The sequence below is a fragment of the Rhodococcus sp. NPDC060176 genome, assembly GCF_042728675.1.
Classification (GTDB): Bacteria; Actinomycetota; Actinomycetes; order Mycobacteriales; family Mycobacteriaceae; genus Rhodococcus_F.
In genome coordinates this window covers 115,343-173,013 of record NZ_JBHWYS010000002.1, presented here as the reverse complement: position 1 = coordinate 173,013, position 57,671 = coordinate 115,343, and the positions used below count along the sequence as shown (strand labels likewise).

The 57,671-nt window shown below is 64.1% G+C and carries 42 protein-coding genes and 1 riboswitch (2 of these 43 running past the window's edge); of the genes, 21 read left to right on the top strand and 21 right to left on the bottom strand.

What is annotated here, in order from left to right; genetic code table 11:
- Both ACFWEM_RS09205 and ACFWEM_RS09200 read right to left on the bottom strand, forming a co-directional pair.
- Positions 1–19,154, bottom strand: partial view of a non-ribosomal peptide synthase/polyketide synthase gene (locus ACFWEM_RS09205; RefSeq protein WP_378533006.1) — the 5' portion only. It extends 7,435 nt beyond the left edge of the window; the window shows 19,154 of its 26,589 coding nt (coding positions 1–19,154); the start codon lies at positions 19,152–19,154; its stop codon lies beyond the left edge, outside the window.
- Positions 19,155–19,463: 309 nt separating this feature from the next.
- Entirely contained in the window at positions 19,464–19,820 is a 357-nt protein-coding gene (locus ACFWEM_RS09200; protein ID WP_378533004.1) for a hypothetical protein, read from the bottom strand.
- A gap of 189 nt (positions 19,821–20,009) precedes the next feature.
- Between ACFWEM_RS09200 and ACFWEM_RS09195 the strand changes: the two genes are divergently transcribed.
- Together ACFWEM_RS09195 and ACFWEM_RS09190 are read left to right on the top strand one after the other, a co-directional pair.
- The gene (locus tag ACFWEM_RS09195; RefSeq protein ID WP_230815631.1) at positions 20,010–20,348 is read left to right on the top strand and encodes an RNA polymerase-binding protein RbpA; all 339 of its coding nucleotides are present in this window, start codon (positions 20,010–20,012) and stop codon (positions 20,346–20,348) included.
- A gap of 352 nt (positions 20,349–20,700) precedes the next feature.
- Entirely contained in the window at positions 20,701–21,261 is a 561-nt protein-coding gene (locus ACFWEM_RS09190; protein ID WP_378533002.1) for a hypothetical protein, read from the top strand.
- Positions 21,262–21,271: 10 nt separating this feature from the next.
- Here ACFWEM_RS09190 and ACFWEM_RS09185 read toward each other — a convergent pair whose 3' ends face one another.
- The 4 genes from ACFWEM_RS09185 to ACFWEM_RS09170 form a co-directional block, all read right to left on the bottom strand.
- Positions 21,272–22,057 (bottom strand): hypothetical protein, encoded by a 786-nt coding sequence (locus tag ACFWEM_RS09185; protein ID WP_378534505.1) that lies wholly within the window; start codon positions 22,055–22,057, stop codon positions 21,272–21,274.
- Between the two features lie 182 nt (positions 22,058–22,239).
- Entirely contained in the window at positions 22,240–23,808 is a 1,569-nt protein-coding gene (lnt, locus tag ACFWEM_RS09180) for an apolipoprotein N-acyltransferase (RefSeq protein WP_378534503.1), read from the bottom strand.
- 37 nt (positions 23,809–23,845) lie between these two features.
- Positions 23,846–25,480, bottom strand: coding sequence for an amidohydrolase (locus ACFWEM_RS09175; protein ID WP_378533000.1), 1,635 nt, complete (start codon positions 25,478–25,480; stop codon positions 23,846–23,848).
- A gap of 12 nt (positions 25,481–25,492) precedes the next feature.
- Positions 25,493–26,053, bottom strand: coding sequence for an FxsA family protein (locus ACFWEM_RS09170; RefSeq protein WP_378532998.1), 561 nt, complete (start codon positions 26,051–26,053; stop codon positions 25,493–25,495).
- 250 nt (positions 26,054–26,303) lie between these two features.
- Between ACFWEM_RS09170 and ACFWEM_RS09165 the strand changes: the two genes are divergently transcribed.
- Positions 26,304–26,963, top strand: a complete 660-nt coding sequence (locus ACFWEM_RS09165) for a hypothetical protein (RefSeq protein WP_378532996.1) — start codon at positions 26,304–26,306, stop codon at positions 26,961–26,963.
- A 37-nt stretch (positions 26,964–27,000) separates the two neighbouring features.
- On the opposite strand, the gene ACFWEM_RS09160 is transcribed toward ACFWEM_RS09165, so the two are convergent.
- Positions 27,001–27,660, bottom strand: a complete 660-nt coding sequence (locus tag ACFWEM_RS09160) for a response regulator transcription factor (RefSeq protein WP_003945024.1) — start codon at positions 27,658–27,660, stop codon at positions 27,001–27,003.
- A 77-nt stretch (positions 27,661–27,737) separates the two neighbouring features.
- Positions 27,738–28,901, bottom strand: coding sequence for a sensor histidine kinase (locus ACFWEM_RS09155; protein ID WP_378446023.1), 1,164 nt, complete (start codon positions 28,899–28,901; stop codon positions 27,738–27,740).
- 38 nt (positions 28,902–28,939) lie between these two features.
- On the opposite strand from ACFWEM_RS09155, the gene ACFWEM_RS09150 reads away from it, so the two are divergent.
- The 4 genes from ACFWEM_RS09150 to ACFWEM_RS09135 are packed head-to-tail and all read left to right on the top strand — an operon-like array spanning position 28,940 to position 33,521.
- On the top strand, positions 28,940–29,707 hold the full coding sequence (locus ACFWEM_RS09150; RefSeq protein ID WP_230815638.1) for a TSUP family transporter: 768 nt from the start codon (positions 28,940–28,942) through the stop codon (positions 29,705–29,707).
- A gap of 30 nt (positions 29,708–29,737) precedes the next feature.
- A complete protein-coding gene (locus ACFWEM_RS09145) occupies positions 29,738–31,258 on the top strand; it encodes a TldD/PmbA family protein (protein ID WP_378532993.1) in 1,521 nt (506 codons plus the stop codon).
- The gene (locus ACFWEM_RS09140) at positions 31,255–32,616 is read left to right on the top strand and encodes a metallopeptidase TldD-related protein (protein ID WP_378532991.1); all 1,362 of its coding nucleotides are present in this window, start codon (positions 31,255–31,257) and stop codon (positions 32,614–32,616) included. Before ACFWEM_RS09145 ends, ACFWEM_RS09140 begins: the two co-directional genes overlap by 4 nt.
- A complete protein-coding gene (locus ACFWEM_RS09135; RefSeq protein WP_378532988.1) occupies positions 32,616–33,521 on the top strand; it encodes a TIGR01777 family oxidoreductase in 906 nt (301 codons plus the stop codon). The genes ACFWEM_RS09140 and ACFWEM_RS09135 overlap by 1 nt, the downstream gene beginning before the upstream one ends.
- A 7-nt stretch (positions 33,522–33,528) precedes the next feature.
- On the opposite strand, the gene ACFWEM_RS09130 is transcribed toward ACFWEM_RS09135, so the two are convergent.
- Positions 33,529–33,909, bottom strand: a complete 381-nt coding sequence (locus ACFWEM_RS09130) for a PPOX class F420-dependent oxidoreductase (RefSeq protein ID WP_378446028.1) — start codon at positions 33,907–33,909, stop codon at positions 33,529–33,531.
- A 203-nt stretch (positions 33,910–34,112) separates the two neighbouring features.
- Between ACFWEM_RS09130 and ACFWEM_RS09125 the strand changes: the two genes are divergently transcribed.
- Complete coding sequence (locus ACFWEM_RS09125) at positions 34,113–35,768, top strand: GMC oxidoreductase (protein WP_378532986.1); 1,656 nt, start codon at positions 34,113–34,115, stop codon at positions 35,766–35,768.
- A 39-nt stretch (positions 35,769–35,807) separates the two neighbouring features.
- Here the strand turns inward: ACFWEM_RS09125 and cobN are convergent, their stop codons facing one another.
- Positions 35,808–39,428, bottom strand: coding sequence for a cobaltochelatase subunit CobN (cobN, locus tag ACFWEM_RS09120; RefSeq protein WP_378532984.1), 3,621 nt, complete (start codon positions 39,426–39,428; stop codon positions 35,808–35,810).
- Positions 39,429–39,491: 63 nt separating this feature from the next.
- Positions 39,492–39,578: riboswitch (cobalamin riboswitch) on the bottom strand.
- Positions 39,579–39,652: 74 nt separating this feature from the next.
- Here cobN and cobG point away from each other — a divergent pair.
- The 10 genes from cobG (at position 39,653) to ACFWEM_RS09070 (ending at position 46,574) form a co-directional block, all read left to right on the top strand.
- A complete protein-coding gene (cobG, locus tag ACFWEM_RS09115; protein WP_378532982.1) occupies positions 39,653–40,795 on the top strand; it encodes a precorrin-3B synthase in 1,143 nt (380 codons plus the stop codon).
- A gap of 19 nt (positions 40,796–40,814) precedes the next feature.
- Entirely contained in the window at positions 40,815–41,441 is a 627-nt protein-coding gene (locus tag ACFWEM_RS09110) for a precorrin-8X methylmutase (RefSeq protein ID WP_378532980.1), read from the top strand.
- Positions 41,438–42,925, top strand: a complete 1,488-nt coding sequence (gene cobJ / locus ACFWEM_RS09105) for a precorrin-3B C(17)-methyltransferase (protein ID WP_378532978.1) — start codon at positions 41,438–41,440, stop codon at positions 42,923–42,925. Before ACFWEM_RS09110 ends, cobJ begins: the two co-directional genes overlap by 4 nt.
- A gap of 26 nt (positions 42,926–42,951) precedes the next feature.
- Positions 42,952–43,311: an HNH endonuclease gene (locus tag ACFWEM_RS09100; protein ID WP_378446033.1), complete on the top strand. Its 360-nt coding sequence runs from the start codon at positions 42,952–42,954 to the stop codon at positions 43,309–43,311.
- Complete coding sequence (locus ACFWEM_RS09095; RefSeq protein WP_378532976.1) at positions 43,308–43,712, top strand: hypothetical protein; 405 nt, start codon at positions 43,308–43,310, stop codon at positions 43,710–43,712. The genes ACFWEM_RS09100 and ACFWEM_RS09095 overlap by 4 nt, the downstream gene beginning before the upstream one ends.
- Positions 43,709–43,948 carry a PLDc N-terminal domain-containing protein gene (locus ACFWEM_RS09090; protein WP_378532974.1) on the top strand — a complete coding sequence of 80 codons (240 nt, stop codon included), beginning with the start codon at positions 43,709–43,711 and terminating at the stop codon, positions 43,946–43,948. Before ACFWEM_RS09095 ends, ACFWEM_RS09090 begins: the two co-directional genes overlap by 4 nt.
- A gap of 77 nt (positions 43,949–44,025) precedes the next feature.
- Complete coding sequence (locus tag ACFWEM_RS09085; protein WP_378532972.1) at positions 44,026–44,607, top strand: dihydrofolate reductase family protein; 582 nt, start codon at positions 44,026–44,028, stop codon at positions 44,605–44,607.
- Positions 44,608–44,793: 186 nt separating this feature from the next.
- Positions 44,794–45,825 (top strand): transcriptional regulator, encoded by a 1,032-nt coding sequence (locus ACFWEM_RS09080; RefSeq protein ID WP_378532970.1) that lies wholly within the window; start codon positions 44,794–44,796, stop codon positions 45,823–45,825.
- Positions 45,815–46,201, top strand: coding sequence for a hypothetical protein (locus ACFWEM_RS09075; protein WP_378532968.1), 387 nt, complete (start codon positions 45,815–45,817; stop codon positions 46,199–46,201). The genes ACFWEM_RS09080 and ACFWEM_RS09075 overlap by 11 nt, the downstream gene beginning before the upstream one ends.
- A gap of 1 nt (position 46,202) precedes the next feature.
- The gene (locus ACFWEM_RS09070) at positions 46,203–46,574 is read left to right on the top strand and encodes a hypothetical protein (protein WP_378532966.1); all 372 of its coding nucleotides are present in this window, start codon (positions 46,203–46,205) and stop codon (positions 46,572–46,574) included.
- Between the two features lie 142 nt (positions 46,575–46,716).
- Here the strand turns inward: ACFWEM_RS09070 and ACFWEM_RS09065 are convergent, their stop codons facing one another.
- On the bottom strand, positions 46,717–47,490 hold the full coding sequence (locus ACFWEM_RS09065) for an alpha/beta hydrolase (RefSeq protein ID WP_378532964.1): 774 nt from the start codon (positions 47,488–47,490) through the stop codon (positions 46,717–46,719).
- Positions 47,491–47,764: 274 nt separating this feature from the next.
- Here ACFWEM_RS09065 and ccsB point away from each other — a divergent pair, with 274 nt between their 5' ends.
- Entirely contained in the window at positions 47,765–48,724 is a 960-nt protein-coding gene (gene ccsB / locus ACFWEM_RS09060; protein WP_378532962.1) for a c-type cytochrome biogenesis protein CcsB, read from the top strand.
- Between the two features lie 13 nt (positions 48,725–48,737).
- Here the strand turns inward: ccsB and ACFWEM_RS09055 are convergent, their stop codons facing one another.
- The 8 genes from ACFWEM_RS09055 to ACFWEM_RS09020 all read right to left on the bottom strand — a co-directional run bounded on the left by ACFWEM_RS09055 (position 48,738) and on the right by ACFWEM_RS09020 (position 55,047).
- Positions 48,738–49,253, bottom strand: coding sequence for a DUF1990 family protein (locus ACFWEM_RS09055; protein WP_378534501.1), 516 nt, complete (start codon positions 49,251–49,253; stop codon positions 48,738–48,740).
- Positions 49,253–49,612 (bottom strand): VOC family protein, encoded by a 360-nt coding sequence (locus ACFWEM_RS09050; RefSeq protein WP_378532960.1) that lies wholly within the window; start codon positions 49,610–49,612, stop codon positions 49,253–49,255. The genes ACFWEM_RS09055 and ACFWEM_RS09050 overlap by 1 nt, the downstream gene beginning before the upstream one ends.
- 10 nt (positions 49,613–49,622) lie before the next feature.
- Positions 49,623–50,264 (bottom strand): ScbR family autoregulator-binding transcription factor, encoded by a 642-nt coding sequence (locus ACFWEM_RS09045; protein ID WP_019748499.1) that lies wholly within the window; start codon positions 50,262–50,264, stop codon positions 49,623–49,625.
- 159 nt (positions 50,265–50,423) lie between these two features.
- A complete protein-coding gene (locus ACFWEM_RS09040; protein ID WP_225320034.1) occupies positions 50,424–51,323 on the bottom strand; it encodes a HAMP domain-containing protein in 900 nt (299 codons plus the stop codon).
- Positions 51,324–51,489: 166 nt separating this feature from the next.
- Complete coding sequence (locus ACFWEM_RS09035) at positions 51,490–52,263, bottom strand: cobalt-precorrin-6A reductase (RefSeq protein WP_378534499.1); 774 nt, start codon at positions 52,261–52,263, stop codon at positions 51,490–51,492.
- Complete coding sequence (cobM, locus tag ACFWEM_RS09030) at positions 52,260–53,009, bottom strand: precorrin-4 C(11)-methyltransferase (protein WP_378446043.1); 750 nt, start codon at positions 53,007–53,009, stop codon at positions 52,260–52,262. The genes ACFWEM_RS09035 and cobM overlap by 4 nt, the downstream gene beginning before the upstream one ends.
- Positions 53,006–54,289, bottom strand: a complete 1,284-nt coding sequence (gene cbiE / locus ACFWEM_RS09025) for a precorrin-6y C5,15-methyltransferase (decarboxylating) subunit CbiE (protein ID WP_378532958.1) — start codon at positions 54,287–54,289, stop codon at positions 53,006–53,008. Before cbiE ends, cobM begins: the two co-directional genes overlap by 4 nt.
- The gene (locus tag ACFWEM_RS09020; protein ID WP_378532956.1) at positions 54,286–55,047 is read right to left on the bottom strand and encodes an SDR family NAD(P)-dependent oxidoreductase; all 762 of its coding nucleotides are present in this window, start codon (positions 55,045–55,047) and stop codon (positions 54,286–54,288) included. The genes cbiE and ACFWEM_RS09020 overlap by 4 nt, the downstream gene beginning before the upstream one ends.
- Positions 55,048–55,077: 30 nt before the next feature.
- Between ACFWEM_RS09020 and ACFWEM_RS09015 the strand changes: the two genes are divergently transcribed.
- The gene (locus tag ACFWEM_RS09015; RefSeq protein ID WP_030536346.1) at positions 55,078–55,503 is read left to right on the top strand and encodes a PPOX class F420-dependent oxidoreductase; all 426 of its coding nucleotides are present in this window, start codon (positions 55,078–55,080) and stop codon (positions 55,501–55,503) included.
- Here ACFWEM_RS09015 and ACFWEM_RS09010 read toward each other — a convergent pair whose 3' ends face one another.
- Positions 55,504–56,640 (bottom strand): M24 family metallopeptidase, encoded by a 1,137-nt coding sequence (locus ACFWEM_RS09010; RefSeq protein WP_378532954.1) that lies wholly within the window; start codon positions 56,638–56,640, stop codon positions 55,504–55,506.
- 37 nt (positions 56,641–56,677) lie between these two features.
- Between ACFWEM_RS09010 and ACFWEM_RS09005 the strand changes: the two genes are divergently transcribed.
- Positions 56,678–57,643, top strand: a complete 966-nt coding sequence (locus tag ACFWEM_RS09005; protein WP_378532952.1) for a 5'-3' exonuclease H3TH domain-containing protein — start codon at positions 56,678–56,680, stop codon at positions 57,641–57,643.
- Between the two features lie 4 nt (positions 57,644–57,647).
- On the opposite strand, the gene ACFWEM_RS09000 is transcribed toward ACFWEM_RS09005, so the two are convergent.
- Positions 57,648–57,671: the 3' end of a DUF4333 domain-containing protein gene (locus tag ACFWEM_RS09000; RefSeq protein ID WP_378532950.1), read on the bottom strand. It continues 792 nt past the right edge of the window; only the last 24 of its 816 coding nucleotides appear in the window; its start codon lies beyond the right edge, outside the window — the gene reads right to left on this strand; it ends in the stop codon at positions 57,648–57,650.

Here is a 57,671-nt window from a genome sequence, read left to right as displayed (position 1 = left end):
GGTGTGGGCAGCTCCCGCAGGTCTTCGTTTCGATCGAGGTACTTGAGCATGCCGAAACCGATTCCGTTGTCCGGAATGTCGAGCAGCGTTTCCTTGACGAGCTTCACGGCCGAGGCCGCGGTTGTTCCACCGGACAGCGCATCGACGACGTTGAGTCCGGTCAGGTCGATCCGCACGGGGAACAAGGTGGTGAACCAGCCGACCGTGCGCGAGAGGTCGGCACCCGGTGCGGCGTTCTCCTCGCGGCCGTGTCCTTCGAGGTTGAGAAGCACTTCGCCGCTGCGCTGTCCGCGCGATCGACGCCAGGCGGTGACGGCAATCGCGAGAGCTGCGAGCAACCCGTCGTTGACCGAGCCCCCGAAATGTTGAGGCACCGTCGAGATGATGTTCTCGGTCACCGAGGTCGGAACGTCGACGCTGACGCGGTCGACAGTGGAACCGATGTCCACGGCGGGGTCGAGTCCGCGCGTTCCGAGCGGTGGCTCGTCGGCCCGCATTCTCGACCACAATTCGATCTCGTCACGTCGATTCGCGGCGGTCTCGGCGAGGGCTGTCGCCCAACGGCGTATCGACGTTCCGCCGGGCGGAAGCATCGGCGTTTCGCCGTCGAACGCCGAGGCGTAAGCGGTGACCAGGCCGGGGACGAGCATTCGCCAGGACACACCGTCGACCGCGAGGTGGTGAAGGACCAGGAGCAACCGGCCGGCCTCGGCCTGGTTGCCGTTCGCGCTGACGGGATCCAACCAGAGTGCGCTGATCATCTTTCCGTGTTCGGGATCGAGACGGCTGGATGCGTCCTGCATCGCGGCTTCCGCGGCGGCCACGAATTCTTCGCCGCTGGTGGACACGATGGGCGTTCGGCGCAGGACGTCGGAGGCGGCGACGGTGCCGGGTTCGCGGATCTCGAGTTGGTGTGTCGCGGTGTCCAGACGCGCCCGCAGTACGTCGTGACGATCGAGGATCGTTTGCAGTGCGCGCTCCAGCGCGGGTCCGGACACATCGGCTGGCAGTGCGATGAGCGCACTCTGGCTGTAACTGCGGATCGTGCTCAGGTCTCCGCGACTGCGTTCGACGAGCCACTCCATGATCGGAGTGAGCGGTAGGGTGCCGACTCCCCCGCCGGGTAGCTCCTCGAGAACTGGTGCAGCTTCCGCTGATTCGACGAGGAGGACCTTGGTGAGGCCGGCAACCGTCTTCGCTTCGAAGACGTCCCTCGGCGTGAAGATGAGGCCTGCGGACTTCGCCCGTGAGACGAGTTGGATCGACATGATCGAATCGCCGCCGAGACCGAAGAAGGAATCGTCCACTCCGATACTGCCCCGCCCCAGCACTTCCGCGAACAGGTCCGCGAGGACCGCCTCGGTAGCGGTGGCCGGTGCCCGCGTCGCCTCCGTTGTTCCCACGTCGGCGAAGTCCGGTGCCGGGAGGCCGCGTCGGTCGAGCTTTCCGTTGACGGTCAGCGGAAGTGATTCGAGGACGACGATCGCGGTGGGCACCATGTACTCCGCGAGTTCGGCGGAGACGAAGTCGGTCACCGTTGCGGAATCGACGGCACTGCCTGTCTCTGCGACCACGTACCCGACGATCCGGGGTGAGGCGCCGTCGGTACGCACGAGCGCCACGGAGGCCGCGACGCCGGGGCAGCGGAGCATCGAGGCTTCGATCTCTCCGAGTTCGATGCGGAAACCGCGCACCTTCACCTGGAAATCACTGCGGCCCACGTACTCCAACTGCCCCGCGTCGTTCCACCTCGCCAGGTCCCCGCTCCGATACATTCGATCCCCCGAACTACCGAATGGATCGGGAAGGAACCGTACCGAAGTCAATGCGGGTTTCCCGAGGTATCCCCGAGTCACCTGATCACCGGCGACGTACATTTCGCCGACAACACCTGGTGGTACCAGGTTCAGTCGCCGATCGAGTACGTAGACGGACAATCCTGGTACCGCTCGCCCGATGATGCTCGCCGACGCGTGCTCGCTGTCGTTGCGGTCGAGCGCGATTCGACTGACGTGCACTGTCGTCTCGGTGATCCCGTACATGTTGACCAGCGTCGGCGCCGTGTCGGCGCGCCGGTCGTACCACTTGCGCAATTGGCCGAGATCGAGAGCTTCGCCACCGAAGACGACGTAACGCAGGGCAAGGTCGGGGTCCGTGCCGCTGGGTGTGTACGCGCGGTCGGCTTCGGCGAGTTGGTAGAAGGCGGTGGGTGTTTGGTTCAGCACCGTCACTCGCTCGCGGCGGAGCAGTTCGTGGAACATGTCGGGCGATCTGGTCGTGTAGTAGTCGACGACGACCAACCGGCCACCGTGCAGCAGCGGACCCCACAGTTCCCAGACGGAGAAGTCGAATGCGTACGAGTGGAACATCGTCCACACGTCCGAGTCGTCGAACCCGAACGTCGGGGACGTGTTGTCCATCAGAGTCAGGACGTTTCGATGGCTGACCTGGACACCTTTGGGGCGCCCTGTGGATCCGGAGGTGTAGATGACGTACGCGACCGCGTCGGGCAGAAGTGGTGTCGTCCGGTCCGCGTTGGTGATGCGATGTGGCGCGGAGTGATCGAGGCGTACGGCGATCTCCGACGATCCGAGTTCGACGATGTCGATGCCGGATTCGATGATCTCCGACGGCAGATCGTTGCGGAAGTCTCCGGTCGTGACCAGGCACACCGGCCGCGCGTCGTCGAAGAGGAATCGCATCCGCTCCGCCGGATAGGTGATGTCGACCGGCAGGTATGCCGCGCCGGTCTTGATGACGGCGACAAGGGCGAGCACGAGGTCGGTCGTTCTGGGCATCGCAACGGCCACCACGGATTCCGGACCGATACCGCGACTGATCAGAAGCCGCGCGAGGCGGTTCGCGCGCCCGTCCAGTTCGGCGTACGTCATTGCGCCGTCGCTGTCGTTGACCGCGGTCGACGACGGATGCGCTGCAACAGCCTCGAAAAATCGGTCCGCGATGTTGTCGGCCGGAGCCGGTTCGGCGTGAGTGTTCCACTCGGTCAGCATCTGTCGACGCTCGTCGGCGCCGACGACGTCGATGTCGCCGGTAGGAGTCGACGGGTCTCGGGAGACCGCCTCGAGGAGGGTGATCAGCCGGCGTGAGAACGATTCGATCAAATCACCGTCGAACAGGTCTGTGGCGTAGACGAATTCGGCGTCGATACCATCCGAATCTCCGTCCGCGTCGTACCGTTCGGTGACCGCGAGTTGGAGATCGAACTTGGCGACAGGAAGGTCGAACTCGACTCCCGAGACCGACAGCCCCGGCAGTTCGAGTTGCGGTAGTGCGTTGTTGCGGAACTCGATGAGTATCTGGAACAACGGAGTGTGTGACGTCGAGCGTTCCGGGTCGAGTGCGTCGACCAACCTTTCGAAGGGCAGGTCAGCGTGTTGGAACGCACCGAGATCACCTTCACGGACCTGGGCGAGTACGTCCTCGAACGATGCGTCGGGCGTGATCTGCGTTCGCAGCACAAGTGTGTTGACGAACATTCCGACCAGGTGATCGAGTTCGGCCTCTCCGCGGCCGGCGACGGGTGTACCGATGGCGATGTCCTCGGTTCCGGCCAGACGCGCTGCGAGCACTGCCAGCGCTGCGTGCATGACCATGAACATGGTGCTGCCGTGCTCGCGTGCCAGGTCGGTCAGCGCTCGATGGATCTGCGGTGAGACAGCGAACCGGTGCACCAAGCCCGCCATGGAGGGCTTCGCCGGACGCGGGAACGACGTCGGCAGCGCGATCGGCTCACCCAGTCCCGCGAGACGGTCTTTCCAATAGTCGAGCTGACGGGTCAGAGCCGAGTCCGGATCTTCCTCGGAGCCGAGCACTTCGTGCTGCCACAACGCGAAGTCGCCGTACTGCACGGCCAGTTCCGACCAGTTCGGCGCACTGCCGGCACTGCGGGCCGCATAGGCCGCTGCCACGTCCGCTGCGAGGGGGTTCATCGAGAACCCGTCGGCGACGATGTGGTGGACGACGATCACGAGGACGTGCCTGCGTGTGTCCCCGTCCACGCGCAGGACTGCGCAGCGGATCGGGACGTCGGCCGAGGCGTCGAACCCTTCCGAGGCCAAATCCAGAATTCGATCGGAAACTTGTGCAGCAGCGACGATCTCCGGTTCCAGGATCGGCATGACCGCCTCGGCGGAGACAACCTGCTGTACCGGTTGTCCGTCGATCGAAGGGAACTTCGTCCGCAAGCTTTCGTGGCGGCCCAGTACGTCCGCTACGGCCTCCTGCAATGCGGCGAAGTCCAGATCACCGTCGAGGCGCACGGCCAGGGGAACGTTGTAGGCCGGTGACGTCACGTCGAACTGGTTGAGGAACCACATCCGCTTCTGCGCCAGCGACACGGGCAGTGGGTCCGGGCGAGGCCGTCGAGTCAACGGTGGTCGGGGGTTTTCGCCGCGGCCGACACTCTCGGCCAGACGCGAGAGCTGCCGAACTGTCGGAGACTCGAACAATCCTCGTACGCCGATGTCGGTGCCGAGGAGCGCGTTGACGCGGGCGATGACGCGCGTCGCGGTCAGGGAGTTGCCGCCGACGTCGAAGAAGTGGGTGTCGATGCCGATGGGGGTCACTCCGAGCACGTCCTCGAAGACGCCCGCCACCAGTCGTTCCAACTCGGTGGTCGCTGCCGTGAACGTTTCGGCATCGGTGTCGAAGCGAGGCTTCGGGAGAGCAGCCCGATCGACCTTGCCGACGCCGGTGAGTGGCAGTTCGTCGAGCACGACGACGCTCGCGGGCACCATGTGTGCCGGCAGCACCTCTCGAGCCGCTGCCCGGATGTCCTCGGCGGTCACGGGGTGTTCGTCGTCGCAGACGACGTACGCCGCCAGAGCCTGCTCGTTCGACGGTCCGCGCACCGCCAGCGTGACCGCGTACTCGACGCCCGGCAGCTGACCCAATGCAGTGTCGACCTCGCCGAGTTCGATGCGGAAACCGCGGATCTTGACCTGGAAGTCGCTGCGTCCGAGGTACTCGATGGTGCGATCACTGCGCCAGCGCACGACGTCGCCGGTGCGGTACATCCGCTCCCCCGGCTCGCCGTACGGGTTGGCGACAAACCGTTCGCTCGTCAGTGGTGAGCGCCCGTGATAGCCACGCGCGAGTCCGACTCCCGCCACATACAGCTCCCCGGGAACACCGACAGACACCGGTTGGAGTCTGCGATCGAGGACAACCTCACTGAATCCTCGGTTCGGCGGCCCGAGATAGACCTTGTCGCCGGCCGGAATGGGGTCACTGAGATTGCAGGAGATGGTGGTTTCGGTGGGACCGTAGACGTTGACGAACGATCTTCCCGGCGCCCAGGTGCGCACCAGGTCTGCCGAGGGGGCCTCGCCGCCGACCGTGATGGTGGTCAGTTCGTCAATTCCCTCGGGGTCCACCGACGTCAGCGCTGCGGGCGTGATGAACGCGTGGGTGACGTGTCCTTCCCGGAGAACGTCGGCAAGTTCGGTTCCTCCGTAGACGGTGGTGGGAGCTACGACCAGTTCGCCGCCGACGGCGAAGGCGAGCAGATACTCGAGAACGGAGGCGTCGAAGCTCGGTGAGGCGAAGTGCAGTGCGCGTGAATTCTCCGTGAGACCGTAGCGATGGCGCTGTTCGTCGGCGAAGTTCTCGAGACCGGTGTGCGTGACGACGACGCCCTTGGGTCGGCCGGTCGAGCCCGAGGTGTAGATGAGGTAGGCGGTGTTCTCCAACCGCGGGGTTCCTCGGCGCTCGTCTTCGCGTAGCGGCGCCGTGGACACTCCGGAGACCCGAGCGATGCTCGTCGGGTCGTCGAGTTCGAGCCACTGCGTCGCACCAACTTCGCCGGGTCGGTGGGCTGCAGTGGTCAATCCGAGCGAGGATGCCGAGTCCTCGAGCATGAACGAGATCCGGTCACTCGGGTAGCGCGGATCGATCGGCACGAAGGCGGCGCCGGTCTTGGTGATCGCCCAGACGGCTGCCACGGATTCGAAGGAACGTTCCACACAGATCGCCACCCGTGAGTCCGGGCCGGCGCCTTCGGAGATCAGCACGCGTGCCCACTGATTCGAGGCTTCGTCCAGTTCTCGGTAGGTCATCTTTCTCTCACCACAGGACAGTGCGATTCGTTCGGGGAACCTGCTCGCCGTGTCCTCGAAGATGCGATCGAGTGTCCTGACCGAGCGCCCTTGCTTTCCTCGCGCGGGAACAAGTTGCTGCACTTCGGAATCCGGCATCAGACGCAATTTTGCCAGCGGAAGATCCGGTTGCGCAGTGATCAGTTCGAGGGTGCGGAGCAACCGGTCCGCGATCGCGTCGATGTCGTGATCGCCGAGGACTCCCGGGAAATACTCGAACTTGAGCCGCAAGCGTCCGTCTGCTGTGGAAGCGACGATCGCGAGCGGATAGTGCGCTGCATCCTCGGCATCGTGGACGTCGAGGACGTGCATTCCGGCGATGTCCGTGCCGGACGAGAGTCCGCCGCGGTCGACGGGATACGACTCGAAGACGGTCAAGGTGTCGAATGATGCAGCACCCCCGACTGCCGATGTGATGTGGGAAAGACCCACGTGGTGGTGATCGGACAGCTGCGCCTGCTCGGTTTGGACACGAACACACAGTGCTGCCAAAGACTCTCGCGGGTCGAGGCGAACTCGCACGGGGACGGTGTTGATGAACAGGCCCACCATCGACTCGACGCCCGGAACCTGGGGTGGGCGTCCGGAGACCGTTCCGCCGAAGACGACGTCGTCGCGGCCGAGGAGTTCGGCGAGCACGATTCCCCAGGCCACCTGGATCAAGGATGCTGTCGTCAGACCGCGGGAGCGGACGAATCCGCGCAGGAGTTCCGTCTCACGTTCTCCGAGCGCGGTGGTGGTCGAGCGTGAGGTTGCACCGTCCTCGTCGACTGCGTGGGTTCCGGTGAGCAGTGTCGGATCGTCGAGTCCGCGAAGCGCTTCGTCCCAGGCCTCGATCGACTTGCTCTCATCGCGAGTGCTGATCCAGCTCAGATAATCCCGGTACGGATGCGCGCGCGGGATGGCGCTGTGATCACTGTCCGTGGCGTAGAGGGTGAGTAGATCGCGGACCAGCAGCGGCATCGACCATCCGTCGAGGAGAATGTGGTGGTTGGTCAGGATCAACCGGTATGCGTCGTCACTGGTTCGCAGAAGCAGGAACCGCAGGAGGGGCGGTGTGTCCATGTCGAAGCCGCGCACCCGATCCGCATGGAGGAGTTCGCGTATCTCGGTTGCCTGTTCTGTGGGAGCCAACGGAGAAATATCGATCTCGGTCCACGGCACATCCACGGCGGCGCTGATCGCCTGCACCGATCGCCCACCGGTGTCGGTCGTGAACGCAGCGCGTAGGTTCTCGTGTCTGTCGAGCAGCGCCTGCGCGGCACGGTGCAACCGGGACGCGTCGACGCCGTCGAGTTCGAGTGTGAGCTGGACGGTGTACGCGTCCACGGTGTGTTCTGCGTATCGGGCATGGAACAGCAGTCCGGATTGCAGCGGTGAGAGGGACCAGATGTCGGTCAGCGTCGGGAACTCGAGCTCGAGGCGATCGATGGACTCCTGGTCCAGGTCGACCAGGTCGATGTCCGACGGCGTGAGTCCACCGCGTTCGCTCTGCTCGGCGTACGTGGCCAGAGCGCGCAACGCCTGTACCCAGAGTTCTGCGATGGCGCGCGCATCACCGTCCGCCAGCACGGCGGTGGGATAGGCGATAGTGGCGCCGATGTGCGGTGCACCCGAGATTTCGGTGGTGACGACATTGACGTCCAGTACCGAACCCACGGGCATGTCGGATCGAGCTGCCGCTTCGAGATCGACGTCACGGGCCAGTGCCCAGTCCCCCAGCGACTCTCCGGCTTCGGTGCCGGAAAAACGCCCCAGATAGTTGAACGAGATCTGCGGTTGGCGGAGGTCTTCGAGTACCGCTCGGCCTACCTCGTCGAGGTAACGCAGAACTCCGTACCCGATACCGCTGTCCGGAACACCCAGTAGCTCTTCCTTGACGCGCTTGAGCACCACCGCGGCGTCGGGGCCGCTGCTCATCACGTTCGCGATGTCGATGTCGGCGAGGTCGATCCGCATCGGGAAGACGCTCGTGAACCAGCCGACGGTGTGCAGCACATCCGCTCCGGGGACCACGTGAGCTTCGCGTCCGTGGCCCTCCATCGAGACGAGCACGTTGTCGGTTCGTATGCCCTGCGCCTGCCTCCACTGCGTCAGTGCCAGCGCGAGAGCAGCAACGAGGCCGTCGTTGACGGATCCACCGAACAGCGCCGGAAGCGTGGTCAGGACTGTTTCGGACAGTTCGACGGGTACGTCGGCGACAACTCGGCCGACCGAGTCGAACGTGTCGAGCCGCGGGTCCAGCGGCCGGGTTCCGATCAGCGGGTCGGCACCTTCGAGTATCGAACGCCACCTGGGCAATTCGACTCTTCGATCGGGCGCGATGTCGCGGAGCGCGTACGACCAACGACGAACCGACGTTCCCGAGTACGAAGGCTCCGGTTCTTCGCCTGCATCGATGCGGTGGAAAGCCGACGCAAGTTCCGGTACGAGGACGCGCCAGGAGACACCGTCGACCGCGAGATGGTGGATCACCAGGAGCAACCGGCCGGTGTTGCGCACGCCGGCCAGCCAGACGACACGGACCATCACACCCCGGCTGGGGTCTAGTTCTCGGCGTGCACCGCCCAGGGCGTCGACGATCGCCGCGTCGAACGCTGCGGTGCCCGGCTCGGCCTCCACTTCGAGTACCTGGCAGATGTCCTCGGCTGCAACAGCTCCCGGCTCGTCGACTACGAGCCTGCGCTCGCCGTCGAGTTCGAGGCGCGCGCGAAGGATGTCGTGACGATCGAGGACGACTTGAAGAGCCGCGGTCAACTGCTCCACACTGCGAAGCCCGTGCGGCGCATTGAGAAGGGAGGCCTGGGAGAACGAATCGAGCCCTCGGTGCTCGGAGCCGAGCCGGTCGAGCCACCACTGCGCTACCGGCAACAAGGGCACGTGGCCCACGCCGCCTCCGGGAAGTTCCTCGAGCACCTCGGGTTCGTCGTCCTTGGTCGACGCCAGCAACACCGCAAGACCGGCGACCGATTTCACCTCGAAGACGTCACGCGGGGTGAACACGAGTCCCGCGTCGCGGGCTCGGGCGACAAGCTGAATCGACATGATCGAATCGCCGCCCATCGAGAAGAACGAGTCGTCGACGCCCACCGATTCGACACCGAGGACGTCGACGAACAGGGCGGCCAGCGTGCGCTCGGTATCGGATTCGGCAGCCCGTGAGCGTGCCTGGGTTACCCGGAAGTCGGGAATCGGCAATGCTCGACGATCGAGCTTTCCGTTGGCTGTCATCGGAAGTTCGTCGAGCACGACCACCACTGCGGGAACCATGTACGGGGCAAGAGCCGAACCCGCGAACGCGATGACAGCCTCGGGATCCACAGTCTGAGCGTCGCTGGCAGGCACTACGTATCCGACGATCCGTGCGGCGCCTCCCTCACGTTCGAGCGTCGTCACCACGGAATGTGCAACGCCGGGATAGCGAACCAGAACTGCCTCGATCTCGCCGAGTTCGATGCGGAATCCGCGAATCTTGACCTGGAAATCGCCACGGCCCTGGTACTCGAGTTCTCCGTTCTTGTTCCACCGGGCGAGGTCGCCGGTGCGGTACATCCGCGTACCGGCACCGCCCGTGGGATTGGGTACGAACCGTTCGGCGGTGGTGCCCGCGCGGTTGCGGTAGCCGCGGGCGAGTCCCTCGCCGCTGACGTACAACTCCCCCGTCACTCCGACCGGGACGCGGTGTAGGCGATTGTCGAGTACCCATGCGGTGATGCCTGTCGACGGCCGTCCGATGGTCACCCGATCGGTCGGTGACATCGGCTCGGTGATGCTGGCTACGACCGTCGATTCGGTCGGTCCGTAGGCATTGATCATGATCCGGTGATCACTGACCCAGGCAGCGACGAGATCGGGCGGGCAGACGTCGCCGCCGGTTCCGATGCAGACCAACTCGTCCAGTCCACTCGGATCGACCGTGGCAAGAGCGGCTGGGGTGATGAAGGCGTGAGTGACGTGTTGATCGGCGATCAGGCTCGTCAGTTCGGTTCCGCCGATGATGCTCGGTGGAGCGATGATCATCGTGGCCCCGGCACCGACCGCCATGAGTAGCTCGAGAATCGAGGCGTCGAAACTCGGTGAGCTGAAATGCAGCGTGCGGGAGGTCGACTCGACTCCGAAGCGACTGCGCTCCTGCTCGGCGAGCGCCGAAAGCCCACGGTGAGTGACCATGACGCCTTTGGGGACGCCGGTAGAACCGGAGGTGTAGATGACATAGGCCGGATTGTCGACAGACGCGGTTCCCAGCAGTTCCGAAGCCTCTATCCGGTGATCACCGGTCTGTTCGAGGGTCGCGAGGATCTCGGCCTGATCGAGCAGAATCGCGTCCGCCTCGTTCGGGACGACACCGGCATGCTCGGCGGTGGTGAGAACGATGCCCGATCCCGAGTCGTTGATCATGTGGTGCACACGATCGACGGGATACGCCGGGTCGACGGGTACGAACGCGGCGCCGGTCCGAGCAACCGCCCAGATCGCCACCACGGATTCCAGGGAGCGCGGCAATGCCAGAGCGACAACGGATTCCGGGCCGGCCCCGCGGCTGATCAACAGTCTCGCGAGCCGGTTGGCGCGGCGGTCGAGTTCGGAGTACGTCAGATGTCGGTCGCCGAAAACCAGCGCGGTTCTCTGCGGTTCGCCAATGTACCTCCGCTCGAGCAACGTCGAGAAGTGAACCTGCTCGGGAAGTTCCGGTGCGAGGGTGCGGATCGTGTCGAGATCGCTGACGAGATCGATGTCTCCGACCGGTGTGTGCGGCGATTCCGTCACGGCATCCAGAATCCGAATCAGATACCGAGCAAAACCGTCGACGGTCGCCTCGTCGAACAGCGCTCTCGCGTAGGTGAACCCGGCCTCGATGCCCGCCGGCTGACCGTCCTCGTCGAAAGTTTCGGCCAGAGTGAGCTGCAGATCGAAATTCGAGACGGCGGATTCGAGTTCGAGGACTTCGACGTCGAGATCTGTCAGACGAACAACTGGTCGAGTGGTGTTCTTGAACTCGAGCATCACCTGGAACAGCGGTGAATGCGACGTCGACCGCTCCGGAGCGAGCGCATCGACGACGCGCTCGAAGGGGACGTCTGCGTGAGCGAAGGCGTCGAGGTCGGTGCTGCGAACCCTGGCCAGGAGATCGGTGAAGGAGGCCGAGGGGTCCACGTCGGCGCGCAGGACCAATGTTCCGACGAACATGCCGACCATCGGATCGAGCAGGGCATTTCCGCGCCCGGCGATCGGTGAGCCGATCGTTATGTCTTCCATGCCGGACAATCTGGCCAAGAGCGCTGCGTAGGCGGCGTGAATCGCCATGAACATACTGCTTCGATGTTCGATCGCGGTTTCGCTCAGACGACGGTGGATGCCGGCATCGATGTCGAACCGGACGACGCCACCCGAGAGATCCTGCACACGCGGACGCGGACGATCTGCAGGGAGCGCAAGAAGCTCAGGCACACTTGCCAGCTGACGTGTCCAGTACTCGAGCTGACTGGCGAGCGTACTGTCCGGTTCGTCGATCCGACCGAGCGCCCGTTCCTGCCAGATCGCGAAGTCCGCGTACTGGACCGGGAGAGGAGCCCAGTCGGGGGTCTCACCTCGATGTCTGGCCGAATACGCGCTCATCACGTCGAACGCCAACGGTGCCATCGAGAATCCGTCGGCGCAGATGTGATGGACGACCACAGCCAGGACGTGATCTTCTTCGTCGACCTCGATCAGTTCGGCCCTGATCGGCGGGGCCTGCGTCACGTCGAAGCCCGTCGAGGTGACGCGCTCGATCTCCGTGAGTACCGCTTCGGCGTCCGCGCTGACAACCGGCATCGTGCCCAACGCTTCACCTGGTTCCACGATCACCTGCGCCGGCACTCCCTCGATCATGGGAAACAGCGTGCGCAGCGATTCGTGTCGAGCAAGTACGTCGATGATCGCGCTCTCCAACGCGGCAACGTCCACCCGGCCTCTGAGCCTGATCGCTATGGCGACGTTGTATGCCGCGGACGTGACATCGAATTGATTGACGAACCACATGCGCTTCTGCGCCAGCGACAGCGGAATCGACTGTGGCCTCGGCAACGCCTCGAGCGGAAGGACGGCCGGTCCCCCTCGCGCCGTGGCGCACTCGACCGCCAACTGAGCAACGGTCGGCGCGTCGAACAACTCTCTGATCGACAAGTTCAGCGACAGCGAATCGTTCACTCGCGCCACGGCACGGGCAGCGACGAGACTGTTCCCGCCGATCTCGAAGAAATTGTCGTGCACACCGACGGCACCGGATTCCAGGAGTTCTTCGAAGATCGACGCCAACTGGGCTTCGATCGGCGTTCGCGGCGCCCGATACGTCTGCGAGCTGTCGAAGCTGGGCGCGGGCAGGGACTTCCGATCGAGCTTGCCGGTCGAGCCGAGTGGGAACACGTCGAGGTCGATGACCACTGCCGGAACCATGTAGGCCGGGAGGAGGCCTCTCAACTCGGTGCGCAGGCTGTCCGTGTCGATCGAATTCCCGGCTTCGGCGATGACGTAGCCGACGAGACTGTCACCGACCACGTTGTCGTGATGGACGAGAGCAGCAGCTTGCGCGACACCTGTGAGCCTCAGCAATGCTGCTTCGACCTCGGCGAGTTCGATGCGCTGGCCGCGGATCTTCACCTGGAAATCGCGTCGGCCGACGTAGTCGAGTAGCCCGTCGGCGCGCCATCGGACGACGTCGCCGGTTCGGTACATCCGTGTGCCCGCCGGGCCGTAAGGATCTGCAACGAATCTGTCGGCGGTGAGGTCACTACGCCCGAGGTATCCGCGCGCCAGTTGCACTCCCGCCAGATACAACTCGCCGTGCACGCCGACCGGGACGGGGTGCAGCCTTCCGTCGAGGACATAGAGCTGGGTGTTCCACACGGGCGCACCGATGGGAACGGTGACGGTCATGTCTGGGGTGAATTCGGCGGCGCTCACGTCGACGGCCGCTTCCGTGGGTCCGTACAGATTGAACAACCCTGCAGGACTCAGACGAGTGAACGCCTCCGCTGTGGTGGGCGCAAGAGCTTCACCACTGCAGAACACCTGGCGCAAGCTCGCGCACTGCTCGGGAGACGCGACGGCGACGAATTCCGCGAGCATCGACGGTACGAAGTGCGCCGTCGTGACTCCCTTTTCGGCGATCAGCGCCGACAGGTATCCAGGATCACGGTGCCCCTCCGGTTCCACGATCACCAACTGCGCGCCGGTCTGCAGGGGCCAGAAGAGTTCCCACACCGAAACGTCGAATGTCACCGGAGTCTTGTGCAGCACCACGTCCGACGCGTGAAGTGGATACGCGTCCTGCATCCACAGAAGGCGATTGACGATCGAACGGTGCGATACGGCAACACCTTTCGGTCGACCGGTCGATCCCGACGTGAAGATCACGTATGCAGCATTGTCCGGACGGAGGGGCGCGACCCGATCAGCGTCCGTGATCGGCGCCGTCGCGGGAACCGGATGATCGACATCGACGTCGACGATCGGCACTTCTGCGGGAAGGGCGCCCCGATCCTGGGGGCGGCTCAGCACGCAGATCGGTTCCGCGATGTCGAAGACGTAGGCGATGCGCTCGGCAGGATGATCGGGGTCCACCGGGACGTACGCCGCACCGGCACGGATCACGGCGTGGACGGCGATCAGCAGTTCGGCCGACCGGCGAATCGACACTGCGACGCGCATGTCCGGGCCGACGCCGCGGCCGATGAGGGTTCTGGCAAGTTCGCTCACCCTCGCGTCGAACTCCGCATACGTCAGCGTCCGCTCACCGAAGATCAGCGCGGCCCGCTCGGGTGTCCGGGCTGCCTGCTCCGCCGCCAGGTCGGCCAGAGTGGTGATCGGTACTACGTGCTCGGTGGAATTCCAACGCTCGAGGACCAGTTCCGCCTCGCCCGGGGCTGTGAGGTCGACGTCGCCGACGACGGATTCCGGGTCTGCAGCTACCGCGTCGAGGAGCATCGTGAAGCGATCGGCGAGGCCCGACATGGTGTCCGAGTCGAACAGTTGGCTGGCGTAGTTCAACTGGCCGTCGAGATGGTCGCCGCGGTCGGTCAGAATGACCTGAAGATCGAACTTTGCTGCACCCGTTGAGAGTTCGTCAACCGTGACGTCGAGTCCGGGCAAGGTGACTTCGGTGGGAGCGGCGCCCTGCATCACCAGCATTACCTGGAACAGCGGCGCCTGGTTGTCGGCGAGGGACTCGACGAGTACGTCGTACGGCACTTCGGTGTGCTGCAAGGCCGCCACGTCGACGTCGCGCACACGGGTGAGAACTTCGCCGAAGGTGAGTCCCCCGTCGAGAACCGTCCTCAGCACCACCGTGTTGACGAACATTCCGACGACGTCGTCGAGGGCTCGCTCGCTACGCCCGGCTACCGGGGTGCCGATCGTGATGTCGTTCGCTCCACATTCTCGGCTGAGCAGGACGGCCAGCGCGGCGTGGATCACCATGAAGACGCTGACATCGCTGCGCGCCGCGATCTCGCCGACCCGGCGGTACGTCGCGGAGTCGATACGGAAATCGAGATCGTGACCGCGCAGCGAGACACCGGCCGGCCGCGGATGATCCATCGGCAGTTCCGCAAGCTCGCCGCGTTCGGTGAGCGTGTGCGACCAGAACCGCAACTGCTCGGCGAGTATCGAATCCGGGTCGGACGCTTCGCCGAGCGCTCCGCGTTGCCATTCGCTGAAATCGCCGTACTGCACTTCCAGTGGCAGCCACGCCGGTACACGTCCGCTCGCCCTCGAGGCGTACGCGACCATCACGTCACGGGCCAGCGGGGCCATCGACAGGCCGTCCGCGGCGATGTGGTGCACGACGAGGACCAAGGTGTGTTCGAGTTCGTTCACTTCGAGCAGAGTCGCGCGGATCGGCACCGATTCGCTGACGTCGAATCCCGTTCGCGCCAGTTCGCTCGCTCGTACGGAAGCCGCTGCGGCAGGCACGGTTTCCACCTCGAGGTGATCGAACATCTCGTCCACACCGAGAACGTGCTGTACCGGACCGCGAGCGCTCTCGGGGAAAATGGTCCGCAAGACCTCATGCCGGACGATCACGTCCCGCAGGGCGGCGAACAGGGCATCGACGTCGAGAGCGCCGGTCATTCTCACCGCGATCGGGATGTTGTACGCCGGTGAGTTCGGATCGAGTTGATTGGTCAGCCACATTCGTTGCTGCGCCAGAGATACCGGTATCCGATCGGGGCGATCGATACGCGTCAGTGCAGGCGCGCGCGTATTCCGCGAGTCCGCCAGGTCGGCGCGTGCGGCCAGAGCGGAGACTGTCGGTGCCTCGAAGAGGTCGAGAACGCTCAGCGTCGTCCCGAGCGCTCCGTTGACCCGGGACACGACGCGAGTCGCGATCAGCGAGTCACCGCCGAGGTCGAAGAAGCTGTCGTCTGCTCCCGCCCGGGTGATGCCGAGCAGATCGCAGAACACCGCCGAAATCCGCTTCTCGGTCGAGGTCTCGGGTGCACGGTATTCGGCCGAGCCGCCCGCCGAATCGATGTCCGGCAACGCCTTCCTGTCGATCTTTCCTGCCGGAGTCAAGGGAATGGAATCGAGTACGACGATCCGCGACGGAACCATGTGAGCTGCCAACGAGGATCCGGCGTGGGCGATCAACTCGGAGTTGTCGATGTGTGTACCCGCAGCCGCCGTGACGTACGCCGCCAACAGTGTTTCCCCGCTCGGGCCCGCAACTCCGGCGGCGACGGCCTGGGCGACGCTCGGATGGCGGCGCAGTACGTCGTCGATCTCACCGAGTTCGACGCGGAAACCGCGGATCTTGATCTGGAAGTCGCTACGGCCGAGGTACTCGAGTTCACCGGCGCCGTTCCACCTCGCGAGGTCGCCGGTGCGGTACATACGTTCTCCCGCAACACCGTTGGGGTCGGCAACAAATCTTTCGGCCGTGATCGTGGCACGCGCGTGGTACCCGCGCGCCAGACCGATACCGCTCACGTAGAGCTCGCCGGCGACACCGATGGGCACCGGCTGAAGCCGTGAGTCCAAGAGGACGGCCGCGGCGCCGCGCATCGGCTTTCCGATAGTGACGGAAACATCGCTGCTCAGCGGTCCGGTCAGGGTGGCGACGACGGTGGTTTCGGTCGGTCCGTACGCGTTGAACATCGAGCGTCCGTGTGACCACTGATCGACCAGTGCGGGCGAGCAGGCGTCGCCGCCGGTCACGACCACCCGAAGATCCGGCAGGCCGGCGGGATCGACGGTTGCGAGCGCGGCCGGGGTGACGAAGGCATGTGTCACTCGGCCGACGCGCATCACCTGGGCCAGTTCGTCGCCGCCGTACACCGTCGGTGGCGCGATCACCATCGTTGCTGCGCCGCCGAAGGCAAGGAGAAGTTCGAGGACCGAAGCGTCGAAGCTCGGCGAAGAGAAATGCAGTGTGCGGTCTCCCGGTTCGACTCCGAACCGGTCTCGCTCCTCGTCGGCGAAGCTGCTCAGCCCGCGGTGACTGACCACCACGCCTTTGGGGACACCGGTCGAGCCGGAGGTGTAGATCAAGTACGCCGGATCGTCGTAGTGCACGCGTGAACGACGTTCGGCATCGTCAACCGGTGCATCTGAGCAGTCGGCGTTCAATTCGTCGAGAAGAACCCAATCCACCGAGTCGGCGAGCCCGCCGTGGTGCTCCCCCACGCTGATTCCGACAACAGCTCCCGAATCGGTGAGCATGTGCCGAATACGGTCCTCGGGGTAGTGCGGATCTATCGGGAGGAAAGCTCCGCCGGCCTTGGCTACCGCCCACGTCGCGGTCACGGATTCGATCGACCTCGACAATGCCAGGGCGACGTAGGTGCCGGGGCCAACCCCGCGGGCGATCAATTCGCGGGCGAGCTTGTTCGACTCGGCGTCGAGTTCCCGGTAGCTCACCTCACGATCGCCGAACACGAGCGCTGGGGCATCGGGGTTCACAGCTGCGGCTCGGCGGAGGATGTCAGGGAGGGTCAGCGGGTCGGACGCGACCTCTCCCCGTGCCGGTACCAGGGACTCACGCTCGAACTCGTCGAGGAGATCGAGGTCTCCGATCGGCGTTTGCGGGGCTGCGGATGCGCCGGAGAGGACCCACACCAGTCTCGAGAGGAAACCTCGGACCGTGGATTCGGCGTAGTGCTGTGCGGAGTACGCCACCTCGAGGGCATTGGCGTCCGCGTGGACCTCGATCGCCACGTCGAGGCCAGCTATCGTCGTCTCCCGCGATCCGTCGTTGAGACGGACATGCAGCTCGGGCAGCTCGGGGACACCTGTCGCCGATCGAACCAGCAACGTATCGCGTTCTTGCGCAAGAGAACCCACGAATTCATCGAACGGCGCTGCCGGATCGACCTCGCAGCGTAGGGGCAAGGTCCCCAGCTCGGTCCTCGTCCCGATCAACACGTCCCGGCGCTCGGTCGATCTCGACAGCAATGCAGCAAATGCCGCATGGACAACGGCAAAGAGCGAGACACCTTCCGAGCGTGCGAGTTCGGCGACCGCGGGATCGAGCGGGACGCTCAGTCGATTCGTACCGGTCGGCTCCGATTCGGCGTCGATTCGCCCGAGATCCAGTGTTTCGAGGCCCAGTGTCTCGAGGCCCAGGGTCGAACCCTCGTCGGCGTCCCCCAGGTATCTCGCCCAGAACCGCTCGTGTTCCCTCCGCTGTGCACTGCGTGCTCCAGCCTCGGCACTTGCCGGATGAATCCGGTTCATCGGCGTACCGGCGGGCGCTGCTGTCAGTTCAGCGACCAACTCGGTGAAGGCTCGGTGGTGATTAGCCAGTTCGTCGTGACCGTAGCGATTGGGGTTGCCACGAAAGTCGATCAACGTCTGGGCCGGATCGCCGCTCTGGTACACGTTGACCAGGAGATCTTCGACCGGCCCCGACGTGACGATGTGGAACTCGCCGGTCAGTGATCCCAGCGTGATCTCCTGCCGGAAGAGCATCACATTCATCATCGGACCGGACAGACGCGCGTCGCCGACCGCCAGGCCTGCATCACGCCGGATGTCCTCGAGACTGCACCGCTGATGACGAAGCGCGCCGAGAAGTTCGAGTTGAACCCGCCCGACCAGATCGTCGACGCTTTCGCCTGGGTCCACGTGGATGTGAAGCGGCGCGACGTTCACCAGCATGCCGCCCGACCGTTGCAGCGGCGCCGTGGTCCTCGCCGAGACCGGCAGGTTGATCAGAACGTCCTCGTAGCCGGTGTTGCGGGACAAGTAGCACGCCAGTGCCGAAATCAGCACCGCCGCCGCAGTGGCACCGGAACGTGTATTCCACTCGTCCAACGCGGCAAGACTGTTCGCCGACATCGCGGCACTGACGAGTTCACTCTGCGCGGTCGGCGGTCCCTCCCGCGTGGCCAACGTAGAACCGTGTTCGACGCCGGACACACGCTGGGCCCAGTATTCGCGGTCGGCGTCGAATCGGCTTGATTCACGGTACTTCTGGTCGAGTTCGGACAGTGTCGTGACGTCGAGCGCCTTGTTGACCGCAGGTTCTCGACCCTCGACGGCGGCGGTGTAGATCGCCGCGATCCGATTGACGATCGTCATTCCGCTGTATCCGTCGAGCGCAACGTGGTGAATCCTGGTGTACCACAGGTAATCTCGATCACCAGTTTGGAGGATTGTCATTTCGACAAGGCGATCGCGCGTCAAGTCGAGTGTCGTCGCGTAGTCGTTGTCCATCCACTCCGACGCCGCGAGCCTCGGATTCTCGCGCTCACGGAAGTCGAAGTAATCGATGCCCGGATCGATCGTGAAGTCCACGATCTGGCACGGTTCCCCGTCCGGGTACATCAACCGCAAAAATGGCGATTCGAACTCGTGGGCAGCCTCCACCGCAGCGCGGCTGAGCAGTTGCATGTCCAGGTCGCCGTGGAATTCGATGTACTGCGCGATGAAGTACGGGACCGTCGGGTGAAGTTGCTGCGCGAACCACATGCTGCGCTGCACGGCCGAGAGAGGAAACGCCCCGGCCGGCAGACTCCGTGATCCGGTCAGCGGATCGATCCTCTTGTCGGTATCCATCACGACCACCCCCACACAGCGTTACCGCGATCAGCGGTGCCACGATCGGCGTTGCCACGATCAGCGCTGGGAACTGTGGTTCGGGGATTGAAGAGAAACATCGCACCGCCTCGATATCGAGTGGAAACCATGTGGCGATCCTGCGAGAGCGCAGCCGAAGGTCATCGACCTCGACGAAGGGTCGCTTCGAAGTCCGAACCTCCCCGAAGGTCCGAACTCAGGATCAGAATTTGTCGTCGTCAGGCGTCAGGCGCACCGCAGTGCTGCGGTGCTCAACGCAAGGCTAGAAACCGGTTGCCCACACCTGCTTCACCGGAAACGTTCGGCTTCGCGGGCAAGTTCGGTCAACCGTTCACACAACTGTGTGAGTTCCGAACTTTCGGCGCCCTCGGCAACAGCTGTCGCCACATCTTCGGCGGCGCAGCGGACCTCGAACATCCGATCCACCAGTTCGACAGCCTCGACGGCGGTCAAGATGACGGCGTCAGCCGGGATGGACGTGCCTTTGACAGCACTGCGTTGTTCGTAGGCGCGCTGGCGACAGGACTGGCTGCAGTACCGGCGACGACGACCCACTCCCGTCACCGCGACCTCGCGGCCGCACCACACACACGGGTTTCCGGAACGCACAGTCTGCGGTGATCCGACGCGTGTGCTCTCAGCCATGAGTCGACACTGTACTCGAGATTCGGACGCCTTCGATGAACGCGCACGGTACCCGGTAAGATGGAGAGGTTGCGTCTTCTCGCCACACGGGAACCAATCGGGTGCTCGTGGCGTTGTAGATGAGTGTGAGCGTCTACTCCCCAAGTCAGGGCGCCCACCAGCGGTGACGAACGAAGAGAGGACACCACCATGGCAGATCGCGTACTTCGAGGTAGCCGACTCGGAGCTGTGAGCTACGAGACCGACCGTGACCATGACCTCGCGCCCCGTCGTATGGCCAAGTACAAGTGCGAGAACGGCGAGATCTTCGACATCCCGTTCGCGGACGAAGCCGAGATCCCCGGTACCTGGTTGTGCCGTAACGGCCTCGAAGGCAGCCTCATGGAGGGAACTGCTCCCGAAGCCAAGAAGGTCAAGCCTCCCCGTACCCACTGGGACATGCTTCTCGAGCGTCGCTCGGTCGAGGAACTCGAAGAGCTCCTCAAAGAGCGTCTCGACTTGCTGAAGGCCAAGCGTCGCGGCGCATGAACTAGCACTTCGATCAAGACCGTCCGGTTCTACACCGGGCGGTCTTTCTCGTTCTTCGGGGAGTGATCGTTCACAAGTCGACGTCATACTTCGGCCCTTCTTCGACGTGGCAACTCCAGATGCTTCGCCGTACTGAAAGATATTTCAGTACAACGTCATTCAGCATCCAGGCGCGCTCGCGAGCCGACAGTGCGCGAATGCTGGATTCGCGCTGGAGAACCATCGGCACTGCTTCGTGCACCAGTGTGAGCTGTATCCCCCACCCTGCGACACACCAAACTTCGGTGCACCAAACTTCGATACGGCGTGAAACTTCGATACGGCATGGGGACACCTCGGATACTGTGTCGAAATGAGACCGTCAGGAATGTTTGTCGGCGCGGGCGCACTGCTTCTCCTTGTGGGCTGCGGAAGTGCCGAGTCCCCGGTGCTGGGCTCCGCCCCGGCTCCCCCGACAGCCGATCTTTCGATGCTCGAGCCGGCGACCTGCCTCGCCGACAATCTCGGCGCGTCGCTCGGCACCGGAGTGCTCGTTTCCGAACCGAAACCGATCCCCGACGGATTCACCCCCACTCACGTGATCACTTGCGACTTCGGTACTGATGACGATGGCGATGGCAGGGGCGATGACAATGGCGATCACACGATCGGTTGGGTCGAGCAGCATCGTAGGGGCGATCTGTCGGCTGTTCTGTCCGCCTTCAGAGTGCCCTCCGACCCTCGGGATCCCTCGTGCATGACCGACCAGCTTGTTCCGCCGACCGTGTGGCTTGTGGACGATCAGGGGTACGGTATGCGGCCGCTCGTTCCCCAGGGCGCCTGTGGCCAGTACAGGTGGGATGCGATCGAGGCGGTCAACACTCTGCCGGTCACCGAAACAATCGTGCACCAGGTTCCCGTCGGCGCGCGATGACTGCGACCTTCTAGTCGACCGTGAATCTTCGCATCGCCAGATATCCGAAAACGCCGACCAGGATCAACGTGACGCCCGCGGTCACGGAAACGGAGTCGGTCACCAGCCCTGCAATTCCGGTCACGGCTATGAACACCGGCAGAAAGTCGAACAGCCGGAAAATCGACTGCGGGGGTTCGGTATCGAGGCCCTGCGCCTGAGCGGCCTTGTTCGGCGCGTACTCGGGGTACCACTCGGTGAACGAGATCGCGAAGAAGGTTCCGAGCAACTGCAGAATCCATCCGGTCCAGAAGTTGTCACCGTCGTGCAGGCGTGCATCTCCGAACAGGCCCACCGCAGCCGACCAGGTGAAGGCGAGGGCCCATACTGCCGTGATGACGTAGTTGATGCGCAGAAACAGGGGCGTCGTCCAATACTCCTCGGGCGTCGACTCTTTCGCGTACTGCAAAGTGAAAGGATTGCGGAGCAGGATCGACCCGAAAGCGAAGACCACCAGTGTGATGTTGGTCAGTTCGCCTCCCCAGAGTTCGAACCACCGAATCGTGTTCGCCGACGCGAGTAGCCCGATGGCCGCCAGAACGCCGAAGAACGCGACGTCGAAGACCTCCAACAGCTTCACGGTGCCACCGCGCCGGTGACTGGCCGCCAAAATCAGCAGTGACAACCCCAGCGCGGCAGCTGCGGATTCCTCGAACCTTCCCGGCCCGGAGAGTAAAGACAGCAGGATCCACGGCGACAGGCCTGCGAGCGGTGATTGCAGAACCGCATCGACCACGCTCGTTTTACGAACTGCAATCTGTCGCTCGGCCTTTTCGGGCTCGGTCTTCTGTGGCTGAGTCTTCTCGGGCTCGGTCTTCTGTGGCTGGGTCTTCTCAGGCTCGGTCACGGAACGCCGCCTTTGCGCTGGAACGGGTGGCACAGCGAGTACCCGCCCAGGCGCCCCTCGGAACATCGACTGCCCGGTATCCGATGCTCAGCTCAGGTTGCTGCCGTCTTTTCGGCAGGTAGCTCGGCCTTGTCCCGGCGCCTGGCGATCACTGCCAAGGCAATCGCGCCGACAGCGATGATGCTGAGCACGATTTCCGGCGCCGGGCCTACTCGGGTGGCGAGGGTGGTGCTGGTCGAGAGCGGCACCTTCGCCACCAGTGCGGCAGGCACGAACAGTTCGGTCTGCGAAGTCACCGCGCCGTCGGGACCGATGATCGCGCTGACACCACTGGTCGCAGCAACGACCACCGAGCGGCCGTGCTCGACTGCCCGCACGCGCGACATCGCCAGCTGCTGATACGTCATCTCGGTGTCGCCGAACGTGGCGTTGTTGGTGGGTACCGCGAGAAGTTGTGCACCGTTGCGGACCGACTCCTGGAAGGCTCGGTCGAACGCCACCTCGTAACACGTTGCGACGCCGATGGGTACGTCCGCTGCGTGGACGACCCCGTTGCCCTCGCCGGGCACGAAGTTTCCCGCGCGATCGGCGTAGGACGAGAAGTTCCGGAAGAAGCTCCGGTAAGGCAGGTATTCGCCGAACGGCTGGATGATCTTCTTGTCGTGTTGTTCCTGAGGACCGTCGGCGCCGTCCCACACGATCACCGAGTTCGTGGTCGTGCGATCGGCATTGACGAGTACGGTGCCGACAAGAATCGGCGCTCCGATTGCTTCGGAGGCTCGGGTGATGTCGGCGGCGGCATCGGCGTTTCGCAGGGGGTCGATGTCCGAGGCGTTCTCCGGCCAGATCACGATGTCAGGCCGATCGACGCGGCCCGCGTCCACCTCGGCGGCAAGTTTCACGGTTTCGCTCACGTGATTGTCGAGGACCTGCTTGCGTTGCGAATTGAAGTCCAAGCCCAATCGCGGAACGCTTCCCTGAATCGCGGCGACGGTGATCGTTCGGTCGCCGGAACCCATGGTGGCCAGGAACGGCGACGCCACAAGAGCGATTATCACGGGCACGAGGGCAGCGGCAACGGCTCCGAAGAATCCTCGGTCCCATCGCTTGGCTGCGACAGCGACGGCGACTGCTGCCAGGCCTGTACCGGTCAGGGCCACCGCGAAGCTGAGCAGCGGCGCACCGCCGACACTCGCAAGAGGGAGGAGCCACCCTTCGGATTGACCGAATGCGAGCCTGCCCCAAGGAAATCCGCCGAAAGGAACGCTGGAGCGAAGCCACTCGGTGAGCGTCCAGGTCGCGGCAATCCACAACGGTGCCCACGGCAACCTCGCTACCAGGACAGCGAGCAACCCGAACAGTCCGATGAACAACGATTCCACCGCGGCCAACGCGATCCACGGGACCGCGCCTACGAACACACCGATCCACGGAAGCAGCGGCACCAGGAATCCGAGACCGGCCAGGTACCCGTAACCGAAGCCGGCACGCAGGCGAAGTCCGCCGCGGCCGAAGTTGGTCAACACACACGTCAGAAGAGCGATCCCGACGGGCGCCAAGAACCACAGTGGGCGGGGTGGGAACCCGGCAAAGATCAGGAATCCACCTGCGGCTGCGTAGAGCGAACGCAGCCATGCCGAACCGGTGAGCACAGCGTTCACGCGGGAGCGATCGTTGCCGGGCGCCTCGGCGCTGCGCTCACTCACTCGTCGAGCTGCGCTGATAGACGACGCGTCCGCGATGCACGGACTCGATGCAGACCGGAATCGGCGCATCTTCCGCCAACCTCGGCAGAGCGGGTACTCGCGAGCGCGGATCGGTGGACCATCGCTGAACCGAGTCGGCCGGTGCACTCACTTCGAGTTCGCCTGCCTCCCACAACACGTAGGAGGCCGGTGCGCCCGGATTGAGCGTTCCCGCGGCGCCGTCCCGCACGCCGCCCGCGCGCCACGCACCGCGTGTTGCTGCGGAGAAGGCCGCGCGGGGCGAGATCCCACTTCCATTGGTGCGGTGCTGAACAGCGGCGCGCAGCATCGCCCACGGCTCGATCGGGGTGACTGGCGCATCGGAACTGAATGCGAGTGAGACGCCCTTACCGGCAGCGGGGGCAAACGGATTCAGGGCCGCCGCGCGGTCGAGGCCCAGGCGTGTCGCGTACAGGCCGTCGGTGCCGCCCCACAGTGCGTCGAACACCGGCTGGACACTCGCGATGACGCCCAAGGCGGCAAAGGTTTCCGCGTCGGCCATCGACATCATCTCCGCATGTTCGAGGCGGTGACCCAGCGCGGCGACCTTGGGGCCACCCAGTTCGTCGGCCACTTTCCGGAACGCGGCAGCTGCCGACGACACGGCGCCGTCACCGATGGCGTGGAATCCGGCCTGGACACCCGCGAGGGTGCAGGCCCGGATGTGTGCGGCGATCGCGTCGACGTCGAGGTAGGCGTTTCCCGTCGAATCAGGTTGGTCTGCATAGGGTTCGAGCAACCAGGCGGTGTGTGAACCGAGAGAACCGTCGATGAAGAGATCCCCGCCGAGTCCGTGTGCACCGGTCTTGTCGAGGAGCGCGCGCGCGTCCTCCTCGCTGTCGACGCGTTCACCCCAGTAGCCCCGAACCTCCACGCCGTGATCGTGGGACAGGAGTTCCTGAAAGTCGGTCAATCCCGAGATGTCCGGTCCCCCGCACTCGTGAACGGCCACGATTCCGCGTGAGGCGCAGAGATCGAGCGCAGCGGTACGAGCAGAAGCGCGCTGAGTTTCCGTCAGCAGATTCCGAGCGGCATTGCGCGCCAGGTGGTGCGCGTCGAACGTCAACGGGCCCTCGGCTGAGTATCCAGCGGTGTCGGCGAGGCCGGAGATGCCGTCGCGCAATGCGCTCGAGCACGCGGCCGAGTGAACATCGATCCGCGAGAGATATACCTTGCGGCCAGGTGCCGCGGCGTCGAGATCTGCGGTCGACGGCGGCGTCTGCTCGGCCCACTCGGTGTCGTCCCAACCGTGTCCCCAGATGACTGCGTCGGGATGGGCAGTTTCGGGGTTCGCGGCTGCGAATGTTCGTACTCGCGAGAGGCATTCGTCCAGAGAGTTCGCGCCCACGAGATCGAGGCCGACGAGATTGAGTCCCAGTGCGGTGATGTGGACGTGGGTGTCGACGAACCCTGGAGTGACAAACGCACCGCCCAGGTCTTCGATCTCCGCGGCGGGGTGCAACGCCCGTCCGGCGCGCTCGTCGCCCACCCACACGACGGTGCCGTCGGTGATGGCGATCGAGGTCGCGTCAGGTGCAAATGAACTGTAGATCCGGCCGTTGACCAGCAGACGAGTAGTCACGAGCACCCAGTCTGCCTGTTAGTACTGCGGCCCCCGCGAACGGGTGGGTGTATCCGTGTCCAGAATCTCACCCTCGAGGACCAGTTCCTTGCCGTTGCTGGCTACGTACTCGGTGGTTTCGGGTGTCTCGACGATGATCTCGCCGTCGATCACCTCGCCGTTTCCGCGCATCCGCGCCGCGTAGCCGACGGTTCCGGCAAAGGCGTCACCACCGGCAGCAAATGCTGCTGCGCGCTTGCCTGCCAGGAGGACGGCAAGCGGGCGCAGTGCCCAGCGGGTCGGCGGAATCAGAAGCAGCAGGCCCAGAACGGAAGTCACGAGTCCGGGCACGAACATCAACGCGGAGCCTGCCGCGACCAAGGCGCCGTCGACGACCGCCAGTGACGGCGATCCCTCACCCCGCGTGGCCTTACGGAATCCGTCCATGACCCGTCGCCACTGCGAACGCATGAGGATCAATCCGACAAGCGATCCGGCGAGAAACAGCAGCACGGTCCAGGCGACACCGATGGCGTTGCCCACGATGACCAAGGCTGCGATCTCGACGATCACATAGAGGAGGAATACGGCGGCGATCATGACGTCCCCTTTCAGACGGTCTACCCGTTCAACGCTCGAGGGGCCGGTTTTTCTCCCGACAACCATGCAGACCTGCAAAACAGACGGCTGCCGTGAGTCACATGGGGCCTCTGCGGGGTGCCGTCGACTTGCCTGGCGTTAACTAACGCTCCGCTAACGATTCTAAACCTCAAGTTGACGTTGAGAGTCTGGACGTGGTCAAGTCACTTCGGGCCGCATTTCCCGGCCTCATGAAATGAAGGAGCCCGACATGAGCCGACTCCCCGGCAAGACACTCGCCCGACGCATCCCGGCTGCCCTCGCCGGCACTGCCGCCGTCGTGGCACTCACCGCCGGCAGCACGATGATGAGCGCCGGAACCGCCGCCGCAGAACCGGTTGCACCCGAGGGTATTGCTGCTCTGATCGCCCAGGCCGCGGCCATCTCCCCCGACGCTTCTGCCGCTGTCCAGCAGCTGATCGGCGCGGCAGGGGCCGACCAGATCACCGCAGCCCTCGATATCCCCGCCGTCGGCGTCACGAAGCCTCAGTCGTTCATGTACCCGGCACCGACGATCGGGTGCGGCATCGCCGGCGAGCCTGTCACCGTCACGCTCAGCTCCGCGCAGGCCGGTCCGAACTTCCCCTTGCCGCCGTGGGTCGAGGCCGATCACCTTCGTTTCCAGGCAATCCCGGGTTACGTGGGCATTCCCAAGACCTCAGGGTTGAGTGTCGCCTGGATCAACGTCGGCACGTTCAAGGGCGGCATCGTCCCGTTGGACGAGAAGTTGCCGGTACTCGATACGCCGTTGCTCTCGAAGGTCGTCGACACCGGTGACGGCAAGGTATTTGCCGCACTGTTCGGCAATGTCGACTACGCCGACGGAAAGTCCTGCATCGTGCTCCCCACAGTGGGCGCCTTTGATGCCTGACCAGAGCGAACCGCTCGCCGCTTGACAGGTGGCCGGCCTACGCGCCCGGAGTCACCAATCCGGTCTCGTAGGCCAGCACCACCGCCTGCACGCGATCGCGCAGGTCGAGTTTCGTGAGAATGCGTCCGACGTGCGACTTGATAGTCGATTCGGACAGGTACAGCTGCTGTGCGATCTCGATGTTCGACAGGCCAGTGGCCACGTGTCCGAGGACTTCGCGTTCGCGTTCGGTCAGGACGTCGAGAACAACCGGATCGCGTCGCGGCGCCGGACCGTCCACGATGAACCTCGACAGCAGACGACGTGTCACCTTCGGGGAGACAACCGCATCACCGGCCGCCACGCTGCGGATGGCCGACACCAGATCCTCGGGCGGGGTGTCCTTGAGAAGAAAGCCGCTCGCTCCGGCTCGCAGGGCGCCGAGCGCGTGTTCGTCGAGATCGAACGTCGTCATCACCAGGACTCGCGACTCGATCCCGGAGGCAAGAATCTGCTCCGTGGCTTTCACTCCGTCGACAATCGGCATCCGCACGTCCATCAACACGACGTCTGGCTTCAGCGCCACCGCCGCTGCGACCGCCGCGGCTCCGTCGCCGGCCTCACCGATGACCGAGATGTCTTCATGTGCTTCGAGCACCATGTTCAGGCCCATCCGCATGAGTTCCTGGTCGTCGACTAGCAGCACGGTGATGGGCACGGCGTAAACCTATCGGGCCTGAGACGTCGGTGCCAACGCGATTGCTCCGACACCTGGTTACAGAGACATCGCCTGGATCAGTCGTGGATCTCGAGTGGTAGTTCCGCATAGACACGCCAACTGCCGTCGGGGCGTCGTCCGGTCTCGAGTGTCCCGTGCAGTACCGCCACCCGCTCGCGCATGCCGACCAGTCCATTCCCCGAACCGTGAGAGAAGGTCGAACTCGACGTTCCGTTGTCGACCACCTCGAGCAGCACCGCGGTCTCGGTGCGGCGCACGGTGACTCGTGCCTTCGGATTTGCGCCGGCGTGACGGAGGACATTGGTCAGGGACTCTTGGACGAGGCGATGAATGCCCAGGCTGACCGACGGACTGACGTCGTCGAGTTCACCGGTCAGCTCGAGCCGCACGCCGAGTCCGGCGGCACGCATCATCTCGACGACCTTGGCGATACCAGCCGTTCCGTGTTGCGGCATCGCGTCGCTACTGACCTCGGTGCGCAGAAGCGAGACGGTCCGGCGAAGTTCGGCAAGCGCGTCGCGTCCGGTGCTGGAGATGTTGCCCAGCGCTTTCTTGGCCAACGCCGGATTGGATTCGACCGCGTACGACGCTCCGTCCGCCTGCACGATCATCACGCTGACCGCGTGGGCAACGACGTCGTGGAGCTCGCGGGCGATCCGGGTTCTTTCCGTGGCCACCGCATCTTCGGCGCGCCGATCCCGTTCGTACTCGGCCACTTCGAGTCTGGCTGCCACTTCCTCGTCGTACGCGCGCCGCGCGCTCAAGAACTCGGCGGTGATCCAGGCGAGCGCATAGAGCAGCGTCGCGATGATGATCGTGAGGATCACGTCTTGGCGGATCACGAGCAACGAGAGAGTCATGTCCAGCGCCAGGAAGCACGCGAAGATTGCCCCGGTTCGTCGATCGACGTAGGCAACGAGTGTGTAGAGCGAGACGCCGAGTGCCAGCAGTCCTGGATGTTCCGCAGCCGGGTCCCCTGTCGCCCACATCATCAGGGTCGCGAAATACGACATGGACAATATCGCCGCTGCGGAGGTGCGGGGAAATTTGCGACGCCACACGACCGGCAGACAGATCAGAAATCCGACGACGAGCTGAGGCCATCGTTCCTCGCGAGGTGAGCTCACGAACGTGACAACTTCGAGCGCGAAGAACACGAGCGCCAGAGCGCTGTCCGCGATCATCGGCTTTCCTCGCAGCCACAGGCTGAACCTCCGCATGTGCTCAAGAGTGTCACAGCTGTGAAAGAGTCACCGCCGTGGATATTGCTGATTGGGGACTGCTGATGACGGCAGCGACGGCGGCGGGTTGGGTGGACGCTGTCGTCGGCGGCGGCGGATTGATTCTGTTGCCCGCGCTCTTTCTGGTCGCGCCCCAATTGACCCCGCAGGCGGCCTTGGCCACCAACAAACTCACGGCCTTCACCGGGACGAGCGCCGCGGTGTACACGTTCTCCCGGCGAATCCCGATGGAGTGGCGGCAGCTGGCTCCGGCAGCTGCCTTGGCTGCGGTGACAGCCGCGTGCGGCGCGGCGGCCGTTTCACTGATCGACAAGAAGTACTTCATTCCGATCGTGATGGTCGTCCTCGTCGCCGTCGCCGTCTTCGTGACCATGCGTCCGACGCTGGGCACCACCATCGCCACTCATCGTCCGACGCAGCGCAAGACCGTTCTCGTCCTGCTGCTCTCCGCCGGACTCATCGGCCTCTACGACGGTCTGCTCGGACCTGGCACGGGCACGTTCCTCATCATCAGCTTCGCGACCTTCCTCGGAACCGAATTCGTCCGCAGCGCAGCGATGGCGAAGGTGATCAATCTCGGTTCCAACTTCGGCGCGCTCGCGTACTTCGCCGTCACCGGACATGTCTGGTGGAGTTTGGGTTTGGCTATGGCAGTCTGCAACGTTCTCGGTGCGGTCATCGGTTCGCGGATGGCGTTGAGCAAGGGATCCGGGTTCGTGCGGATCACGCTGTTGGTTGTCGTGATCGCCATGGTGATCCGCCTCGGATGGCAGCAGTTCGGCTGAGATCGGCGGTCGTCGACTAGCGTCGTGTGCGTGACCGTCACCCGAGATGTCGATGCAGATTTCCTCGCCCTCCCGCTGCGAGTCGTCGCCGACGCGGCGCTGTCGGCAGCAAGAACCGCCGGAGCCCAGCACGCCGACGTTCGTGTCCACCGCGTGCTCACGCAGTCGATCCGCTTGCGCGACGGCGTAGTTCAGGCCGTGTCCGACGGAGACGAGATCGGGGTCGCCGTCCGTGTGATCGTCGACGGCACCTGGGGATTCGCCTCCCACGCCGAGGTGTCCCCTGACGTCGCGGCTGCGCTGGCGCGCCAAGCCGTCGAGGTTGCGAAGGCATTGCGCTCGCTCAATCGTGATCCGGTCACCCTCGCCGACGAGCCCGTATACGCCGACGCGACGTGGGTGTCGCCGTACCTCGAAGATCCTTTCGCGACACCGACGTCCGACAAGGTAGGCCTGCTGGTCGACTATTCCGGGCGGCTTCAAGCCGCTGACGGCGTGGATCACGTCACGGCGAGCGTCCTCCAGGTCAAGGAACAGACCTTCTACGCGGATCTGACCGGTTCGTCGATCACCCAGCAACGGGTGCGTCTGCACCCCGAGTTCGAAGCCACAGCCGTCGACAAGTCGGCCGGCAGCTTCGAATCGATGCGTACCTTGGCTCCGCCGGTAGGGCGCGGATGGGAGTATCTCGGGGCGGAGAGCACGTGGAACTGGGGCGATGAGCTCGCCCGGATCCCGGAGTGGCTGGCCGAGAAGACCAAGGCACCGACCGTCGAAGCGGGTCCGACCGACCTCGTGATCGATCCGACCAATCTGTGGCTCACGATCCACGAATCCATCGGACATGCCACCGAATACGACCGGGCGATCGGCTACGAAGCGGCCTACGCCGGTACGTCGTTCGCGACGCCGGACAAGCTGGGAACGCTGAAATACGGAACGCCACTCATGCACGTGACCGCCGATCGTAACGTAGAGCACGGCCTGGCCAGCGTCGGATTCGACGACGACGGCGTCGCCGCTCAGCGGTGGGATCTGGTCGCCGACGGAACACTGGTCGGGTATCAACTCGATCGCGTGTTCGCACCGAGGCTGGGACTGACGCGTTCCAACGGATGCTCGTACGCAGACTCCGCACATCACGTTCCCATCCAGCGTATGGCCAACGTCTCGCTCTCCCCCGACCCTCACACGGACACCTCGACCGAAGACCTGATCTCACGAGTCGAGAACGGCATCTACGTCGTCGGTGACAAGTCCTGGTCGATCGACATGCAGCGCTACAACTTCCAGTTCACCGGTCAGCGGTTCTTCAAGATCCGTGACGGAAAGCTCGACGGTCAGGTGCGTGACGTGGCGTATCAGGCGACGACAACAGATTTCTGGGGCTCGATGGAAGCCGTCGGCGGAGAGTCGACCTGGCAACTGCAAGGCGCATTCAACTGCGGCAAGGCGCAACCCGGTCAGGTTGCGGCGGTCAGCCACGGCTGCCCGTCCGCTCTGTTCCGCGGAGTCAACATCCTCAATACCCGTTCGGAGGCTCAGCAGTGATCGATCCGCAGCAGGTCGTCGAGCGTGCACTGGCCGCGAGGACGGTAGACGAATCGTTGGTGATCGTGACCGACGCCAGTGAAGCGTCGCTGCGGTGGGCCAACAATTCGATGACCACCAACGGAGTCTCACTGTCCCGGACGTGGACTGTGATCTCGATCGTGCGCGAAGGTGACATCGCGAAGGTGGGCACTGTCAGTTCCAGCAGTGTCGATCCGGAGCAGATTTCCGCGCTCGTGCAGGCAAGCGAAGAAGCTGCTCGCACAGCCACTCCCGCTGACGACGCATCCGACTTGATCACCCAATCGGCGGCGGAAACCGACTGGGACCTGCCGCCCGCCTTGACCGACATCGGTGTCTTTGCTCAGTTGGCTGCCGACCTGTCGAAGGCCTTCGACGGCAGTAACCAGTTGTTCGGCTTCGCCCACCACCAGTTGCACACCACCTGGCTCGGAACCTCGACAGGCGTGCGACGCAGAACGGCTCAGGCCACCGGCTCAGTCGAAATCAACGGCAAGCGCGGCGACGCGAGTGCCTGGGTCGGATCCGGAACGGTCGATTTCAGCGACATTTCAATACCGAAGCTCTTGTCACAGTTGACCACTCGACTCGACTGGGCGGGCAATTCCGTCAGCCTGCCCGCCGGCCGCTACGAGACGATTCTTCCGCCATCTGCTGTGGCGGACCTGATGATCTATCTGATGTGGACCATGGAGGGTCGCGGCGCAGAAGAGGGGCACACCGCACTTTCCTCCACCGGCGGCACCCGGATCGGCGAGAAACTTGGTGCCTTGCCACTCACGCTGACCTCCGACCCCGAGGCCGAGGGCTTGCAGTCCGCGCCGTTCGTGATCACGACGTCGTCGAGCGAATCCGTCTCACTGTTCGACAACGGCATGGAGATCGAACCCGTCGACTGGGTCCGAGACGGGGTTGTCAATGCGCTGGCATACCCGCGCCACGCTGCCCGCGAATTCGGTCGACCCGTCGCAGTCCCCGGCGACAACCTCATCCTGACCGGTGGTGACGACACCTCGATCGAGGACATGATCGCAGGTACCGAGAAGGGACTGCTGCTCACGACCCTCTGGTACATCCGCGAGGTGGATCCCACGACGCTGCTGTTGACCGGACTCACGCGTGACGGTGTGTATTTGATCGAGGACGGCAAGATCGTCGGCGCCGTCAACAACTTCCGTTTCAACGAGAGCCCTCTCGATCTCCTGCGGCGGGTCACGGAGGCGGGCCGAACCGAGATCACGCTCCCCCGCGAGTGGAAAGACTGGTTCACTCGAACGGCGATGCCGCCGATGCGCATTCCCGATTTCCATATGTCCTCGGTCAGTCAGGCGCAGTGATGGCGAAGGTCGTGATCGCCGGCGGCACCGGCGCTCTCGGCCGCCGGATCTGCGACGATCTCGCCGGCCGCGGGTACGACGTCGTGGTCCTGACTCGGTCACCGAAACTCGGCAGGCACAGGCAGGTTCAGTGGGACGGCGTCACGGTGGGCGACTGGGCAGGAGAACTCGACGGCGCCGCGGTGATCAATCTGGCCGGCGAGTTGGTCGATCGCCGACCCACACCGGCAAACATTGCACTACTCACCAGTTCCCGAGTCGATCCGACCCGTGCGCTGGTCGAAGCGTCGAAACTACTGGCGAGCCCTGTTCCGGTCTGGATCCAGGCGAGCACGCTCGCGATCTACGGCGACGCGGGTGAGTCCCGGCTGGACGAGGATTCTCCCCTCGCTGACGGACCGCCTCAGATGACCGACGTCGCCAAGGACTGGGAGGCAGCGGTCGAGGGCGCCAACACGTCACGAGTAGTGATCCTGCGGACCAGCGTCGTGTTGAAGAAGGGCACACCGGCGCTCGAGCGACTGCTGTTGCTCGTGCGTTTCGGTCTGGGCGGACGCGTTGCCTCGGGCAGGCAGTGGACGAGTTGGATTCACATCGAGGACTGGCTGTCGATCGTGCGCTGGGCCCTCGAACCCGATTCGGTCGCCTCGGGTGTGGTCATCGCGACTGCCCCGGATCCTGTCCGAAATTCAGAACTGATGGCCGGGCTGCGCAAGCACCTTCACCGGCCACCTGCCCCGCCGACACCCGCTTTCATGGTCCGACTCGGCGCGTTCCTGCTGCGCAGCGACGCGGCCCTTGGCCTGACCGGTCGACATGCCGTGTCGAAAGTATTGACGGACAACGGCTTCCCATTCGCCTATCCGCAGTTCGACACAGCCTTGGATGATCTGCTCGGCAAGTGACGCGCGGTCAGGCCGAAGTGATGGCAAGGCCGATCGTTCCGGTCTTGCCGCGGCGAAGGAGACTGCCCTTCATGGTGATCCAGCCGAGGATTCCGTACCGACGTGCTATCGCGTCGCGAGCATGATCGGTGCCCGGTCCGTCGAGGATCTCGGCGACGGCGGCAACCGGTTCGCCCTTGGGATTTCCCCGAGCATCGCACGCAGCGACGGTGACCGACGGGTTTCGCCTGATGCGCTTGACCTTGTAGGAATCGGTGACTGTCCACATCAGGAGCTTGTCGCCGTCCGGCGCGGCCCAGAGCGGAGTCGCCACCGGCGTTCCGTCCTTGCGGAAGGTCGTGAGTAGGACGTACTTGGCCTCGGAGACACGCTTGAAGTCGGGGTTCACTCCTCGAGGATAGGTGCGAGCACCTCCCGCTGAACACCGACAGGCTTCCGCGACTATCTGGCGACTACTCATCCACGACTGAACTTTGCCTACTATGCACGTTTTATCCGGTTTCAATAGGCATTTGACACACCGTTTCGTCCCCGAACTCCATCTCGAGTTATTCTGAGGCAAACCGTCGAACTGGGGAGTCGAACTTACACATGCAGCGCCGTGACATGCAGCGTCGTGACTTTTTCAAAGCGGCCGGGGTGGGAGTGGCAGTTGCAGCCGCGGCACCGCTCATGTCGACGTCGATCAGCCACGCAGCTCCCGCACCTCTACGGGCGCTACCGATGGGTGCTGATCACTACCGCGCGCTCGTCCCCGAGTTGTTCGTGCCCTCGCCTACTCCGCCGGAGCATTCCGAAGCCATCGTCATCGGCTCCGGATTCGGCGCAAGCGCCACCGCCCTCAGGCTGGCGCAGAGCGGCACCCAGGTCACCATCCTCGAACGCGGACTTCGATGGCCTCACGATCCGCAGCGGGAGATTCACACCTCCGACATGCTGGCCGACGGCCGCGGAGTTTTCCGGCGAACATCGTTCACCAACCTCACCGGACTCCCCGTGGCGTGCGACTACTTCAGCGGCGTCCTCGACGCCACCGACTACGAACACATCTCAGTCTGGCGCGGCGCTGCAGTCGGCGGCGGGTCCATCGTCTTCACCGGCGTGATGATCGCCCCCGAGCGCCGATTCTTCGACGCGGTCTTCCGCAACTCCCTCGACTACGACGAGATGACGTCCACCTGGTACCCCAAAGTGCGCCAGATGCTGCGTCTGAGCCCGTTGCCCGAAGACATCTACCTAACCCCGAACTTCGGGCACTCGCGTCGCTGGGATGAGGATGCTCGTCGTGCGGGCTTCGATCCGCAGCGGATCGACGGGATCTGGAACTGGGACGTGGTGCGCTCAGAACTCTACGGCCGAACCCGAGCCTCGGCCACTGTCGGTGACAGCAACATGGGTAACTCCAACGGCGCGAAGTTCGACCTCACGCAGAACTACATTCCCGCCGCCGAAGCCACCGGACGAGCCATCGTCTGCTACGGACATCAGGTGCTCGCAATCAGTCGCGAACGCGATGGACGTTACGTCGTCGACGTCGAATCGACGGATCCGACGGGCGGCGTTCTGGCGCGCAAGACTCTCACCTGTGATCGGTTGTTCCTCGGCGCCGGCTCCATCGGCACGTCCGAACTGTTGGTGCGCGCCCAGGCGACCGGCGCGCTGCCGAACCTCAACGAACACGTCGGCAAAGGCTGGGGTACCAACGGCGACGCCGGAATGGTGCGCTCGTTCGGCTTCAGTGACGGCATCGCGCAGGCCGCGCCGTCGGCGTCGCGCATCGTCGACGAGTCGGGAATGCCACTCTCCCTCGAGAATTGGTACGTCCCCGGCTTGCCCGTGAACATCGGCATGCTCGGAACCTTGGGTATGACTCTCGACTCGCAGCGCGCCGACTTCGCCTACGACGGCGGCAACGATCGGGTGGTGTTGAACTGGCCGAAGAACGGCAACGACGCCACCGTCGAGGCCCTGCGCGCCGTTCAAAACAAGATGGCGTTCGCCGGGACCACGCTGCCGTCCGCGTTGCCGTTCGCGAAGGACGTCAATTCCTCGTTCACCGCACATCCCCTCGGCGGTGCGGTTCTGGGCAAGGCCACTGACGGCTACGGGCGAGTCAAGGGCTACGACGGTCTGTACGTGATGGATGGCGCCGCCATTCCGGGAAGTACCGGCACTGTCAATCCGTCACTGACCATTACGGCTCTGGCCGAGCGGAACGTCGCTCGGATCATCAAGTCCGGACGCTGAGACACTTCAGCGCCCGGACCCGCCGGTGATCTTCGAGATCTACTCCCCCTCGAGTTCGCCTTCGGTTTCGAGGTACACCTGACGCAAGCCGTCGAGTGTCTTCTGCTCGGGGTGCTCCCACATGTTGCGCTCGGCGGCTTCGAGGAGTCGCTCGGCGATTCCGTGCAGGGCCCACGGGTTCGACTGGGTCATGAACTTCTGGTTCTGCTCGTCCAGAACGTAGGTCTCGGCGAGCTTCTCGTACATCCAGTCCGCAACCACGTTGGTGGTGGCGTCGTAACCGAAGAGGTAGTCGACCGTGGCCGCCATCTCGAATGCGCCCTTGTACCCGTGACGGCGCATGGCGTCGAGCCAGCGGGGATTGACGACACGCGCCCGGAAGACGCGGGCGGTCTCTTCCGAAAGTGTGCGTGTGCGAACCGATTCCGGCCGGGTGCTGTCCCCGATGTACGCCTCGGGTGACTTTCCGGTCAGCGCGCGCACGGTGGCAACCATGCCGCCGTGGTACTGGAAGTAGTCGTCCGAATCGGCGATGTCGTGTTCACGCGTGTCGGTGTTCTTGGCCGCCACGTTGATTCGACGGTATGCGCTACGCATGTCGTCGGCGGCCGGGATTCCGTCGAGCCCACGGCCGTACGCGAAGCCGCCCCAGTTGGTGTACACCTCGGCGAGGTCGTCGTCACCGCGCCAGGTCTTGGAGTCGATGAGTTGCAGCAGGCCGGCGCCGTAGGTTCCGGGCTTCGAACCGAAGATACGGGTGGTCGCACGCCTGGCGTCGCCGTGCTCGGCAAGGTCGGCCTGCGCGTGAGCGCGCACGTAGTTCTGCTCGTCCGTCTCGTCCAGCGCCGCCACCAACTGAACGGCGTCGTCGAGCAATGCGAGCACATGCGGGAACGCATCACGGAAGAATCCGGAGATGCGGACGGTGACGTCGATGCGCGGTCGGCCCAGTTCTTCGAGATCGATGACTTCGAGGTTGACCACGCGCCGGCTTGCTTCGTCCCAGACGGGGCGAACACCGAGGAGCGCAAACACTTCGGCGATGTCGTCGCCGGAGGTACGCATGGCGGCGGTGCCCCACACGGACAGACCCACCGAGCGCGGGTACTCGCCGTGATCGGCGAGATAGCGAGCGGCCAGCGACTCGGCCATGGCCTGACCGGTCTCCCACGCCAGACGCGACGGAACTGCCTTGGGGTCGACCGAGTAGAAGTTGCGACCGGTGGGAAGCACGTTGATCAGGCCGCGCAGCGGCGAGCCGCTCGGACCGGCCGCGATGAAACCGCCGTCGAGCGCGTGCAGGACCTGCTTGATCTCGTTGTTCGTCTGCCGCAGACGCGGAACCACTTCGGTGGCGGCGAACTGCAGGATCTTCACGACGGTCTCGTCGTCGCTGAGGTCTTCGGCGGCAGCGGGGTTCCAGTCGGCGTCGTACATGCCGCGAACCAGAGCGTGCGCCTTTTCCTCGATGTCGTCGACACGGTTGCGGGACTCGTCGCCGTCTTCGCTGAGCCCGAGGGCCTCACGCAGACCGGGGACGCTCTGTTCACCGCCCCACATCTGGCGGGCACGCAGCATCGCGAGTACCAGTTCGATTTCGGCGTCGCCCTCGGGAGCGCGGCCGAGAATGTGCAGGCCGTCACGGATCTGGACGTCCTTGATCTCGCACAGCCAACCGTCGACGTGCAGGAGCATGTCGTCGAAGACGTCTTCTTCGGGACGCTCCGCGAGGCCGAGGTCGTGGTCCATCTTGGCTGCCCGCATCAGCGTCCAGATCTGCTGGCGAATGGCCGGCAGCTTGGACGGGTCCAGTGCGGAGATGTTGGAGTGCTCGTCGAGCAGTTGCTCGAGACGGGAGATGTCGCCGTAGCTTTCGGCGCGGGCCATCGGTGGGATCAGGTGATCGACGAGCGTCGCGTGGGCACGACGCTTTGCCTGTGTTCCTTCACCCGGGTCGTTGACCAGGAAGGGGTAGATCAGCGGCAGGTCGCCCAGGGCTGCGTCGGTGCCGCAGTTGCTGGACATGCCGAGTGTCTTGCCGGGCAACCATTCGAGGTTGCCGTGCTTGCCGAGGTGCACAACGGCGTCGGCACCGAATCCACCAGCATCAGGCGTCGCCGCGATCCAGCGGTAGGCCGCGAGGTAGTGGTGGCTCGGCGGCAGATCCGGGTCGTGGTAGATCGCGACGGGCTTTTCACCGAATCCCCGCGGCGGCTGGACCATGAGGACGATGTTGTTGAATCGCAGTGCCGCGATGACGATTTCGCCGTCGGGATCCTGCGAGCGGTCGACGTACAGCTCTCCGGGCGCTGCGCCCCAGTGCTCTTCGACACCGCTGCGCAGTTCCTCGGGCAGGGTGGCGAACCATTCGCGGTACTTCGCTGCCGAGATGCGGATCGGATTGCCCTCGAGCTGCTCGGCAGTGAGCCAGTCGGGATCCTGTCCGCCGGCCGCGATCAGGGCATGGATCAGCGCGTCGCCGTCCTTCGCCGCCAGGCCGGGAACTGCGTCCGGGCCGTCGACCGGACCGAGATCGTAACCGGCAGAACGCATTTCAGTGAGTAGGTCGATTGCGCTCGCCGGAGTATCGAGACCGACGGCGTTGCCGATGCGGGCGTGCTTGGTCGGGTACGCCGAGAGCATCAAAGCAACGCGACGCTCGGTGGTGGGAATGTGGCGCAGCTTGCCGTGACGGACCGCGATCCCGGCGACACGGGCAGCGCGCTCGACGTCGGGGACGTAGGTGGACAGTCCGTCGGAGTCGATTTCCTTGAAGGAGAACGGGACGGTAATGATGCGGCCGTCGAATTCCGGCACCGCGACCTGGGTCGCGACGTCGAGAGGCGACAGTCCGTCGTCGTTCTCGTCCCAGGTGGCGCGGCTACTGGTCAGGCACAGGCCCTGCAGGATGGGGACGTCGAGTGCAGCGAGTGCGGCGACATCCCAGGCTTCGTCGTCGCCACCGGCGGACGCCGTCGCGGGCTTGGTGCCGCCGGCAGCAAGAACTGTCACGACCATGGCGTCGGCGCGGCGGAGAGTGGTCAGAAGTTCGGCTTCTGCGGTTCGCAGTGATGCGCAGTAGATCGGGAGCGCGGTGCCACCGGCCTCGGCGACGGCGTCACACAAAGCCTGGATATACCGGGTGTTACCGGCCAGATGTTGAGCGCGGTAGTACAGAACGGCGATGACGGGACCGGTCGCCGAGTCGAGATCGGGCGCGAAATCCGCGATCCCCCAGGAAGGCAGGTGTGCCGGCGGCTCGAAACCGTGACCGGTGAGCAGGACGGTGTCGGACAGGAAGTGGTGCAGCTGTGCCAGATTCTGCGCGCCACCCTCGGCCAGGTAGTTGTGGGCCTCGGCAGCGACACCGGCGGAAACCGTCGAGCACTCCATGAGGTCGGCGTCCGGCGCGTGCTCGCCGCCGAGCACGACTACGGGGAGTCCGGAGGCGAGGACCATGTCCAAGCCGTCTTCCCAGCTACGACGGCTGCCGAGGATGCGAACGATCACGAGGTCGACGCCGTCGAGCAGAGGCGGCAAGTCTTCCGAGACCAGCAAGCGTGAGGGATTGGCCCAGCGGTAGGAAACTCCGTCGCCGGCTTCCTGGCTGGCGCGGGCGCTCAGCAGATCGGTGTCGGACGTGGAGAGCAGAAGAATCACGGGTGAAGCCTTCCTGGGGTTTCGCGCCCCGTGGCACAGATCTGTCATCGACGGCGGTTGAGGGTCTGACTCGTGTTTCCGAGCGGAAACATATCCCGTTCGAAAGAACACTCACAGTGGCGCGACCGCACCGGACTTTCACCGGTTTCCTCAACTGCCGTCACTGGTGGTGGTGATGCTACCGGTCCGCAGAAGGCACTCATGACAGGTCGTACCCTGGAGCCATGCCCACGGACCGTTCACAGCCAGACGCGTGCCCGGGTGCACTGCAAGTTCACCACGCCGCCGACGGCGCACTGGCACGCGTGCGCCTCCCCGGTGGTCTCCTCAACCCGGCCCATTTGCAGACGCTTGCAGACGCGGCGCGCGATCTGGGTAACGGGCAGATGGAACTCACCTCGAGAGGCAACGTTCAGTTGCGCTCGGTCTCGGATCCCGAAGCCTTCGCGGCGCGCATCGCGTCGGCCGGTCTCCTGCCGTCCGCGACGCACGAGCGAGTACGCAACATTCTCGCGTCCCCACTGTCCGGCCGTATCGGGGGCGTCGCCGACATTCGTGAACTGGTCCACCGTCTCGATTCGGCCATCCAGGCGGATCAGGCATTGGCGGATCTGCCGGGGCGAACGCTGTTCACTCTTGACGACGGGCGTGGAGACATCACCGGACTGCGGGGCGATTTCGGACTCCATGCGCACAGCGCCACCGAGCATTCCCTGGTGCTCGCCGGTCACCACACCACTCACCGCGTACATGCAGACGACGCCGTCGAATTGCTCCTCGAGGCAGCTCGATCGTTCCTCGACCTCCGCGACAAGCACTGGCGCCTGGCCGAGGTTCCGGACGGAATCGAACGCACCCTCGAGCAGCTGGGTCTGAGCGCCGAGTCCACCGTTGCGGCGGACCTCACGCCGGATGCACGGCCCACTATCGGCTGGCTCGAGCAGCGCGACGGGACCGTAGCTCTGGGCGGCGGCCTGCGATTCGGGCTGCTCGACGCTCGGCTGGCCGAGTTCCTCGCCGCCGTCGACAAGCCCGTCGTCGTGACGCCGTGGCGATCGGTGCATATCTTCGACCTCGACGAATGGGCAGCCGAGCAGGTAGTCCGGGTGCTGGCACCCATGGGGTTGATCTTTGACGAGAACTCACCGTGGCTCGACGTCACCGCGTGCACCGGAAGTCCGGGATGCGAGAAGTCACTCGCCGACGTGCGCACCGACGCGATCACCGCCGTCGAGCAAGCAGAGCTACCCGTCGTCGGACGGCAGCACTGGGCCGGGTGCGAGCGCAGTTGCGGACGTCCCCGCGGGGACGTAGCGGATGTGGTTGCGACGGGTGACGGTTACCGGGTGAATCCGGCCAATCGGTGATGCCTCTATCGTGTGGCACATGATCGAGTACATCCGTGACGGCGCGGAAATCTATCGCCAGTCCTTTGCCACCATTCGGGCCGAAGCCGACCTGAGCCGTTTCCCGGCGGATGTCTCGCAAGCTGTAGTTCGCATGATTCACGCCAGTGGCCAGGTCGATCTCGTCGACGACGTCGCCTTCACGCCCGGAGTCGTCTCTGCCGCGCGTGCCGCTCTGCGGGACGGCGCACCGATCTTCTGCGACGCCCAGATGGTGGCGGCCGGCATCACGCGCAAGCGTCTGCCCGCCGGCAACGACGTCATCTGCACCCTCGGCGATCCTCGGGTTCCCGTGCTTGCATCGACCATCGACAACACTCGCTCGGCCGCTGCCCTCGAACTGTGGGGAGCCAAGCTCGAGGGCGCTGTTGTCGCGATCGGAAACGCACCCACCGCACTGTTCCATCTCCTGAATCTCATCGAAGCCGGAGCGCCCCGTCCCGCCGCGATCGTCGGAGGTCCGGTCGGCTTCATCGGCGCTGCCGAGTCGAAGGAAGCTCTCATCGAACACGGCAGCGGAATCGATCATCTCGTGCTCCGCGGCCGACGCGGCGGCAGCGCGATCACCGCGGCGGTCGTCAATGCGATTGCGAGCGAAGTCGAATGAGCGCAGGCAAGCTCTGGGGTGTCGGTATAGGCCCCGGCGATCCCGAATTGGTGACTGTCAAGGCCGCACGCGTCATCGGCGAGGCAGACGTGGTCGCGTTCCACTCCGCGCGGCACGGCAAGAGCATTTCCCGCGGCGTTGCAGCGCCGTACATGCGCGAAGGGCAGATCGAAGAACACCTCGTCTACCCCGTCACCACCGAGACCGTTGATCATCCCGGCGGATATCAGGGCGCGATGGACGAGTTCTACGAAGCGGCTGCCGAGCGGTTGGCAGTTCACCTCGAAGCCGGTCGAACCGTCGCATTGCTCGCTGCCGGTGATCCGCTCTTCTACAGCTCCTACATGCACATGCACAAGAGGCTGGCCGATCGCTTCGACGCCGAGGTGATTCCCGGTGTCACCTCCGTCAGCGCGGCATCTGCTGCACTCGGAAAGCCGCTGGTCGAGGGTGAAGAGATCCTCACGATCCTGCCCGGAACGTTGCCGCAGGCCGAGCTGACCAGGCGGCTCAAGGAAACCGACGCCGCGGCCATCCTCAAGCTCGGACGTACCTTCCCACCGGTCCTACAATCGCTCGAGGATTCCGGCCGCCTCGGCGAGGCCCACTACGTCGAGCGCGCGAGCACCACACGTCAACGCGTCGAATCCGCTGCCGAGGTCGACCCGGACGGAGTTCCGTACTTCTCGATCGCCATCGTTCCGAGCCCGTCGAACAACCCTCGACCTGCGACCGAGTCTCGCGGCGAGGTGGTCGTGGTCGGACTCGGGCCGGGCAATACCGCCTGGACCACACCTGAAGTGGCGCATGAGCTTTCGTTGGCCACCGACCTCGTCGGCTACGGCCCTTACGTCGATCGCGTGCCGACGCGTCCGGGCCAGCGTCGCCATTCCAGCGACAACCGCGTCGAAGCGGAACGCGCCGCGATGGCGCTGGACCTCGCGAAAAACGGCGCCCGGGTAGCTGTCGTCTCGTCGGGGGATCCCGGTGTATTCGCCATGGCTGCAGCAGTTCTCGAAGTTGCCGCCGAAGACCAGTGGCGCGGCGTTCCGGTCCGTATCCTTCCCGGCATGACGGCGGCAAACGCTGTCGCCAGTCGGGTAGGCGCACCCCTCGGGCACGACTATGCGGTGCTCTCCCTGTCCGATCGCCTCAAGCCGTGGGATGTCGTCGCACGTCGGATCTCGGCAGTTGCAGCCGCGGACATGGCATTTGCGGTCTACAACCCGGCATCGAAGTCCCGGACCTGGCAGGTCCAAGCCATGAAGGACCTCGTACTCGAGCACCGCTCCCCCGAGACTCCCGTCGTCATCGGGCGCGATGTTGCAGGCGCCGAGGAATCCGTTCGGGTCGTTACCCTCGGCGAGCTCGAGCCTTCCGAGATCGACATGCGGACTCTGCTGATCGTCGGCTCCTCGATGACGACGGTCGTCGAAACCGGTTCGGGCCGTCAGGTGTTCACCCCGCGGCGCTACCCGGAGTGAGCATCGCACAGCGATAGCATGGCCTCATGCCCGTCAACCGGACCCGGAAAGCCAGATACGCGCGCAAACGCAAACGCCGAATGGATCTGGTGGAGCACGACCTGTCCGTCGAGCAGTGGTCCGCGCTCAAAGCGGCCTGGGGTGGCTGCGCGTACTGCGGCGAGCCGGACGAGTCGCCGCAACGTGACTGCGTGCTGGCGATCTCCCGCGGTGGGCGCTACACACTCGACAACATCGCACCGGCTTGCCGCTCGTGCAATGCGAGCAAATGCAACAGCGAGGTCACTCTCTGGTTGCGGCGCAAGGGTTATGACGAGAAGGCCTTCCTCCTGCGCCACGCGGAGATAGGTATGGAGATGAGGGCGCAGTTCTCGGAGCAGTCGTGACGGTCCCGCACGAGTTGCGCCTGATACTCGACGAGTTGATGGAGTTCGAACCTCTGTTTCACCGGACGCGAGTAGCCATGTCACGAGACGAGTTCGATGCAGTCGTCGACCCGGAGTTCCGGGAGATCGGAGCCTCGGGTGCGCGATACACCCGCGATTACGTGCAATCGGTAGTCGAGACCCGGCGACTCCGCGGCGAAGTGAACGACGCGGCCGAACTCGTATGGAAGGTCGACCGACCTGCGCTGGACCGAATCGCTCCGGACCTGTATCTGGTGACGTATCGGCTGGCGCAGGCGGATCGGGTTACCGAGCGATCATCCATCTGGCGGTTCACCGAGAATCGGTGGACCGTGATGTTTCATCAAGGCACAGTCGTCGAAAGTGGTCTTGAAGCGTGAACGAAACGACCCACAACCCCACCATTCCGCTTTGGGTGGACATCACCTTCACCGTCTTCGTTCTTGCCTGGATCTTCCTCACGATTAGCGCGCTCGTGGCGATCGTGCGCACCGACTTCGACCGTTCGGGCGGCAAATTCTGGTGGTGCGCGCTGGTGATCGCGGTACCCGTACTCGGAGCGCTCGTCTGGTTGCTGTTCGGACGACCCCCGCGTGACTCCAGGTCCCGAACCTGACCTGCACCGACGACGCGGCAGTAGTCTGAGTACGGTCCGGTGCTGTCACTCTGCGCGTATCAGGGGAGAACAACGAGATGAGACCACTTCGATACTCGATCAACGTCACCCTCGACGGCTGCTGCCATCACGACGCCGGGCTCCCACCCGACGAGGAGTCGATGCGCTACTGGACCGCTCAGATGAAACGAGCCGACGCTCTGCTTTTCGGCCGGGTGACCTACGAGATGATGGAGTCGGCGTGGCGGAAGCCGGCAACGGGCACATGGCCTGACTGGATGGACGAGTGGGAGGTCCCGTTCGCCGATGCCATGGACCGGGCGAAGAAGTACGTCGTGTCGAACACGCTGAGCGGGGTCGATTGGAATGCTGAGCTCGTGCAAGGCGACTTGGGGCCAGCGATTCAACGGCTCAAGGAGCAGCCCGGCGAAGGCCTGTGGGTTGGTGGCGTGACACTCCCCCTGGCGCTGGCAGACCTGGGACTGATCGACGAGTACGAGTTCATTGTTCAACCGGTCCTCGCCGGACACGGACCGACGTTGCTCGCCGGTCTGCGCGAGCGCATCCAGCTCGAGCTCGTCGATCGCCACGAATTCCGGTCGGGCGCAGTCGCCATGCGATACCAGCCAACGCAGGTATCGACTCGAGTACTCAAGTAGCTGCGCCCATTCAAACAATCTCGGTAACACTGGCGCTTACCTCCGCATGCCGCTCAACCTTTGTGCTGCCCACGAGCGGGGTATGGCGAGGATGCGACACGTATGGCAGCGCCGAGATCGAGTCAGCACCGGCTTGTTCGGTGTTCGGTATTGACCGAACACCGAACAAGCTGAGACGATACACACGTGAACAACGAAGCTTCCGCCGTTGAGGCTTTCGTGATCGACGCCTTCGCAGAATTGGGCATCGACGCCCAATCACCCATCGGCGAACCCGACACCGGCATCGACCTGGTTCTTGACCCAGGCGGCCTTGCCGTCCCGATCCAGATGAAGTATCGCTCCCTGGTCACCGACCAGGTTGCCGAACGTCTACTCACCGAAAACCAGTCCCCGGAGACGACATTGTTCGTCGTATCCGACCGACTCACCGATACCGCGCGCAGGATCCTTATCCAGCGACGCTGCGGCTACCTCGACCTCCGCGGACGCCTCGCCCTACGCACAGGCAGCGTGGTCATCGACGCCGAAGTCAAAGCGCTCCAGAAACGACTTGAACGGTCAGAAGCACTCAGTGGCAAGGCAGGCCTCGAGGTCGCAGCTTCAGTACTCATGCGTCCCGAGCGAACTATCGCGGTGCGTGAGCTCGCGCGGGAGTTGGGCCGTTCCCCCAGCACGGTCTCGGAGATACTCGCTGCCCTGCGCCGCGACAGTTTCGTCGATGCGAAGAACATGCCGACGAGCACTGACCTGTTCTGGCAGGTCGCCGAGCGCTGGCCGACACCACGCGTTCATCTGGCCGCGCTCCCGTCCCGAGGCGATGCAACTCTGGTGCGACCGCTGCGGCTCAATCTCGACACTATCGAGAACGAACCGGGTTGGGCTTTAACCGACTCCGCTGCTGCCGCTATGTACGGCGCGCCTTTGGCATTCCGCTCAGACCAAACCCTCGACTTCTTCGTCCCCGACTCCTCGATCGTCCGGCGCGCTGCTACCCTGCTGGGAACTGCAGCCTCTGCTATGCAGGCGAAGGCCACCTTGCGGGTCGCGCCTGTACCCGCGGTCGTAAACCACCGCGTCGATTTCGACGCCAACCCGCTCGAATGGCCCCTCACACATCCGTTGTTCGTCGCACTCGATCTCGCCCAAGACGCCGGACGCGGCCGGGAGATATTGGACGCATGGACACCCGACGACCGGTGGACCCGTGTCTGGTAGCCGAGTTACGTTTGCCGGTGATGCGATGGCCGCCGTAGTTCAGGGTGTCGTCGAGGTCCGCGCACTGCTCGGCGGGCCACCAGTCATCGTCGGCGGACTCGCCGTATTGTCGCGGTTGTCGAATCCATACCGAGCAACGGTCGATCTGGATCTTGTGGATCGACTTCTCGGCGACATCCCCCAACTTGAAGTCCTGCGTGCTGCCGACGGCGCCCAGCCTGTCGAGCCGGCAGCCGTTCTACTCCCCACGCCATACGGGTCAGTGAAAGTAGACGTGCTCGAAGTCCGTCAGATCGAGATCGACCACCCCAGCGACGATCCTGGTGATCGTCTCCATGCTTCAGCGCACGCGTGGGCCAACGACGGCGCCAAGTGACATGACCATCGCGGTGATCCGGGCCCACAGCAATATCGTCGAGGTCACCACGCCAGTTGCCGAGCCAGGCCCACTGATCGCGATGAAACTTCAGGCGGTGATGAATCGTTCCGGAGACAAGCACGGCACTGATCTTCTCGACATCGTGCACCTCGCGCTGGACGCAGCCACCCGGCCCGCCGCGATGGCGCAAATCAGCTCCGTCGACACTTCCATTGCCCGCGACATCGCCCTTCACGTCGATCTGTGGTTCAAGGAGAGGCGAGAGCAATCGCTCCAGCGGATCCGAGCAGCGGGCGACCGAGATATCGCCGCCGACGACCTCGATCTGGTCGCCGAATTGCTAACTGATGCAACAGATCATCGACGCTGACGGCGATCGTAGTCTACTCACCGAGTGCGGTGTTCTCCCGGTTGGTCAGCGTCTAATGGGTCCGGGCGGCCACGGCGGGTTAGTCGAGATAGTATCGGCGTCCGGCGGCGCCGGACGCCGATACGTGTTCACGTCAGCTCACTCAGCTCACGGCGCTCCTGCCGAGGTGGCGGGCGAAGAACCGAGCCGAACTGTCGCGCTCGTAGTCGGGCACCGGATAGTGCCTGCCCGAGTAGGCGTGCAGAGTCTTCTCCTTCGAGCCGAAGGCATCGAACAACGCCACCCCTGACGTGCGGTCGTAATCCTTGTCGTCCCAAGGGATCCGGTACTCGACCGGGACCGTGAGCTTTCGTGCCGCTTCGATGAGGGAGTCGTCCACAAAAACTCCCCCGAAGCTCACGGCAGCGATCCTGGATTCGACCGGGGCCAACATCAGCCCGGTCACGACCCCTAGCGACACGCCGCCAAAGCCGATCGGAGCGTCGGCGTCGACGTCGGGCAGCGTTTGCAGTGCGTCGATGGTCGCCTGCCATTCCGGCACTGCACGCTCCGCCAGCGACCGGTTGTACTCGACGACGATCGGGGCGATCGGCTCGCGGGCCGCCCGTGCCTGGTGGATCGCCTCGACCCACTGTTCGTCCTGCGTGTCCCGCGGTCGGTCGCCATGTCCGGGCGCGTCGATCGCGGAGACCGTAAACCCGTGCGAGCTCACGCTGTGGAGTGCACTCGCGACCAGTCCCGGCGCCTTCTTGTGCATGCCGCCGGAGTGCCCGGACAGCAGTAGAGGTGATCCGACGGATTCAGATGCGGGTGACCATAGGACACCGGTGATGTCGTCCAGAACGAAATGGCGTTCGACGACACCGTTCGACGTTGTCTCGGAAGTGAATTCGATGGTCTGAGAATTGGATTGCATGGTGTTACCTTTCGGGATTGCCTACTCGAGGCGCTCCCGGCGACACCTACGTCAATCGCCGATCCGTGAACAGGAGTGGGAGCACCCACATGGTTACTGCGTTCATGGGTCTCACCTCCTGGCGTGTTGTCACGGTCTCGCACAAGCTATCAACCCGAACCGAAGCCCGTCCAATCATTTTCCAGCCCACCGATCCGACAGACGGCTCAACCACTTCTACGATCATGTGTAGTAGATTCCGAATGGCAACCAACCGGTCGTTATGGGGAGTTAAATGTCGGTCGATCCAGTTCTTGCGCAGTACAGCGATTACGCCTTCGCGTCGTCTTTCGCGATTTACGTTCTCGCCCTGTTTTTTTCCATCGTCGACTTCTCCAGCGCACCCCTCTCGGCCACAGTGCGACCGGCACTCGCACGTGTGGGAAGTGCATCAAATCCGGCGGTGCCCGGCCGGATTGCTATGCCGCCGAATCGAACTCGCGCCCATCGCGCGGGTCGCGCTGCCGTATCGCTCACCGTCGTCGCCCTGGTCCTCAACGTCACCGCGCTCGCACTTCGCGGCATCTCGACACACCGATGGCCTCTCGGAAACCTCTACGAGTACGCGCTTTTCCTCAGCGCGGCATTGGTGGCGTGCTGGCTGGTTATTCTGGGGCGGTACCAGATTCGTTCATTGACCATCTTCGTTCTGTCACCCACCGTGGTGCTTCTGTTTGTCGCCGCCGCAGTCATGTATGCCGAGGCAGCGCCGGTCGTACCCGCTCTTCGTTCGTACTGGATCGGCGTACACGTCACGATCATCGTCGCCGCCTCCGGCATCCTTACGTTCGCAAGTGCGGTCAGCGCACTTTTCATGATTGCCGAGGTAGGTCCGCAGTCAAAGAATCCCGCGTTGCGTTGGATTGCGGCCAGGCTGCCGTCATCCGAATTGCTTGACCGCGTGGCCTACCGAACAACGATCGTCGGGTTCCCGCTGTTCAGCATCGGGGTAATCTGCGGGGCAATCTGGGCGGAAGCCGCGTGGGGACGTTTCTGGGGCTGGGACCCCAAGGAGACGGTCTCGTTCATCTCCTGGGTTCTCTATGCCGCGTACCTCCATGCGCGTGCTACGGCCGGGTTCAAGAACATGCGTGCGGCATGGATAAATGTTGCTGCGCTCGCAACGATGCTTTTCAACATGTTTGCAATCAACTACGTCGTGTCGGGGTTACATTCGTACGCTGGATTGAATTGACACCGACAACGGGTCAGACCCGCGATCGGTCGACGCTCTCGCGGACGGTACGGATGTAGCGGCGCGTGACAAACGCCTGTACTCGACGTCCGATCGGAGCGCCGAGACGCACCCACCACGTTCCGGGCTTGGAGAACGCAACGATCTCGAGACGAACCGCTTGGCTGGCCTCGTCGAACTGGACGACAAACAGTTCTTCGCCGCATTCGGGGTGGCCGGCGCGGGTTCCGTACGCGAATCCCTTGCGATTAGGTTCGTCGACGACGTAGACGATTCGAACTGGGATCGACACCGGACCGAGTCCGAAAGTCGCATCCTGACCCGCCGCCGCGGTCGGGGCTGCCGCCCGGACGGTCAAACCAGCTCCGCGGTGCATTCCCCAATTCGCGACTGTACGAGCGGCAACCTCGAAATCCTCACGTCCGGATCCGACCGTCGCGCTCTCGTGAACGTGGTGATAGCCGGCGGGGAGTACGCCTGACGTTGCGCCCACCTCGAGGTACGTCAGCCCGCCCGGGCCGGACGCCATCATTGCTCGCGTCGATGGCTGAGGATGTTGATCACGTGACCGTCGGGGTCGGCAGCGAAGAACCTGCGCACACCCCACGGCTCCTCGGTGACGGGATAGACGATGGTGTCGCCGCGCTGCACCGCGGCCTCGTACGCCGCATCGAGATCATCCACCTCAACGGAGACGTCCGGCATGACGGGTGCATGAGCGTCGTGCGTCATGACGCTGATCTGCAAGGACGGATCCGTCGGCGAAGCCAACGTCACGATCCACCCGTGATCCATGACAACTTCGAGGCCCAGCACTTCGGTGTAGAAGCGCTGCGCGGCCTCGAGCGAACTACTCGACAGATCCGAAACTATCCGCCTGACGGCCATATCCCGCAGGCTACGCCGCCGCCGGAGTCCACCGCGACTTGACGAGGCGCTCGATGTCACCGGAAAGTTCGTCGCTGACGATTCCCGGAAGCAGGATCTGCCACATCTCGTCGACACGATCCGGAAGATCCGAGCGTCGGGTGAGAACGTTCGAAACCAGCTGAACCCCGGTGAATGCCGAGGGCATGAACCTGCCGAACGATTCTGCGCTGACCGATTTTCGGATTTCACCTTCCGCCTGAGCTCTGGCGGTGAGATCGGTGATTGCCGAGATCCATTCGGCGTACGGTTCCACCGGCCCCTCGTACGTGCTCAGTTCCAGCGTGAGGCGAATGCCCGCGCGAACGATCGGCTCATCAACGATCTGGCGTGCCATTTCGTGCGTCAGCATGATCATCTGTTCCAACGGGTCCTTGCCCGTCGCGGAAATCGCCTGCACCGACTCGATCGAGAGCCGATGCTGTTCGGCAATGATGAATTGCGCGAGCTCGTCCTTCGACGCGAAATGGAAGTACAACGCGCCCTTGGTAGTACCGGCCCCCGAGACTATGTCGGCCATGCTGGTGCTGCCGTAACCAGTCTTCTCGAACTGCGCGGCCGCGCCGGCAACGATTTGCTGCCGAGTCAGCTCGGCGCGTGCTTGCTTGACCACTGAATCCCTCTCGTCCTCCAAAGGCCCCCGCCCAGCAAACCCCACGGTTCGCGCCACACTCCAGCTATACCCAAAAACTTCACAATTGCCCCACATTACCAGCGCTTCTTCCATTGCTTCAATTACGAATGCAACAAAGTCGCTGGTCAGACGTCCGATTTAGAGGGAATCTCCTCTCCCCAACGTGCTTTCGTCAACCCGCGCACGGTCCACCAACTCTCCGACGAGGAGCGTCAACTCCATCATCTGGTCGGTGATTTCTTCGCGCAACTGCGTTGCATCTGCTTCGGAAATCGCGCCGGACTTGGTATCGAAGGACATCAACAACTCGATATTGGTGCGCAGCGCAGTCAACGGAGCCAGAAGGTCCTGGCCCGCTTCGGTGATCAGACTTCTCTGGCGTGCCCGCGATTCCGACAACGTCCCGAGCATCCGATTGAAACTGACTGTCAACGACGCCAATTCGTCGTCACCGGTCACCGGGATCGGCGCAAGATCATCCGTTTCGGCAACTCGCCGCGTTGCCGCAGTGAGTCGCGCAATCGGCCGTAATCCTGTGCGTGCCACAGCATCTCCGGCCGCATAAGCGAGTGCGATCCCGGCCGCCCCAAGTGCCGCCAACACCACTGCGAGTCGCTTGAGTACCGAACGCGTCGGCCCCAGGGATTGCGCGACAACCAAAGTCTGGCCCGCAACCGAGGGCTCGACAAGAATTCGATACGCATCGACGGTTGCGATTGTCTGCGACGAATTGCCGTCGGCGATCGACCTGATGGCGTCTGCGCTGGTGCTGAACGGCGGCAGACCGGGAGTCGCCGTCACCAAGGCGCCGTCGGCAGTGAGAAGCCCCACCGCCTGGATGACCGCTGTATCCGCGCCGGCCGTCAATCCCAGAACCGGTGTGACACCGCCGAAATTGACGGTGTCGGTGATCGCGTCACTCGTGCGCTCGAGTTGTCGATCGACGTTGCCTTGCAAATACGCGTTGAACACGATGTACACCGCCGACGCCGACACGATCACCGCGATCGCCACCAGGCCTGCAGTCAGCAATTTCACGCGCGCATGGAGCGTCCGGACGTGAATTCCCGATGGTTTTCGACGGCTCATTCCGGGAACCGACACTCTCATGCGCGGTCCCGCAGTGCGGCGTCGAAAGATCCCAACATCCCTCCAGTATGGTCACGGAACCTTAGACGAACCTGAAGCGAACGCGATGTCGGCTTCACAGTGCCGTTCCACTACCGAAAGCCGTGAGCCAGTCCACCGCCCCGGCTTCGCTGTCGAATGCGGGAGCGGTCGCCGGGATCGGTGGTCGTTCGACGACGATCACCGGGATCGACAACTGCCTGGCTGCGGCGATCTTTGCGTACGTCTGCTCGCCGCCACTGTTCTTGGTGATGACGACGTCGATGCCGTGAGTTCTCATCAGATCGACTTCCGCTTCGACGTCGAATGGGCCACGTGCGAGCAGCAATTGCGAATGAGGTGGCAATGTCCCTGAAGGCGGATCGATGGAACGCACGAGAAACGAGACGTCCTTCACACGGCCGAACGCCGAAACTCCTTGCCTCCCGATCGTCAGAAAAGCGCGTGAGCCGACCGTCGGCACCAATTCTGCGGCATGATCGACACCGCGTACGGGAAGCCAAGTGTCGCCGGGTTGCTCGCGCCACGGCGGGCGTCGGTACATGGCGTACGGAACGGAATTCGCGCGGCACGCGTCGAATCCATTCTTGGTGATGCGAGCGGCAAACGGATGCGTGGCGTCCAGCACTGCACGAATATCATTGGCCGACAGCCACTCCGAGAGCCCGTCGGCTCCCCCGAACCCGCCGATACGCACTTCCCCCTCCGGCCATCGAGGATCACGAACCCGGCCGGCCAGCGATGTGACAACTTCGAGGTCGGCTGAACCGGCCAACCGAGAAGCGATCACTCGACCTTCACCCGTGCCGCCGAGCAGGAGTACGCGACGACGAGTACCTGTCGAGGTCAGTGTGTGCTTCTCTCACGGGCTGCCGAGTAGAGGTAACTGTCCGGGAATCCTTCAGCAGTCAACACTCGGCCGACGATCACAACGGCCGTCTTCGTGATGCCGGCTGCATGAACAAGTTCGACGATCGTCTTCAAAGTGCCTCGAACAACGATCTCCTCGGGCCGCGAGGCGAAGGCGACGACCGCCACCGGGCAGTCCTCGCCGTAATTGTCGGCCAACTCGGATGCGATCTGTTCGATGCGATGAGCGCCGAGGTGAACCACCATCGTTGCGCCGCTGCGGCCCAGGGACCGCAGATCCTCGCCCTCCGGCATTGCCGTCGACAAGGTGGAGACTCGAGTGAGAACAATGGTCTGCGAGACGCCTGGGACGGTCAGCTCACGCCCCAGTGCAGCCGCTGCCGCGGTAAATGCAGGAACACCGGGAATCATGTCGAAATCGACACCCGCTGCGTCCAGGCGACGAGCCTGCTCGGCCACTGCACTGAAGATCGACGGATCACCGGAATGCAGACGCGCGACGTCCAGCCCGGCCGAATGCGCTTCGACAAGGATCGCGGTGATCTCGTCCAGGCTCAGGCGAGCGGTGTCCACGACCTGCGCGCCGACCGGGCACCACTCGAGCAACTCCGCTGGAACAAGGCTGCCGGCGTACAAGCACACAGGGCTCGCAGCGATGATGCGTTGCGCGCGGACGGTGATCAGATCTGCCGCACCGGGACCCGCACCGATGAAATGAACGGTCATTGTGTGGATTCCTCCGGCGTATCTGTGTCTGCGCCTGCAGACGGCTGACTTTTTGTGACGGACCATTGGACCACCGGAAGTTGCGGTCGCCAAACGTTGAATGCCCCCAAAGGCTCGGCGCGCTGCACCTGAAAGCGTCGCAGCGTCCCACCGTGGCGACTCATCCAGCCGAGCAGCAACGACTCGGACTCGGCAGTCACGGCGTTGGCAACCAGACGCCCGCCCACGCTCAACTGCTCCCAGCACGCTTCGAGCATTCCCGGTTGCGTGACGCCGCCGCCGACGAACACCGCATCGGGACGCCGAACCTCTTCCGCAAACGCCTCGGGCGCGGTCCCTTTCACTACCAACGCAGGCACACCGAGATTGAGTGCATTGGCACCGATCTGCGATACCCGGCTCGCCACCTTCTCGAATGCTGTTGCAGTGCAACGCGGGTGGGTTCTCATCCACTCGATGGCGACGGTTCCCGACCCTCCGCCGACGTCCCAGAGGTGTTCTCCCGGCGCCGGTGCGAGTGCACACAACGTCAATGCGCGGATCTCCTGCTTGGTCATCTGACCGTCGCCGACAAACGCAGCATCCGGTAGCCCCGGGATTCGAGTCAGCCGTATCGGAAGATCCGCCGAGATGCACTCGACGGCGAGAACGTTCAACGCGTCCACGTCCGCGTCCGCGTGATCCCACTCGTCTGCGACGGTGACGGTCCGCGATTCCCCGGCTCCACCGAGCTGGGCCAGCACGGTCACGATCGATCGACCGAACCCCGCGCCGGACAACAACCTCGCCACCTCCCCCGGAGTCGAGCGCCCGTTGCTCAGAACCAGCAGGCGGGCGCCGTCGGTCACGGCAGCCAACACGGTCGCCGAGTCTCGGTTGACCAGGCTCACGACGTCGATCTCGGCCGATGCCCATCCCATTCGCGCGCTCGCCAATGCCACCGACGACGGGTGGGAGATCACTCGCACGTTGTCCGCGCCGAGCAGCCGCACCAAAGTCACCCCGAGACCGTGGAACATCGGGTCACCGCTCGCAAGTACACACACTCTGCGATCGGCGCTCTCGGCGAACATCGACGGCAAGGCCGGAATCATCGGAGACGGCCAGGTCAGTCTGGTGTGCGCTCGCCGTGCCCCGAGATGCGTAGTCGGAACCAAGTCCAACTGGCGCGGTGATCCCATCAGGACCTCCGCGCCCAGAACCGCGCCCTTTGCGCTCTCGGACAGCCCTTCCCAGCCGTCGGCACCGATACCGACGATCACCACCGGGTGTGTGGTCATCGCGGCATCCGGCGCCAGATCGTCTGAGGCAGAAGCCGCATGACGAAGAACACCGGCTGCAGAATTCGCGGTACCCACACACGCGTCGCCCCGGAGTTCAGTCCCCGTACGACGGCGTCGGCGACCTGCGACGGGGTGCTCGACATCGGGGCAGGCGACATTCCCTCGGTCATCTTGCCGATGACAAATCCCGGACGTACCAGCATCAATTGAACACCCGAACCGTGCAGTGCGTCGCCGAGGCCGCTGGCAAACCCGTCCAAGCCGGCCTTTGCGCTCCCGTAGACGTAGTTGGCGCGGCGAACCCGAACGCCGGCGACGGACGAGAACACCACGATCTTTCCGGTTCCCTGTCGGCGCATGATCTCCGCGAGGTGAGTAAGGATGCTGATCTGAGCCACGTAGCCGGTGTGCACCACAGCTACCGCGTGCGCCGCGTCGGATTCGGCACGCGCCTGATCGCCGAGAATTCCGAAAGCCAGCACGGCAACCGAAATCCGGCCGTGCTCGGCGACCACGGCGCCGAGGAGGTCTCCGTGAGTCTCCACGGCGTCGGCGTCGAACTCGACGGTCGAGACGTCGACAGCGCCGGCGTTTCTGAGCATCTGCTTCTGCTCCGACAGCTCTCCGCTGCGTCTGGCAGCCAGAACGATGTTGCGGCCCGGCGCGAGCCTGACCGCGATCTCTAGGCCGATCTCACTTCGTCCACCGAGTAGCAGCACTGTCTCGATGTCATTCACGTTCGCACCCGCAGTCACCGCTCCAGTGTCCTGGATTACCGTCGTGGCATGACGCTCACCCCCTCCACCACGCCATCGTCACAGCAGACTCTCACCGAAGACGGGCTGAAGTTCGTCGGTGAATACCACCTCGCGACACTCACGACGTTGCGTCCGAACGGCACCCCGCACGTCGTAGCCGTCGGATTCACCTGGGATCAGGAAGCCGGAAAGGCGCGCGTGATCACCAGCGGTGGTTCGCAGAAGGCGATCAACGCCGCCCGGGGTGGATACGCCGCCGTCAGTTCGGTCGACGGTGGGCGCTGGCTCACGCTCGAGGGGCCTGCACGCGTGCTCACCGACGCGGACTCCGTGGCTGACGCCGTTCGGCGTTACGCCGAGCGGTACCGCCAGCCACGGGTCAACCCCGCGCGTGTGGTCATCGAAATCGACGTCACACGCATACTCGGGTCCGCGGCGTTCAAGGAAAGCTGATCAGTCGAGGACCGTCAGGCCGTGCGGACGGTTGTTGAACGACTCGCAACCGTCGGCGGTCACGACGACGATGTCCTCGATACGGGCGCCCCAATTGCCGCGGAAGTAGATTCCCGGTTCGATGCTGAACGCCATACCTTCGACGAGTTCGATGGTGTTGCCCTCGACGATGTACGGCTCCTCGTGTACGGACAGTCCGATACCGTGACCGGTGCGGTGAACGAAGACCTCTGCAAGCCCTTGTGCGGCAAGCACTTCGCGGGCGGCAACGTCCACGGATTCTGCGGATACTCCTGGCCGCACCGAGTCGACCGCAGCCTGCTGCGCCGCTTCGAGTACTGCGAACTGTGCTGCTACTTCGGCGGACGGCTGCCCCATGCTGTACGTGCGGGTGGAGTCCGAGTTGTATCCAGGCTCGACCGGTCCACCGATGTCGATCACCACGACGTCACCGCTCTCGATCACCCGGTCCGAAACCTCGTGGTGCGGATCGGCACCGTGCGGGCCCGATCCGACGATCACAAACGCGGCCTCGGTGTGCCCCTCTTCGAGAATCGCCGCTGAAATCGCCTCACCCACTTCGGCTTCCGAGCGGCCGACGATCAAGAACTCGGCCATGCGAGCGTGAACACGATCGATCGCCGCGCCAGCCCGTCGCAACGCTTCGATCTCGGCATCGTCCTTGACCATTCGCAATTCACGCAACACTCCGGTGGCGAGGATCGGCAACGCACCCAACGTGTCTGCGAGCGGGATCAGATGCAGCGCGGGCATCGCATCCGTCACCGCAACCTTGGCGCCGGCCGGAAGTTGCGACGCCACAATCGCATACGGATCGACACCGTCGACCCAGTCGAGGACTGTCAACCCGAGATCGCCCACCGCCGATTCCTTCAGCGACGCCAACTCCAAGCGAGGAAGCACAACGGACGCCTTCGCCGTGTCCGCGGCGATGACCAACGCGGTCAAGCGCTCGAACGAGTCAGCCCGAGAACCCGTCAGGTACCGCAGATCCGGACCGGGAGTCACCACCAGACCGTCGAGACCTGCTGATCGAGCCAACTCGGCGGCACGAGCGATACGTGCGCCGTACACGGCGCTGGAGAATCGGGAATCCTGTTCGGCTGGAGACGTCATGGCTTACAGGTTAGTGCCGACTGGCAGGATGGTGACCATGAGTGGGCCATTGCTTCTCCTCGACGGTGCCAGCCTGTGGTTTCGTGCGTTCTACGCACTGCCCGAGTCATTCGTCGACCCCGACGGCAGACCTGTCAACGCCGTGCGCGGATTCACCGACATGGTTGCTTCCCTGATCACCAAACACCAGCCGAGTCGTCTCGCGGTGTGCCTGGACCTGGATTGGCGACCACAGTTCCGCGTCGACGCCGTTCCGACGTACAAAGCGCATCGCGTCGAGGAAGGCTCTGACGGTTCGTCCGAGGAAGTCCCGGACACGTTGACACCTCAGGTCGACATGATCATGGACGTGCTCGCAGCAGCGGGTATCGCGACGGCGGGTGCTGTCGGCCTCGAAGCCGACGACGTGTTGGGAACGCTTGCCGCTACCGAGCGCGAGGATCTCACCGTCGTCGTCAGCGGTGACCGCGACCTTCTGCAGGTCGTCACCGACGAGTACGTGCCCGTTCGTGTTCTCTACGTCGGCCGCGGTTTGTCCAAGGCGGAATTGTTCGGACCGGTCGAGGTCGCCGAGAAGTACGGGGTACCCGGAGACCGTGCGGGCGAGGCTTACGCCGAACTCGCGGTACTGCGCGGAGACGCCTCCGACGGTCTACCCGGCATCAAGGGTGTCGGTGAAAAGACTGCGTCGACGCTGATGCTGCGCTACGGCTCGCTGGCCGGACTTCGTGCGGCCGCGGCTGACCCCGAATCCGACATGGCCAAGGGAATTCGCGCGAAACTCACCTCGCCAGAGGCAATGGCATACCTCGACGCTGCGTTGCCGGTGGTACGAGTAGTTCGCGACGCGGACGTTCAGTTCTCGAAGGATGACCGACTCCCGGCGACCCCCGTCGATCCCACACGCTTCGAGGAAGTGGCCGCTTCACTGAACATCGAACGCTCGGCCGGCCGGCTTGCCGCCGCGCTGAAGGCTGCGGCGGCAGGCCGTTCCGACCAGTAGAGCGTCAGCTCGGGCGGCTGACCTCGTA

Excerpts from the sequence above, each read along its gene's own strand:
- ACFWEM_RS09200 (WP_378533004.1), bottom strand. The coding sequence starts at position 19,820 with ATGGCTGAGAGCACACGCGTCGGATCACCGCAGACTGTGCGTTCCGGA.
- ACFWEM_RS09195 (WP_230815631.1), top strand. The coding sequence starts at position 20,010 with ATGGCAGATCGCGTACTTCGAGGTAGCCGACTCGGAGCTGTGAGCTAC.
- ACFWEM_RS09190 (WP_378533002.1), top strand. The coding sequence starts at position 20,701 with ATGAGACCGTCAGGAATGTTTGTCGGCGCGGGCGCACTGCTTCTCCTT.
- ACFWEM_RS09170 (WP_378532998.1), bottom strand. The coding sequence starts at position 26,053 with ATGATCGCCGCCGTATTCCTCCTCTATGTGATCGTCGAGATCGCAGCC.
- ACFWEM_RS09165 (WP_378532996.1), top strand. The coding sequence starts at position 26,304 with ATGAGCCGACTCCCCGGCAAGACACTCGCCCGACGCATCCCGGCTGCC.
- ACFWEM_RS09155 (WP_378446023.1), bottom strand. The coding sequence starts at position 28,901 with ATGCGGAGGTTCAGCCTGTGGCTGCGAGGAAAGCCGATGATCGCGGAC.
- ACFWEM_RS09135 (WP_378532988.1), top strand. The coding sequence starts at position 32,616 with ATGGCGAAGGTCGTGATCGCCGGCGGCACCGGCGCTCTCGGCCGCCGG.
- ACFWEM_RS09125 (WP_378532986.1), top strand. The coding sequence starts at position 34,113 with ATGCAGCGCCGTGACATGCAGCGTCGTGACTTTTTCAAAGCGGCCGGG.
- cobG (WP_378532982.1), top strand. The coding sequence starts at position 39,653 with ATGCCCACGGACCGTTCACAGCCAGACGCGTGCCCGGGTGCACTGCAA.
- ACFWEM_RS09110 (WP_378532980.1), top strand. The coding sequence starts at position 40,815 with ATGATCGAGTACATCCGTGACGGCGCGGAAATCTATCGCCAGTCCTTT.
- cobJ (WP_378532978.1), top strand. The coding sequence starts at position 41,438 with ATGAGCGCAGGCAAGCTCTGGGGTGTCGGTATAGGCCCCGGCGATCCC.
- ACFWEM_RS09100 (WP_378446033.1), top strand. The coding sequence starts at position 42,952 with ATGCCCGTCAACCGGACCCGGAAAGCCAGATACGCGCGCAAACGCAAA.
- ACFWEM_RS09085 (WP_378532972.1), top strand. The coding sequence starts at position 44,026 with ATGAGACCACTTCGATACTCGATCAACGTCACCCTCGACGGCTGCTGC.
- ACFWEM_RS09070 (WP_378532966.1), top strand. The coding sequence starts at position 46,203 with ATGACCATCGCGGTGATCCGGGCCCACAGCAATATCGTCGAGGTCACC.
- ACFWEM_RS09065 (WP_378532964.1), bottom strand. The coding sequence starts at position 47,490 with ATGCAATCCAATTCTCAGACCATCGAATTCACTTCCGAGACAACGTCG.
- ccsB (WP_378532962.1), top strand. The coding sequence starts at position 47,765 with ATGTCGGTCGATCCAGTTCTTGCGCAGTACAGCGATTACGCCTTCGCG.
- ACFWEM_RS09055 (WP_378534501.1), bottom strand. The coding sequence starts at position 49,253 with ATGGCGTCCGGCCCGGGCGGGCTGACGTACCTCGAGGTGGGCGCAACG.
- ACFWEM_RS09050 (WP_378532960.1), bottom strand. The coding sequence starts at position 49,612 with ATGGCCGTCAGGCGGATAGTTTCGGATCTGTCGAGTAGTTCGCTCGAG.
- cobM (WP_378446043.1), bottom strand. The coding sequence starts at position 53,009 with ATGACCGTTCATTTCATCGGTGCGGGTCCCGGTGCGGCAGATCTGATC.
- cbiE (WP_378532958.1), bottom strand. The coding sequence starts at position 54,289 with ATGACCACACACCCGGTGGTGATCGTCGGTATCGGTGCCGACGGCTGG.
- ACFWEM_RS09015 (WP_030536346.1), top strand. The coding sequence starts at position 55,078 with ATGACGCTCACCCCCTCCACCACGCCATCGTCACAGCAGACTCTCACC.
- ACFWEM_RS09010 (WP_378532954.1), bottom strand. The coding sequence starts at position 56,640 with ATGACGTCTCCAGCCGAACAGGATTCCCGATTCTCCAGCGCCGTGTAC.
- ACFWEM_RS09005 (WP_378532952.1), top strand. The coding sequence starts at position 56,678 with ATGAGTGGGCCATTGCTTCTCCTCGACGGTGCCAGCCTGTGGTTTCGT.